38 protein-coding genes and 3 tRNA genes (2 of these 41 running past the window's edge) are annotated in these 57671 nt (G+C 68.2%); 22 read left to right on the top strand and 19 right to left on the bottom strand.

All coding sequences use genetic code 11. From position 1 onward, the window contains the following. The 3 genes in view from tssM to M1D55_RS16415 are tightly spaced (each overlapping or abutting the next) and all read left to right on the top strand, a layout consistent with a single transcriptional unit that may run on beyond the window. On the top strand, positions 1–3595 hold the 3' portion of the coding sequence (gene tssM, locus M1D55_RS16425) for a type VI secretion system membrane subunit TssM (RefSeq protein WP_456282619.1). 371 nt of this gene lie to the left of the window's left edge; 3595 of the gene's 3966 nt are visible here — the last part of the coding sequence; the start codon falls outside the window, past its left edge; the stop codon is at positions 3593–3595. Further along, positions 3592–4605: a type VI secretion system-associated protein TagF gene (gene tagF / locus M1D55_RS16420; protein WP_456282618.1), complete on the top strand. Its 1014-nt coding sequence runs from the start codon at positions 3592–3594 to the stop codon at positions 4603–4605. The genes tssM and tagF overlap by 4 nt, the downstream gene beginning before the upstream one ends. Then, positions 4602–5408 carry an OmpA family protein gene (locus M1D55_RS16415; protein ID WP_023264548.1) on the top strand — a complete coding sequence of 269 codons (807 nt, stop codon included), beginning with the start codon at positions 4602–4604 and terminating at the stop codon, positions 5406–5408. Before tagF ends, M1D55_RS16415 begins: the two co-directional genes overlap by 4 nt. A 137-nt stretch (positions 5409–5545) precedes the next feature. On the opposite strand, the gene tssA is transcribed toward M1D55_RS16415, so the two are convergent. After that, positions 5546–6643 carry a type VI secretion system protein TssA gene (gene tssA / locus M1D55_RS16410; protein WP_456282617.1) on the bottom strand — a complete coding sequence of 366 codons (1098 nt, stop codon included), beginning with the start codon at positions 6641–6643 and terminating at the stop codon, positions 5546–5548. Between the two features lie 147 nt (positions 6644–6790). Continuing rightward, positions 6791–10837, bottom strand: coding sequence for a phosphoribosylformylglycinamidine synthase (purL, locus tag M1D55_RS16405; protein WP_456282616.1), 4047 nt, complete (start codon positions 10835–10837; stop codon positions 6791–6793). Between the two features lie 341 nt (positions 10838–11178). Between purL and M1D55_RS16400 the strand changes: the two genes are divergently transcribed. After that, complete coding sequence (locus M1D55_RS16400) at positions 11179–13695, top strand: alkaline phosphatase D family protein (RefSeq protein WP_456282615.1); 2517 nt, start codon at positions 11179–11181, stop codon at positions 13693–13695. Between the two features lie 165 nt (positions 13696–13860). On the opposite strand, the gene M1D55_RS16395 is transcribed toward M1D55_RS16400, so the two are convergent. Then, positions 13861–17526: a hydantoinase B/oxoprolinase family protein gene (locus tag M1D55_RS16395; RefSeq protein ID WP_456282614.1), complete on the bottom strand. Its 3666-nt coding sequence runs from the start codon at positions 17524–17526 to the stop codon at positions 13861–13863. Between the two features lie 125 nt (positions 17527–17651). Continuing rightward, the gene (locus M1D55_RS16390) at positions 17652–18275 is read right to left on the bottom strand and encodes a winged helix DNA-binding protein (protein ID WP_456282613.1); all 624 of its coding nucleotides are present in this window, start codon (positions 18273–18275) and stop codon (positions 17652–17654) included. 326 nt (positions 18276–18601) lie between these two features. On the opposite strand from M1D55_RS16390, the gene M1D55_RS16385 reads away from it, so the two are divergent. From M1D55_RS16385 to pgi, 8 genes are all read left to right on the top strand, one after another. Beyond that, complete coding sequence (locus M1D55_RS16385; protein ID WP_456282612.1) at positions 18602–19972, top strand: amidase; 1371 nt, start codon at positions 18602–18604, stop codon at positions 19970–19972. Positions 19973–20137: 165 nt separating this feature from the next. Beyond that, positions 20138–21127: a TRAP transporter substrate-binding protein gene (locus M1D55_RS16380; RefSeq protein WP_043437308.1), complete on the top strand. Its 990-nt coding sequence runs from the start codon at positions 20138–20140 to the stop codon at positions 21125–21127. 181 nt (positions 21128–21308) lie between these two features. Then, entirely contained in the window at positions 21309–21821 is a 513-nt protein-coding gene (locus tag M1D55_RS16375) for a TRAP transporter small permease (protein WP_456282611.1), read from the top strand. A gap of 81 nt (positions 21822–21902) precedes the next feature. Further along, positions 21903–23201, top strand: coding sequence for a TRAP transporter large permease (locus M1D55_RS16370; RefSeq protein ID WP_456282610.1), 1299 nt, complete (start codon positions 21903–21905; stop codon positions 23199–23201). A 6-nt stretch (positions 23202–23207) separates the two neighbouring features. Further along, a complete protein-coding gene (locus M1D55_RS16365) occupies positions 23208–24482 on the top strand; it encodes a D-amino acid dehydrogenase (protein ID WP_456282609.1) in 1275 nt (424 codons plus the stop codon). Between the two features lie 33 nt (positions 24483–24515). Beyond that, on the top strand, positions 24516–26159 hold the full coding sequence (locus tag M1D55_RS16360) for an NAD(P)H-hydrate dehydratase (protein WP_456282608.1): 1644 nt from the start codon (positions 24516–24518) through the stop codon (positions 26157–26159). After that, positions 26156–27100: a DMT family transporter gene (locus M1D55_RS16355; protein ID WP_456282607.1), complete on the top strand. Its 945-nt coding sequence runs from the start codon at positions 26156–26158 to the stop codon at positions 27098–27100. Before M1D55_RS16360 ends, M1D55_RS16355 begins: the two co-directional genes overlap by 4 nt. Before the next feature lie 135 nt (positions 27101–27235). Further along, entirely contained in the window at positions 27236–28897 is a 1662-nt protein-coding gene (gene pgi / locus M1D55_RS16350) for a glucose-6-phosphate isomerase (RefSeq protein WP_456282606.1), read from the top strand. A gap of 30 nt (positions 28898–28927) precedes the next feature. Here the strand turns inward: pgi and M1D55_RS16345 are convergent, their stop codons facing one another. After that, positions 28928–29626: an ABC transporter ATP-binding protein gene (locus tag M1D55_RS16345; protein WP_023263540.1), complete on the bottom strand. Its 699-nt coding sequence runs from the start codon at positions 29624–29626 to the stop codon at positions 28928–28930. Between M1D55_RS16345 and M1D55_RS16340 the strand changes: the two genes are divergently transcribed. Further along, positions 29625–30332: an arylesterase gene (locus M1D55_RS16340; protein WP_023263541.1), complete on the top strand. Its 708-nt coding sequence runs from the start codon at positions 29625–29627 to the stop codon at positions 30330–30332. The genes M1D55_RS16345 and M1D55_RS16340 overlap by 2 nt on opposite strands. A 120-nt stretch (positions 30333–30452) precedes the next feature. Here M1D55_RS16340 and M1D55_RS16335 read toward each other — a convergent pair whose 3' ends face one another. The 8 genes from M1D55_RS16335 to mnmC all read right to left on the bottom strand — a co-directional run bounded on the left by M1D55_RS16335 (position 30453) and on the right by mnmC (position 41609). Then, complete coding sequence (locus M1D55_RS16335; RefSeq protein ID WP_232205727.1) at positions 30453–32387, bottom strand: SurA N-terminal domain-containing protein; 1935 nt, start codon at positions 32385–32387, stop codon at positions 30453–30455. Positions 32388–32571: 184 nt separating this feature from the next. After that, positions 32572–32648, bottom strand: a tRNA-Asp gene (locus M1D55_RS16330). 69 nt (positions 32649–32717) lie between these two features. Further along, a tRNA-Val gene (locus M1D55_RS16325) sits at positions 32718–32793 on the bottom strand. Positions 32794–33049: 256 nt separating this feature from the next. Continuing rightward, on the bottom strand, positions 33050–35464 hold the full coding sequence (lon, locus tag M1D55_RS16320; protein ID WP_023263542.1) for an endopeptidase La: 2415 nt from the start codon (positions 35462–35464) through the stop codon (positions 33050–33052). 241 nt (positions 35465–35705) lie between these two features. Continuing rightward, the gene (gene clpX, locus M1D55_RS16315; RefSeq protein WP_006575958.1) at positions 35706–36980 is read right to left on the bottom strand and encodes an ATP-dependent Clp protease ATP-binding subunit ClpX; all 1275 of its coding nucleotides are present in this window, start codon (positions 36978–36980) and stop codon (positions 35706–35708) included. 231 nt (positions 36981–37211) lie between these two features. Beyond that, the gene (gene clpP / locus M1D55_RS16310) at positions 37212–37862 is read right to left on the bottom strand and encodes an ATP-dependent Clp endopeptidase proteolytic subunit ClpP (protein ID WP_006575957.1); all 651 of its coding nucleotides are present in this window, start codon (positions 37860–37862) and stop codon (positions 37212–37214) included. Between the two features lie 94 nt (positions 37863–37956). Continuing rightward, positions 37957–39315: a trigger factor gene (gene tig / locus M1D55_RS16305; protein WP_023263543.1), complete on the bottom strand. Its 1359-nt coding sequence runs from the start codon at positions 39313–39315 to the stop codon at positions 37957–37959. Between the two features lie 230 nt (positions 39316–39545). Beyond that, the gene (mnmC, locus tag M1D55_RS16300; protein WP_456282605.1) at positions 39546–41609 is read right to left on the bottom strand and encodes a bifunctional tRNA (5-methylaminomethyl-2-thiouridine)(34)-methyltransferase MnmD/FAD-dependent 5-carboxymethylaminomethyl-2-thiouridine(34) oxidoreductase MnmC; all 2064 of its coding nucleotides are present in this window, start codon (positions 41607–41609) and stop codon (positions 39546–39548) included. Between the two features lie 95 nt (positions 41610–41704). Between mnmC and M1D55_RS16295 the strand changes: the two genes are divergently transcribed. Next, entirely contained in the window at positions 41705–42562 is an 858-nt protein-coding gene (locus M1D55_RS16295) for a 23S rRNA (adenine(2030)-N(6))-methyltransferase RlmJ (RefSeq protein ID WP_456282604.1), read from the top strand. 40 nt (positions 42563–42602) lie between these two features. Here M1D55_RS16295 and M1D55_RS16290 read toward each other — a convergent pair whose 3' ends face one another. From M1D55_RS16290 to M1D55_RS16270, 5 genes are all read right to left on the bottom strand, one after another. Beyond that, a complete protein-coding gene (locus tag M1D55_RS16290) occupies positions 42603–43076 on the bottom strand; it encodes an aminoacyl-tRNA deacylase (RefSeq protein WP_023263545.1) in 474 nt (157 codons plus the stop codon). Between the two features lie 184 nt (positions 43077–43260). Then, positions 43261–43581: a hypothetical protein gene (locus M1D55_RS16285; protein ID WP_456282603.1), complete on the bottom strand. Its 321-nt coding sequence runs from the start codon at positions 43579–43581 to the stop codon at positions 43261–43263. Between the two features lie 167 nt (positions 43582–43748). Continuing rightward, positions 43749–43835 (bottom strand) — tRNA-Leu (locus tag M1D55_RS16280). 219 nt (positions 43836–44054) lie between these two features. Next, entirely contained in the window at positions 44055–47162 is a 3108-nt protein-coding gene (locus M1D55_RS16275) for an efflux RND transporter permease subunit (protein WP_456282601.1), read from the bottom strand. Between the two features lie 10 nt (positions 47163–47172). Then, the gene (locus M1D55_RS16270) at positions 47173–48306 is read right to left on the bottom strand and encodes an efflux RND transporter periplasmic adaptor subunit (RefSeq protein ID WP_456282721.1); all 1134 of its coding nucleotides are present in this window, start codon (positions 48304–48306) and stop codon (positions 47173–47175) included. 469 nt (positions 48307–48775) lie between these two features. Here M1D55_RS16270 and hpnC point away from each other — a divergent pair, with 469 nt between their 5' ends. The 4 genes from hpnC (at position 48776) to M1D55_RS16250 (ending at position 53419) form a co-directional block, all read left to right on the top strand. After that, positions 48776–49663, top strand: coding sequence for a squalene synthase HpnC (hpnC, locus tag M1D55_RS16265; RefSeq protein WP_456282720.1), 888 nt, complete (start codon positions 48776–48778; stop codon positions 49661–49663). A 96-nt stretch (positions 49664–49759) separates the two neighbouring features. Further along, entirely contained in the window at positions 49760–50596 is an 837-nt protein-coding gene (gene hpnD, locus M1D55_RS16260; RefSeq protein WP_456282600.1) for a presqualene diphosphate synthase HpnD, read from the top strand. Beyond that, complete coding sequence (gene hpnE / locus M1D55_RS16255) at positions 50569–52107, top strand: hydroxysqualene dehydroxylase HpnE (RefSeq protein ID WP_456282599.1); 1539 nt, start codon at positions 50569–50571, stop codon at positions 52105–52107. The genes hpnD and hpnE overlap by 28 nt, the downstream gene beginning before the upstream one ends. Positions 52108–52156: 49 nt before the next feature. Next, positions 52157–53419, top strand: a complete 1263-nt coding sequence (locus M1D55_RS16250; RefSeq protein WP_456282719.1) for a Zn-dependent hydrolase — start codon at positions 52157–52159, stop codon at positions 53417–53419. Between the two features lie 247 nt (positions 53420–53666). Here the strand turns inward: M1D55_RS16250 and M1D55_RS16245 are convergent, their stop codons facing one another. Then, entirely contained in the window at positions 53667–54056 is a 390-nt protein-coding gene (locus tag M1D55_RS16245; RefSeq protein ID WP_456282598.1) for a hypothetical protein, read from the bottom strand. Between the two features lie 204 nt (positions 54057–54260). Between M1D55_RS16245 and ompR the strand changes: the two genes are divergently transcribed. From ompR to M1D55_RS16225, 4 genes are all read left to right on the top strand, one after another. Further along, complete coding sequence (ompR, locus tag M1D55_RS16240) at positions 54261–54983, top strand: osmolarity response regulator transcription factor OmpR (protein ID WP_006576352.1); 723 nt, start codon at positions 54261–54263, stop codon at positions 54981–54983. Positions 54984–54998: 15 nt separating this feature from the next. Further along, on the top strand, positions 54999–56348 hold the full coding sequence (locus tag M1D55_RS16235; protein ID WP_006576351.1) for an ATP-binding protein: 1350 nt from the start codon (positions 54999–55001) through the stop codon (positions 56346–56348). 320 nt (positions 56349–56668) lie between these two features. Further along, entirely contained in the window at positions 56669–57217 is a 549-nt protein-coding gene (locus M1D55_RS16230; protein ID WP_006576350.1) for a peroxiredoxin, read from the top strand. 110 nt (positions 57218–57327) lie between these two features. Next, positions 57328–57671, top strand: partial view of a carboxymuconolactone decarboxylase family protein gene (locus tag M1D55_RS16225; protein WP_006576349.1) — the 5' portion only. The gene runs 178 nt beyond the window's last position; the window shows 344 of its 522 coding nt (coding positions 1–344); the start codon lies at positions 57328–57330; the stop codon falls past the right edge of the window.

Here is a 57671-nt window from a genome sequence, read left to right as displayed (position 1 = left end):
GTGGTACATCGTGATCGGCAACCCCGCCGCGGGCAAGAGCACCGCGGTGCTGAACTCGGGCCTGCAGTTCCCGTTCGCCGACAAGAACAACGCGATCATCCACGGCATCGGCGGCACGCGTAATTGCGACTGGTTCTTCACCACCGAGGGCATCCTGCTCGATACCGCGGGCCGCTATTCGGTGCACGAGGAAGACCGCAAGGAATGGCTGGGCTTCCTGGACCTGCTCAAGCGCTACCGTCCGCGCGCGCCGATCAACGGCATCGTGGTCACCGTCAGCATTCCGGAGCTGACGCAGAACCGTCCCGAGTTCGCGATCCAGCTGGCCAAGAACCTGCGCCAGCGCGTGCAGGAACTGACCGAGCGGCTTGAAGTCTTCGCGCCGGTCTACGTGATGTTTACCAAGGCGGACCTGATCACCGGCTTCACCGAATTCTTCGGCGACAGCGACAAGCACGAGCGCGACCGCGTCTGGGGCGCTACCCTGCCCTTCGAGCCAGGCGAAAAGCGCGATGCCGCGGCGATGTTCGACGAGCGTTTCGACGAGCTGTACGACGGTCTGAAGGAAATCAGCGTGGCGCAGATCGCGCAGCACCGCAACGGCAAGCTGTCGCCGGGGCTGCTGAGCTTCCCGCTCGAGTTCGCCTCGATCAAGCCGGCGCTGCGCGCCTTCCTGGTGACGCTGTTCGACGAGAACCCGTTCCAGTACAAGCCGGTATTCCGCGGCTTCTATTTCACCAGCGCGGTGCAGGAGGCCAGCACCACCAGCGCCTCGGCCGAACGGATTGCCCGCCGCTTCGGCCTGAAGCTCGACAGCGCCGCCCATAGCCGCGAGGTGTTCTCCAAGAACGGCTTCTTCCTGCGCGACCTGTTCTCCAAGGTGGTGTTCGCTGACCGCAAGACCGTGCGGCAGTTCTCGAGCCCCGCCAAGACGCGGATGCGCTTCGCCACGTTCTTCGGGCTGGTGCTGGCGCTGGGCCTGCTGCTGGGCGGCTGGACCTGGTCGTTTATCGGCAACCGCCAGCTGACTGCCAATGTGCAGGCCGACCTCGACAAGATCGTCAAGCTGCAGCAGAACCGCATCGACCTGCAATCGCGGCTGGAGGCGCTCGATATCCTGCAGGACCGCATCGAGCAGCTGGAGCGCTTCCGCGCCGACCATCCGATCGCGCTGTCGCTGGGCCTCTATCAGGGCGATACGCTGCAGCACAAGCTGCTCGACGAGTATTACAACGGCCTGCGCCAGGTCATGCTGAAGCCGGTCGGCACGTCGATCGAGCGCTTCCTCGCCGAAGTGAATGCGCATCCGGACCAGCTTGCGCAGAACGTGCGGGCGCCGGTGGCCAATGGCGCCGTGGTGCCGGCCTCGGCGCAAGCCGGTGCGAGCGCGGCGGCCGCCGCCCTGGCCACGGCAGCCACTACGGCGCCCGCCGCCACGCCTTCCGCGGCCGACATGACGGCCGCGCTCAATACCGAATCGCCGAGCGCGAAGCGCTATGCCGACGCCTCGCCGACCAATGTCGAGGACGCCTACAACGCGCTGAAGACCTATCTGATGCTGGCGGACAAGCGCCATGTCGAGGTCGCGCATCTGACCGACCAGGTCACGCGCTTCTGGCGCGGCTGGCTCGAGGAGAACCGCGGCAACATGCCGCGCGAGCAGCTGATCCGCGCGGCCGAGCGCAACATCTCGTTCTACCTGGCCCGCGTCAACGACGACAACTGGCCGCTGCTCGAAAGCAATCTGTCGCTGATCGACCAGACCCGCGAGAACCTGCGCCGCGTGGTGCGCGGCATGCCGGCGCGCGAGCGTGCCTACGCCGAGATCAAGGCACGCGCGGCGACGCGCTTCGCGCCGATGACCGTGGCCCGCATCGTCGGCGACGCCGGCGCGACGGTGGTCACCGGCAGCTACGCGGTGCCCGGCACCTTCACGCGGGAAGCCTGGCTGCAATACGTGCAGCCGGCCATCCGCGAGGCGGCCAGCAAGGAGCTGCAAAGCAAGGACTGGGTGCTGAACGTCGCCGCCCGCGACGACCTGACGCTCGAGGGAAGCCCCGAGCAGATCCAGAAGACGCTGGTGTCGATGTACAAGAACGAATACGCGAAGGAGTGGCAACGCTTCATGCAGGGCGTCGCGGTACAGGAATTCAAGAGCTTCGATCAGGCCGTCACCGCGATGAACCTGCTCGGCGATCCGGTCAATTCGCCGATCCGCAAGCTGTTCGACGCCGCCTACGAGCAGACCTCGTGGGATAACCCGTCGATCGTCAACGCGGGCCTGAAGCAGGCCAAGACCGGCGTGATCGAATGGTTCAAGCGCTGGGTCTCGCGCGGCACGCCGTCGGGCGTCAGCGTCAATGTCGACAGCGCGAGCCTCGCCTCCTCGTCCGAAGCCGGCAATATCCCGATGGGGCCGGTCGGCAAGGAGTTCTCGGGCCTGGCCAAGATCGCCGTGATGCGCGACAACAATTCGCTGCTGCGCGGCTATATGGAGACGCTGTCGAAGGTCCGCACGCGCTTCAACACCATCAAGAACCAGGGCGATCCCGGCCCCGGCGCACGCCAGCTGATGCAGCAGACGCTGGACGGCAACGGCTCCGAGCTGGCCGATGCGCTCAAGTACGTCGACGAGCAGATGCTGACCGGCATGACCGACAGCCAGCGCCAGACGCTGCGTCCGCTGCTGGTGCGGCCGCTGCTGCAGTCGTATGCGGTGACGATCCGCCCTGCCAGCGTGGAAATCAACAAGGTGTGGAACGCGCAGGTCTACCAGCCGTTCATGCAGACGCTGGCGACCAAGTACCCGTTCGCGTCGGACGCCAAGATCGAGGCCAGCGCGGCCGAGATCGGCCAGGTGTTCGGTCCGGACGGCGCCATCGCCAAGTTCGCCGGCACCACCATCGGCCCGCTGTCGGTGCGCCGTGGCGACATGATCGCCGCGCGGACCTGGGGCGACCTGGGCGTGACCTTCGCGCCGGAGTTCACCACCAACTTCACACGCTGGATCGCGCCGCTGACCGGCGGCGCGGCGGCCGGGGCCGGCGGTGCCGCCGCTGCGGCGCCGCAGACGGTGTTCCAGATCCTGCCGTCGCCGGCGGCCGGCACTACCGAGTACACGATCGAGATCGATGGACAACAGCTGCGCTATCGCAATACGCCGCCGCAGTGGACCAACTTCGTCTGGCCCAATCCGCAGGGCACGCCGGGCGCGCGTATCACCGCGACGACCTTCGACGGCCGTACCGTCGAGGTGCTCAGCGAACCGGGCCGCTTCGGCCTGGAACGGCTGATCGCCACGGCCTCGCGCAAGCGTCGTCCGGATGGCGCCTTCGAGCTGTCGTGGACCCAGGGCGGCACTACCGTCGCGGTGGCGCTGCGCATCGTCAGCAGCCCGCAGACCACGACGGCCGCCGCGGACTCGCCGCAGGGACAAGGTCTGCGCGGCCTGAAGCTGCCGCCGGCGATTGCGGACGCCTCGGCGCCGGTCAGCACGACCGAGGCGGCACAGCCCGCCGCGTCGGCACCGGTTGCGCAATCCGGCGCGCCCGTCGCGCAATCCGGCGCCACCGTGCGTGCAGGAGGTGCGCAATGAGCCAGGCAGCGCAATTGCAGCTCGCGTACTTCGGCAAGCTTCCGTCGCGCGGGGATTTCGTCAAGAGCCCGAACCAGACCCAGCTGCTCGATACGCTCGATCGCTGGCTGTCGCAGGCGATGGAAATGCTGGCCGAGGATCCAGGCTGGAAGACCGTCTATGACGCGTGGCAGCCGGTCCAGTTCGCCTTCCTCGGTTCGCAGAGCCGGCTGGCGATCGCCGGCACGGTGATGGCCAGCAACGACCAGTCGTCGCGCCGCTTCCCCTTCCTCGCCGCCGCCGCGCTGGAGACCGACCAGCCGCTGCCGTTCATCGCGCGCAGCCCGCTGGCGCTGACGCGGCTGTGGACGCGCGCCAGCCATCAGATGCAGGAACTGGTTTCCGCCGCCGATCCGGCCGAAGGGCTGCGCAATCTGGCGCAGACCCAGTTCGCGGTCGAGATCGGCGCGGGCGCGCAGGCCTACGATGCCAGCTTCAAGGACTTCATCGAGTTCCAGACGGTAGCCGGCCTGGAGCAGATGCTGCGCGCCGATGGGCAAACGCTTTGCCTGCGCCGCACGCTGGTCGCGCTCGGCATCCTGCTCGAACCGGTGATGAGTGCCGGCACCTCGCGGCTGGACAAGGGCCTGACGCTGCCATTGCCCTCCGATCCGGTCTATCGCAGCCTGGTGGCCAGCTTCTGGCTCGACCTGGTGTCGGGCTTCCTGAAGCGCGGGGACTTCGAGCTGTCGCTGTTCCTCGGCCGCGTCGGCAATCCCGGTGCCGGACAAGCCGGCCGCAGCGAGCGGCTGGTGATCGGCTTCAACGGCGCCTCGTCGCGCACGTTGCACGGCATCATGTCGCCGCTGGCGTACGGCGAAGTCAATATCGACATCGACGACCCGCAGTGGGTGGACCAGCATGCCGGCTCGCGCTATGGCGTGGCCAAGCTGGCCAGCTATCTCGAGCAGCCGCAGCTGTCGCTGCGCGCGGCGCTCGACACCTTCCGCGAAGTCTTCATCGGAGAATGATCATGCGTTCGGTTTTCCCGGCCTGCCGCGCTGTTGCGCTGGCGACGGCCCTGACCTGGCTGCTGGCGGCGCCCGCCTCCGCCCAGACGCCTGCCGGCGCGGAGGCGGCGGCGGGCCGCGTGGTAGCCGGCGGCGCGGTGCCGGACGAGGCCACCAAGGCCGAGGTGCTCGCACGGCTGCGCGAGCTGTATGGCGCGGCCAATGTGGTCGACCAGATCGAGGTGGGCGGCGTGGTGTCGCCGCCGAACTGGACCGCCAATGTACAGAAGGTGCTGTCGCCGCAGATCAAGCAGGTCAAGCGGGGCCAGTTGAGCATCGACGGCACGCAGATCGCGCTGTATGGCGACGTCGCCGACGAGGGGCAACGCCAACAGCTTGCCACGATGATGTCCAGCGGACTGGGGCAGAACTACACGATCAAGAACGGTCTGCGCGTGCCGGCCTCGGGCCAGGATCTGCTGGACCGTACGCTGGCGAACCGGATCATCGAATTCGAGACCGGCAGCGCCACGCTGACGCCGAAGGGCCGCGTGATTCTCGACGAGATGGCGGCGGTGCTGCCAAAGCTGTCGGGACGCAAGATCGAGATCGTCGGCCACACCGACAATTCGGGCAGCCGCGCGCTCAATCTGGCGCTGTCGCAATCGCGCGCGGAGACGGTCAAGAGCTATCTGGCCGGCAAGGGCATCGAGCCGTCGGTGCTGTCCGCTGTGGGTGTCGGCCCGGATCAGCCGATCGCGCCGAACGACAAGGAAGAAAACCGGGCGCGCAATCGGCGCATCGAGTTCAGGGCGAGTCAGTAAGGCGTTGATCGACGATTTGCTTGTCGTCCCCGCGCATGCGGGGACCCAGTGGCTTGATCCATTGCTGGCAGCCGTGCAGGTCGCTGGGTCCCCGCCTGCGCGGGGACGACAGGTTGTTGGCTGCGCGGCGGGCTGACTCAGCTGCCCGAATCGCTCTCCGCGTCCGGCATCACGCCCAGCAACTCCTCGATCTGCGACAACGTCGCATCGTCCTTCACGACGGTGCGCAGCCACGCGTGCAGCGGCATCTCGCCCCACTTGGCGGCGCGCGCGGCGAGATAGGCGACCGGGCTGTGCGGCTCGGTACGGCGGAAGAAATCGGCGACTTCGCGCAGTTGCGCCAGGGCCTGCTGACGCGTGCGGATCGGGCCGCCGGCCGCGGCGGCGCCCTGCCCGCCCACTGCCGGCGCTTCGACACGGCCGACGGCCGTCGGCGCAGCTGCCTGCTGCGCGTCGCCGGCGACAGTGGCGGGTGCGGCGGGCTTGCCGACAAAGCGCTCGACCAGCGCCCGCACCGCTTCCAGCGCCTCGCGCGCCTGCCGGAAGCTCGGCGCATGCTCGCCGGCCTTGGCGTCCAACACATCGCTGAGCCTTGCCAGCGCCTGCTGGCACGACACGACGTCCTGCAGCAGCGCGACATGGAATTCGGCCGGCGTCGCCTTGCGCGCGGCCTCGAACGCTTCCTGCGTGACCTTGCCCTCGGACAGTTCGTCGGCGTGGTCCGGATCGCGGCGGATCGCCTCGGTCAGCGCGGTCGCGACCTCCCAATCGACATAGCCATAGCCGCCGGCGGCCTCTTCGACCAGCGCAATCTCGCGGATCAGCTGGCGCGAACGCGTGGCTAGCCACGCCACGCTGCCGGTGCGATATTCAAGGTCTTCCTCGTCGGCACGCGGATGCAGGCCGCTCCAGAATGACTCGCACAGCTGCGCGGTCACCGTATAACCGTCGCGCAAACCCGCAAACCCTCTTGTCTTGGCCAGCGCCTCGGTCAGCCACACCGCCAGCCGCAGATCCTTGGTCCGCTCGGACAGCAGCCGCGTCGACAGGTCGACCACCTGGCGCCAGTCCGCCTCCTTCAACTCGGTCACCCACTCGCCTTGATCCAGCGAAGGATCGTCGAAACGGCGCGCCTCCTGAATGCGGTCGAATTCGGCCGAGAACAACAGATCCTCGCCGCAAGGGTCGTCGCCCGAAACAGGTTGCAGCAAACGGTCGAAGGAAAGAGTCGCCATGTCAGCCCGCAGGAAATGGAATGGCGGGTAGTTTAGCGCCTGCCGCTTCGCCGGCCAAACATGGGGCCAGACAAAGCAAAAAAGGCCCGCATCGTGCGGGCCTTCTTGCTTCAAACCAACCTCAACCGAGATCGGTACCGGAGCGGCTTACCCCACCCACTTGCGCGCATTGCGGAACATGCGCATCCACGGGCTGGCGCCGTCGGGGATCTGCTTCCAGGCGTCCGGGGCCCAGCTCATCGTGGCGGCACGGAACACGCGCTCCGGATGGGGCATCAGCACGGTGAAGCGGCCGTCGACCGTGGTCACCGAGGTGATGCCGTCCGGCGAGCCGTTCGGGTTCAGCGGATAGGCCTGCGTCACCGCGCCGCGGTTGTCGACGAAGCGCAGCGATACGTCGACCTTGCTCTTGTCGCCCTGCTGGGAGAAGTCAGCATAGCCCTCGCCGTGCGCGACGACGATCGGGATGCGGCTGCCTTCCATGCCGGCGAAGAAGATCGACGGCGACTGCTGGACCTCGACCGTGACGAAGCGGGCTTCGTACTGCTCGCTCTGGTTGCGGGTGAACTTCGGCCACGCGCCGGCGCCCGGGATGATCGGCGCCAGATTGCTCATCATCTGGCAGCCGTTGCAGACGCCCAGCGCGAAGGTGTCGGTGCGGTTGAAGAAGGCCGCGAACTGCTCGGCCATCGCGCCGTTGAACAGGATGGTCTTGGCCCAGCCTTCGCCCGCGCCCAGCACGTCGCCGTAGCTGAAGCCACCGCAGGCGACGAAGCCGACGAAGTCGTCCAGCTTCGCGCGGCCCGCGATCAGGTCGCTCATATGGACGTCGTAGGTGTCGAAGCCTGCGCGGTCCATGCTGTAGGCCATCTCGATCTGCGAGTTGACGCCCTGCTCGCGCAGGATCGCGACACGCGGCCGGGCGCCGCTGGCGATGAACGGCGCGGCGATGTCTTCGGCCGGATCGAAGGTCAGGCTCGGCGTGATGCCGGGATCCGCGGCGTCGAGCAGCAGCTCGTATTCGCTGTCGGCGCAGGCGGGGTTGTCGCGCAGCCGGGCGATGCGCCAGCTGACCTCGCTCCAGACACGTTGCAGCTCGGCGCGCGGCGCGCCGAACACCTTCTTCGCGTCGCGGTAGATCTCGATCTGGTCGCTGCCATTGGGCTTGCCGACCACATGGCTGCAGGCCGACAGGCCGGCCTCGCGCAGCGCGGCGAACACGGCGTCGCGGTCTTCCAGCTTGACCTGGATCACCGCGCCCAGCTCTTCGGAGAACAGCGCGCGCAGCGTCTGGTCGTTGCGGCGCTCGGCGATCTGCTGGGCCCAGTTCTTGGCGTCGCCGTAGTCCTGTTCCTGCGTCGGATCGAGCGTCAGCATGTCGACGTTCAGCGACAGGCCGCAATGGCCGGCAAACGCCATCTCGGCCAGCGTCGCCATCAGCCCGCCGTCCGAACGGTCGTGATAGGCCAGCAGCTTGCCCTCGCGGTTCAGCCGCTGGATCGCATTGAAGAAGTTGCGCAGGTCGGCCGCGTCGTCGACATCGGGAACGCTGTCGCCGACCTGTTGCGTGACCTGCGCCAGGATGCTGCCGCCCAGGCGGTTCTTGCCGCGGCCCAGGTCGATCGCGATCAGCACGGAATCGCCCAGATCGGTGCGCAGCTGCGGCGTCAACGTGCGGTCGACGTCGTCGACGGCGGCGAACGCCGAGATGATCAGCGACACCGGCGCGACCACTTCCTTGGCCACGCCCGCATCGTCCCACTTGGTGCGCATCGACAGCGAATCCTTGCCGACCGGAATGCTGATGCCCAGCGCCGGGCACAGCTCCATGCCGACCGCACGCACCGTGTCATACAGCTTCGCATCCTCGCCCTCGACGCCGCAGGCGGCCATCCAGTTGGCCGACAGCTTGACCTTGCCGAGGTCCTTGACCGGCGCGGCGACCAGATTGGTCAGCGCCTCGCCGATCGCCATGCGGCCCGATGCGGGCGCGTCGATCACGGCCAGCGGCGTGCGCTCGCCCATCGTCATCGCCTCACCGGCCTTGCCCTGGTAGTCCAGCGTGGTGACCGCGACATCGGCCACCGGCACCTGCCACGGGCCGACCATCTGGTCGCGTGCGTTCATGCCGCCGACGCTGCGGTCGCCGATCGTGATCAGGAAGGACTTGCTGGCGACGGTCGGATGGCGCAGCACGTCGCGCACCGCCTGATCCAGCGCGATGCCGGTGACATCCACCGCCGGCAGCGATTGTTCGACCCGCTTGACGTCGCGATGCATGCGCGGCGGCTTGCCGAGCAGCACGTCCATCGGCATGTCGACGGCGTAGTGTTCCTTCAGCGCCTGGTCGACGCTGGCATCGACCAGCTGCAGCTGCTTTTCCTCGGTCGCCACGCCGACTACCGCGAACGGCGAGCGCTCGCGTTCGCACATCGCGGCAAAGCGCGGGAAGCTGTCCGGCGCGATCGCCAGCACATAGCGCTCCTGCGATTCGTTGCACCAGATCTCGGCCGGCGACAGGCCCGACTCTTCCAGATGGATCTGGCGCAGCTCGAAGCGCGCGCCGCGGCCGGCGCCATCGACCACTTCGGGGAAGGCATTGGACAGGCCGCCCGCACCGACGTCGTGAATCGACAGGATCGGGTTCTCGTCGCCAAGCTGCCAGCAGGCGTTGATCACTTCCTGCGCGCGCCGCTCCATTTCCGGGTTGCCGCGCTGCACCGAATCGAAATCGAGGTCGGCCGTATTGGCGCCGGTCGCCATCGAGCTGGCCGCGCCGCCGCCCATGCCGATGCGCATGCCCGGGCCGCCCAGCTGGATCAGCAGCGAACCGGCCGGCAGCGGCTCCTTGTGCGTATGCGAGGCGTCGATATTGCCGATGCCGCCGGCGATCATGATCGGCTTGTGATAGCCGCGCACGGTGCCGCCGACGTTCTGCTCGTAGACGCGGAAATAGCCGCCCAGGTTGGCGCGGCCGAATTCGTTGTTGAAGGCGGCGCCGCCGAGCGGACCTTCGATCATGATCTGCAGCGGCGAGGCGATGCGCTCCGGCTTGCCGGTCACCGCGGGACGCTCGTCGGGATTGCGGAAGGCCAGCGGCTGGGCGGCGTCGCGCGCGTTCTCCCACGGCTCGACCGCGTCGGGCAGCATCAGGTTGGACACCGTGAACCCGGTCAGGCCGGCCTTCGGCTTGGCGCCGCGGCCGGTCGCGCCCTCGTCGCGGATTTCGCCGCCGGCGCCGGTCGATGCCCCGGGGAACGGCGAGATCGCGGTCGGGTGGTTATGCGTCTCGACCTTCATCAGCGTATGGGTCAGCGCCTGATGGCGGCCATACTGATGCGCGTCGCCGCGCGGGAACCAGCGTTCGGCGACATCGCCCTCCATCACCGCCGAGTTGTCCGAATACGCGACGATCGAACCCTGCGGGTTCAGCTGGTGCGTATTGCGGATCATCGCGAACAGCGACTTGTCCTGTTGCTCGCCGTCGATCGTCCACGTGGCGTTGAAGATCTTGTGGCGGCAGTGCTCGCTGTTGGCCTGCGCGAACATCATCAGCTCGACGTCGGTCGGGTTGCGGCCCAGCTTCGCGTAGGCATCGACCAGATAGTCGATCTCGTCGTCGGACAGCGCCAGGCCCATCGCGACATTGGCCTCGGCCAGCGCGGCGCGGCCGCCCGCCAGGTCGATGAAGCGCAGCGGCTTGGCCGGCAGTTCCTCGAACAGCCCGGCCGCGGCGTCCCGCGTGGCGACCACGGTCTCGGTCATCCGGTCGAACAGCAGCGCGGCGACGGCATCGCGCGTCAGCGGATCCAGCGTCTTGCGCCCGCGCAGCAGGCCCTTCTTGCAGATCACCGTGAATTCGATGCCGCGCTCGATCCGGTGCACGTGCGACAGGCCGCAGTTGTGCGCGATATCGGTGGCCTTGCTGGCCCACGGCGAAATCGTGCCAAAACGCGGGATCACGACGAAGCGGTCGCCCTCGGCCTGCTCGGCGAACGGCGCGCCATAGGTCAGCAGCGCGCGGATACGGTCGGTATCGCCCTTGTCCAGCGGCTGGTCGGTGTCGACGAAGTGCAGGAACTGGCCGTGCACCGACTCGATGTCGGCGTCGATCTGTTGCAGGGCGGTGAGCAGGCGTTGCTGGCGGAAGGCCGACAGGGCCAATGCGCCGGGGAAGCACGAGAAATGCGCCATGATCTGAGCGGTCGGAGGGCGATGGAGGGTAAGACGGCGGCCGGGCCGCTGGCGCGGGGGTGGCGCCAGCCGGGGCAGTCCGGCGAAAACCGCTATTGTACCTTGCCGGGCGGTAATCCTTGCGGCGCAGCATCCGCCCGATTTCGGCCCCCGGCGGCCGCCGATCCAGCACCGACCAGCCACCGGGCCGCCCCCCGGGGTGCGCCCTGCGCATCACGCCGCTGTCACAACGCCCTGCTCCAATCCCCTTTTGACGGCCGCTGCGGCTCGTCCACGGCCGTTCACGGCTTTTTTCCCTTCGGGACGCGCTCCCGAGCCACTCCCAAAGAGAACGACAAGACATGGACAGAAGGCGATTTCTGAAGCTGGGCGGCTTCATCACGGTGTCGGTGGCCACGGCGGGCGGGCTGGCGGCATGCGGGGGCGACGACCACGCCGACGGCAACCCGGATGGCGGGACGCCGGCCGCGCCACCGGCCACCGGCACGAACTGGAAATTCCCGCAGAGCGTGGCGTCGGGCGATCCAAGGCCGGACGGCATCCTGCTGTGGACCCGCGTCGTGCCGGCGAACGTCGACGATGCCGCGGCGGCCAGCCTCGACGCCAGCTTTGCGATCCGGCTGCGCGTGACGGCCGCCGACAATGCCGGCGCGCTCGGCACTACCACGGCGCTGGCCGGCGCCGCGGTAGTCGATGCCGCGATCCCGGTGTCCGGCGCCTACGACTGCACGGTGCGCCACAAGATCACCGGCCTGGATGCCGGACGCACCTACTACTACCAGTTCACTGCCGGCGAGGTCCGCTCGCGCGTCGGACGCTTCCGCACCGCGCCTGCCGCCGATGCCGACGTATCGCAGCTGCGCCTCGGCTTCTTGAGCTGCCAGGACTGGAGCATCAACCACTGGGGCACGTTCGAGGCGCTGGCAGCCGAGGAGCTCGATTTCGTCGTCCATCTGGGGGACTACATCTACGAGACCGTCGGCGAGGACTTCCAGACCGGCGCGGTCGAAAGCCTGCACACCGCCCTCGTGCTGCCGGACGGCACCTTCAAGAACGGCAGCAGCGGCGCCAGGTACGCGACCACGCTGAACGACTACCGCTACCTGTACAAGCGCTACCGCAGCGACCCGCGCCTGCAGGCGGTGCACGAGCGCTTCGCCATGGTCGCCACCTGGGACGACCACGAGTTCAGCGACGACTGCTGGGGCGACGCCGAGACCTACAACGCGGCGGGCAACGGCGTCGAGCAGCACCAGCCCGCCCGCCGGCGCGCCGCGAGCCGCGCCTGGTTCGAATTCATGCCGGCCGACATCGTGTTCGACGAGACGCAGGACGGCATCCATGCGATCCGCATCTATCGCGAGCTGCGTTTCGGCAAGCTGGCCCATCTGGTGATGACGGACGAGCGGCTGTACCGCACCGACCACGTGCTGCCCGAGTCGGCGATCAACCCCGCGACCGGCGCGCCGCTGGGCAGCATCGGCGCCCGCCACATGGTGCCGGCGGGGGCGCTGGCCGCCGCCGAGGCGGCCAAGATGGCCGCCGCTGGATCCGCCGACCCGCTGGCGCTGACGTCGATCCTCGGCAATGAACAGCGCAACTGGTGGCGCGACACGATGGCACGCTCGCCGGCAATCTGGAAGCTGTGGGGCAACGAGGTCTCGCTGCTGCGCATGGGCATCGATGGCAGCAACGCCATTGCGACGCTGGTCGCGCTGCAGGCCGTCGGCACGCTGTCGGCCAGCATCCAGGGCGCGCTGGCCTCGACCGGCGGCAATGCGCCGGTCGCCGCGGCGGTGGTCGCCGCCGTCACGGCCGGCGCCTCTCAGGCCAGCGCAGCGACAGCAGCGCAGGCAATTGCGATGGCCGACGCCACCGCAGGCGACAAGACCTCGGCCGCCATCGGCGCCGGACTGACCGCAGCGCAGGCGGGCATCGCAGTGCTGGCCTTCGAGCAGGCCAAGGCCGCTGCCGCCAGCGGCGTGGCGGCGCAGATCGGCGCGGCCTCACAGGCGGTCGCGTTCGGCTACGTGAAGCCGGACGTGCTGGCCAATCGCGAAAAGTCGGCTTTTATCCCAGCGGCGCAGAAGACGGCGCTGGCGGCCTTCTTCCAGCGCTTCCTGCTGAACGCCGACCAGTGGGACGGCTTCAACGCCGAGCGCAAGGCCCTGATGCGGCATCTGGCGGACAACGGCATCCGCAATGTGGTGGCGCTGACCGGCGACATTCATGCGTTCTACGCTGGCACCGTGCACGACGATTACGATGCCGAGGGCGGCGGCACGCCGGTGATGGTCGACCTGGTCACGGCCGGCATCAGCTCGGACTCGTTCTTCTCGTATCTGAAGTCGGCGGTCGGCGCGCTGTCGGAGAGCCTGTCGACGCTGGTCTACCGCACGCTGTCGGTGCCCGTTCCCGCGCTGGGCAGCGAGCCGGTGTCGGTCGACGTCAACCTGCTGGACCATACGCTGGCGCCGTCGACGGTCACCGCCGCCACCGTTGCGGAATCGCTGCGGATCTCACTGCGCGGCGCGCTGGCCGCACGGGGCGTGGCCGAGGGACAGCTCGATGCGACCACCGATGCGGTGCTGTCCGCGCTGCAGGCCGATGCGGGCTTCGTGCAGCAGGTCGTGCCGCTTTGCCAGCAGCTGGCGGCGCTGCGCAGCAATCCGTGGCTGCAGTACGCCAATACCGACGCGCAGGGCTATGCGGTGGTGACCGTCACGCCGGCCGCGCTGACCTGCGAGTTCAGACAGGTCAACCGGCTGGTCGGCGGCAAGGCGCCGGCCGAGGTGGTGGCGCGGACGGTGAAGGTGACGGTGCCGCGGGATACGGCGGCGGTATCGATCGAGCGGTAGCGATACGCTGGCCGCTCTTGCCCTCTCCCCCGGCCCCTCTCCCGCTCGCGGGAGAGGGGAGAAGACCGGCGGACCGATAGACCTACGTCACAACGCACACGACGCTCCCCTCTCCCGCTTGCGGGAGAGGGGCTGGGGGAGAGGGCAATCGCCGGCCCTCCCCGCCTACACCGCCCCAAATCCCCCACCCCCGGGCGTCTCGATCACGAACACATCCCCGGCGCCCATCTCCGTCCGCGCCACATGCGGCAGCGTCTCCTCGCTGCCGTCGGCGCGGATCACGCGGTTGCGGCCCGTCGCGCCCGGCTCGCCGCCCACCATGGCGAACGGCGCATGCACGCGGTTGTTCGACAGGATCGACGCCGTCATCGGCTCGAGGAAACGCACCTTGCGCACGCCGCCATTACCGCCGTGCCAGCGCCCCGACCCGCCCGATCCATGCCGGATCTCGTAGCTGTCCAGCCGTACCGGGAAGCGCCATTCCAGCACCTCGGGATCGGTCAGGCGCGAGTTGGTCATATGCGTCTGCACCACATCGCAGCCGTCGAAGCCGTTGCCGGCGCCGCTGCCGCCCGAGATCGTCTCGTAATACTGGTAGCGCGCGTTGCCGAAGGTGAAATTGTTCATCGTGCCCTGGCTGGCCGCGACCACGCCCAGCGCGCCGTACAGCGCGTTGGTGATGCACGACGACGTCTCGACATTGCCTGACACCACCGAGGCCGGATAGCGCGGATTGAGCATCGAGCCCTCGGGGATCACCACATGCAGCGGCTTCAGGCAACCCGCGTTCAGCGGGATGTCCTGGTCGACCAGCGTGCGGAACACGTACAGCACCGCCGCCATGCAGACCGCGCGGGGCGCGTTGAAGTTGTTCGGCAGCTGGTCCGAGGTACCGGTGAAATCGACGGTCGCTTCCCTGCGCTCCCGATCGACGGTCACGCGCACGCGGATCTGCGCACCATTGTCGAGCGGATAGGTATAGCTGCCGTCCTTCAGCGCCGTGATCACGCGCCGCACCGCTTCCTCGGCGTTGTCCTGCACATGGCCCATATAGGCGCGCACCACCGGCAGGCCGAAGTGCGCGACCATCTTGCGCAGTTCCTCGACGCCCTTCGCGTTGGCGGCGACCTGCGCGCGCAGATCGGCCATGTTCTGGTCGACATTGCGGGCCGGATAGCGCGCGCCGGCCAGCAGCGCCCGCATGCCGGCGTCGTCCAGCACGCCGCCATCGACCAGCAGGAAGTTGTCGATCAGCACGCCCTCCTCCTCGACCACCGTCGAGTCCGGCGGCATCGAGCCCGGCGTGATGCCGCCGATATCGGCGTGGTGGCCGCGCGAGCCGACGTAGAACAGCACCTCGCGGCCGTCGGCATCGAACACCGGCGTGATCACCGTCACGTCCGGCAGGTGCGTGCCGCCGTTGTACGGGTCGTTCAGCACGTAGACATCGCCGTCCTTCATCCGCCCGGCATTGCGCGCGATCACGGTCTTGATGCTTTCGCCCATCGAACCCAGATGCACCGGCATATGCGGCGCGTTGGCGATCAGGTTGCCCTCGGCGTCGAAGATCGCGCAGGAGAAGTCCAGCCGTTCCTTGATGTTGACCGAGTAGGCGGTGTTCTGCAGCCGCAGTCCCATCTGCTCGGCGATCGACATGAACAGGTTGTTGAAGACCTCGAGCATCACCGGATCGGCCTCGGTGCCGATGGCGCGGCGCTGGGGCCGCGGCACCGCGCGCGTCAGCACCAGATGGTCCTGCCCCGTCAGCAGCGCCTGCCAACCGGGTTCGACCACGGTGGTGGCGTTCTGCTCCGCAATGATGGCCGGACCGGCGAGCCGGTCGCCGGGACGCAGCGTATCGCGCCGGTACAGGCCCGTGTCGTGCCAGGCGCCGCCGCTGAACATCCGTACCGTCTCCACCGGCCGCGGCGGGCCTTCGCGCGGCGCCAGTTCGGGCGGCCGCTCCTGCGGCGCCTGCGCGACGCCGACCGCCTCGACCGAGACCGCCTCGACGATCAGCCCCTTGTCCGGCATCAGGAAGGCATAGCGCTGCCGGTAGGCGGCCTCGAAGCCCGCCCGCATCGCGTCGGCGTCGCCGAACGGCACCACCAGCGCAGAATCGGTGCCCTCGTAGCGCAGATGGACGCGCCGCAGCACCTCGATGCGGCCGGCGTCCTCGCCCTGCTCCAGCAGCTCGTCGCGCGCCTGCTGCGCGAGCGCGTCGAGCCGCTGCGCCAGCATCGGCACCGCGGCCTCGTCCAGCTTGGCTTCGATCGACAGTTCGCGCATCGCCGTGCGGTCGGCCAGGCCCATGCCGTAGGCCGACAGCACACCGGCCAGCGGATGAACGAACACGGTCTGCATGCCGAGCGCATCGGCCACCAGGCAGGCATGCTGGCCGCCGGCACCGCCGAAGGTCGTCAGCGTGTAGCCGGTCACGTCGTGGCCGCGCTGCACCGAGATCTGCTTGATCGCGTTGGCCATGTTGCCGACCGCGATCTCGATGAAGCCCTCGGCGACCTGCTCGGGCGTGCGCCGGTCGCCGGTATGCTCGGCGATCTGCGCCGCCAGGTCCTCGAAGCGCGCGACCACGGCATCGCGATCGAGCGGCGCGTCGGCGCGGGGGCCGAACACCGCCGGGAAATGCGCCGGCTGGATCTTGCCCAGCATCACGTTGCAGTCGGTCACCGCCAGCGGGCCGCCGCGCCGATAGCTGGCCGGCCCCGGATTCGCGCCCGCCGAGTCCGGGCCGACACGATAGCGGCTGCCGTCGAAATGCAGCACGGAGCCGCCGCCCGCCGCCACCGTATGGATGCTCATCATCGGCGCGCGCATGCGCACGCCGGCCACGCTGGTCTCGAACACGCGCTCGAAGTCATTCGGGTGCTTGCCGCTGAAGTGCGACACGTCCGTGGAAGTGCCGCCCATGTCGAAGCCGATGATGCGACTGAAGCCGGCGCGCTGCGACGCGCGCACCATGCCGACGATGCCGCCAGCCGGTCCCGACAGGATCGCGTCCTTGCCCTGGAAGCGATGCGCGTCGGTCAGCCCCCCGCTGCTCTGCATAAACTGCAGGTTCACGCCGGGCATCTCGCGCTCGATCTGCTCGACATAGCGGCGCAGGATCGGCGACAGATAGGCATCGACCACCGTGGTGTCGCCGCGTGGCACCAGCTTCATCAGCGGCGATACCTCGTGCGACACCGATACCTGCGCGAAGCCCAGTTCGCGCGCGATCCGCGCCGCGCGCGCCTCGTGATCCGAATGGCGATAGCCGTGCATCAGCACGATCGCCACGGCGCGAATGCCGTCGGCCAGCACGCGGGTCATCTGTTCGCGCAGCGCGGTCTGGTCCAGCGGCTGCACCACGTCGCCATGCGCGCCGATCCGCTCGTCGACCTCCACCACCTCGCGGTACAGCAGCTCGGGCAACACGATATTCAGGTCGAACAGCCGCGGCCGGTTCTGGTAGGCGATCCGCAGCGCGTCGCGATAACCGCGCGTGATGAACAGCGCCGTCGGCTCGCCCTTGCGCTCGAGCAGCGCGTTGGTGGCCACCGTGGTGCCCATCTTCACCGCGGACACCAGGCGCGGCGTGATCGGCTCGCCGGCAGCCAGGCCAAGCAGATGGCGGATGCCGGCGACCGCCGCATCGGCGTATTGCTCGGGGTTCTCCGACAGCAGCTTGTGCGTGACCACGGTGCCGTCCGGACGCAGCCCGACGATATCGGTGAAGGTGCCGCCCCGATCGATCCAGAATTGCCAGCGCGGGCCGGTCGAAGGCGTTGGCGATGCGGCTTGCGATGCGGCTTGCGATGCGAAAGAAGACACGCTGAACTACCTCGCGATAGGGATGGTTGTCTGTCGTCCCCCGCGCAGGCGGGGACCCAGTGGCTCGCGTGCTCCTGCAAGACGCTGGGCCCCCGCTTTCGCGTAGGCGATGTGATGGGGGCGCGCTACAGCGACGTCGCCGAGCGCGCCGCCTGCTCGTACAGTCCGGTCAGCACGCGCAGCAGCCGTGCCAGTTCGCCGATCTCGGCGTTCTCGGCGCTGCCCGGGGTCATATTGCTGGTCAGGCATTGCTCGCGGATTTCGCGATAGCGCGCGCACGCCTCGGTGCCTGCCGCGGTGGTGCTGTAGGTCGCCTCCTTGCCCACGCGCACGCCGGCGACCAGGCTCATGCCCTGCAGCTTCTTCAGCGAGTAGGTCACCAGATGGGTGTCCTCGACGTTCAGCACGAAGCAGATGTCGGCGAGCCGCTTGGCGCGCCCACGGTGGTTGACGTGATGGAGCACCAGCACGTCGAGGAAGGTCAGGTCGCGCACGCCGGCCGCGCCCATGCAGCGCACGACCCAGCGGCTATAGGCGTTGTAGGCGGTGTTCAGGCCGAACTCGAATTCCGACAGTTCGGGACTGCGCGAGGACACCAGATGGGCGGACGACACGATGCCGGCGCTGCTCGGACGAACAATCGCTTCGGCAGCCGCGGCATCGGCCGATGCGGTATCGGCGGAAACCACGTCGGCAGCGGCAACATCGGGAGACGCAACCTCGTCGCGGCGGCTCGGCTTTCGGGCCATGGACAGCACTCCTGCAGAAGGACAGCGGAGAACGAACGATCAGGCACGCCGTGTAGGGATTTCCCGGGGGCCGCGGCAGTAATTTCAGCTTGACAGTTTATCGACAAATTATGAGCATGAGTACCCGGTAACGATGGGGATTGCGCGGCACTGAAACGACCGCCTCCGACTCGATTCGCGCACGAATTCTGGGCATCCGGCGGGCCGCGCACTGCTGCGGGGCAGGCGGCAACGAGTACGGGCCCCATCCTCCGTTCCTGGCTTCCACGACGCCCGAGCGCACTGCCCGGACACACCATCCGGACACACAACCCGAACCTGTACCGATGACGATCCCTGCCGCGCTGCTTCCCGATATCGACACGCTGAACCGCCTGGCCCGCGATGGCCGATTGTCGCGCGCGGCACTGTTGCAGCAGGCCGAGGCCCGGGCGAAGGAGCCGTCGGCGCACGCGGTATTCCTGCAGACCAGCTTCGATACCGCAGCCAGCGCGGCGCAGGCCGCCGATGCCGCGGCGCTGGCCGGCAAGCCGCTGCATCCGCTGGCGGGGCTGCCGGTATCGATCAAGGACCTGTTCGATATCGGCGGCGATGTCACGCGCGCCGCCTCGACGGTGCGCGCCGATGCCGCGCCGGCAACCGACGATGCGCCGGTCGTGGCGCGGCTGCGAGCGGTGGGCGCCGCGCTGGTCGGCCGCACCAACATGACCGAGTTCGCCTTCTCCGGCGTCGGCATCAACCCGCACTACGGCACGCCGGTCAATCCGCACGACAGCACGGTGGCGCGCATCTGCGGCGGCTCGTCGTCGGGCGCGGCGGCCTCGGTGGCGCTTGGTCTCGCGGTGGCGGCACTGGGCAGCGATACCGGCGGGTCGATCCGCATCCCGGCTGCGCTGTGCGGCTTGACCGGTTTCAAGCCGACCGCGCGGCGCGTGCCGCTGGCCGGTGCCTTTCCGCTGTCGTTCTCGCTCGATACCGCCTGCGCGATGGCGCGCACCGTGGCCGACTGCGTGCTGGTCGACGGCGTGATCGCCGATCAGGCGCTGGTGCCCGTGCGCAAGGCCGCCAGCGCGCTGCGGGTGGCCGTGCCGCGCCAGCTGCTGCTCGACGATCTCGACGAGACCGTGTCGCGCGCCTTCGATCGCACGTTGGGACGGCTGTCCGCCGCCGGCGTGCAGATCGAACACGTTGACCTGCCCGAGCTGCTGCAGCTTTCGGCGCTGAACGCGCAAGGCGGGCTGACCGCGGCCGAGGCCTATGCGATCCACCGCGGCACGCTGTCGTCGCGGCGCGCGCTGTACGACCCGCGCGTGGCGGCGCGCATCGACCGCGGTGCCGCGATCGGCGCGGCCGACTATGTCGATCTGGTGCGCGCCCGCGCCGCCTGGAGCGAGCGCGTGATGGCGCGGCTCGACGGCTTCGATGCGCTGGCCTGCCCCACCGTGCCGGTGGTGGCGCCACCGATCGCACCGCTGGTCGCCGACGATGCGCTGTTTACGCGCACCAATGCGCTGCTGCTGCGCAATCCTTCGACCATCAACTTCCTCGACGGCTGCGCGATCTCGCTGCCGTGCCACCAGCCCGACGAACTGCCGGTCGGGCTCATGCTGGCGCACGGCCCGATGCGCGACGCGCCGCTGCTGGGCACGGCGCTTGCATTGGAGGCCGTGCTCGCGCCCACGCTGCAGCAGGCCTGAGCCGGCGCGCGGGACGGGGCCAACGACGCGCGACAACCTAGTGGACGACCCAGTGGACGAGCCACCGCTGGCGGCGCAAGATCCACGGACGCGTGCGCACCAGGACGCGCCACCACGCGCGGTCACGCGCAACGACGCGGTACTGACACAACCAGGAGAGAAATGATGCAGCGCAAGGGATTGCTCAAGTCGATGTCTGCGTGCGGGCTGCTCGCCTGCGCCTTCGCGATGGCGCCGCTGGCGCAGGCCCAGGTCAAATGGGATCTGCCGACCGGCTATCCGGCCAACAACCCACACACGGTCAACCTCGACCAGTTCGCCAAGGAGGTCAGCGCGGCCACGCAGGGCAAGCTGGCCATCACGCTGCATCCGAACGGTTCGCTGTTCAAGGCCAACGAGATCAAGCGCGCGGTGCAGAGCAACCAGGCCCAGGCCGGCGAGGTGCTGATGTCGCTGCTGGAAAACGAGAATGCGCTGTTCGGCGTCGACGCCGTGCCCTTCCTCGCCACCGGCTTCGATGCATCGTACAAGCTGTGGCAGGCGCAGCGGCCCGTGATCGACCGCCTGCTGGACCGCCAGGGCATCAAGCTGCTGTACGCGGTCGCCTGGCCGCCGCAGGGCATCTACGCGAAGAAGGAAATCCGCTCGGGCGCCGACATGAAGGGCCTGAAGTGGCGCGCCTACAATCCGGCCACCACGCGCATCGCGCAGGCGGTCGGCGCGCAGCCGATGACGATCCAGGCCGCCGAGCTGTCGCAGGCGCTGGCCACCGGCGTGGTCGACAGCTTCATGTCGTCGGGCGCCACCGGCGTCGACAGCAAGGTCTGGGAAAGCCTGTCGCACTTCCATACGGTCGACGCCTGGCTGCCGAAGAACATGGTGATCGTCAACAAGCGCGAGTTCGACAAGCTCGACAAGCCGTCGCAGGAGGCGCTGATCAAGGCCGCGCAGGCCGCCGAGACGCGCGGCTGGCAGCGGATGCGCGAATACACGCAGCAATCGCTGGACACGCTGGCCAAGAACAAGATGACCATCGTCAAGCCCACGCCGCAACTGCAGGCCGACATGAAGAAGATCGGCGACGAACTGCTGGCCGAATGGGAAAAGAAGGCCGGGCCCGACGGCAAGGAAATCATCTCGGCGTATCGCAAGTAAGGCGAACGTTTCCGCGATGCCGGCCCCGGCTTGCTCCACCACTTCGTCGCCCCCGCGCAGGCGGGGGCCCAGTGTCTTGGTGCAAGCCGCTGGGTCCCCGCTTTCGCGGGGACGACGTGCTGCTGGAGTCCGACATCCGGCCGCGGCCTTCGCCTTCTCCTCCTAGCCTCCCGGACGCATCATGACTTCCCGCTTCCAGTGGTTCTACCAGGCGCTCGGCGCGCTGGCGGCCGTCTTCATCTGCCTGACGCTGCTGATCGAACTGGCCATCATTGTCGGGCGCTTCGCCCATTTCCAGATCGATGGCGGCGATGCCTACGCCGGCTATTTCATGGCGGCCGGGTCGTTCCTCGCGCTGGCCGCGACGCTGCGCCAGGGCGACCATATCCGCGTGACGCTGATCCTGCAGCGCCTGCACGGCAAACCGCGCGTCTGGGTGGAGATCTTCTGTCTGGCGGTGGCCACGCTGCTGACCGCGTACTTCACCTACTACGCCGGCAAGCTCGCGTACGACTCGTACATCTATCACGACATCTCGCAGAACACCGACGCCACGCCGCTGTGGATTCCGCAGCTGTCGATGGCGGTGGGCCTGTTCGGGCTGTTCGTCGCCTTCGCCGAGGAGTTCATCTACGTGCTGCGCACGCGGCGTCTGCCGCGCGAGGAAAGCGGCGAAATGGCGCGCACCGAATAACGCCGCGTACCGACACGTAGCCTCCGTATCGCACCACTCGGCCATCTCGACTGAACGGCATCCCCACAGGAACGCAACAACATGGATCTCTGGATCACCCTCTTCCTGATCGTCGCGATCTTCGCCGTGCTCGGCGCCGGCGTCTGGATCGGCATCGCCATTCTCGGCGTCGGATGGATAGCGATGGAGCTGTTCACCAACAAGGTCGGCGGCGAGTCGATGGCGCTGACCGTCTGGGGCTCGCTGTCGAGCTGGACGCTGACGGCGCTGCCGCTGTTCATCTGGATGGGCGAGATCCTGCTCAAGACCAAACTGTCCGAGGGCATGTTCCGGGGGCTGTCACCGTGGCTGCAGCGCCTGCCGGGCCGGCTGCTGCATGTCAACGTGATCGGCTGCACGATCTTCGCCGCGGTGTCGGGCTCGAGCGCCGCCACCTGCGCGACGATCGGCAAGATCTCGCTGCCCGAACTCGCCAAGCGTGGCTATCCCGATTCGATGGCGATCGGCTCGCTGGCCGGCGCCGGCACGCTGGGGCTGCTGATTCCGCCGTCGATCATCATGATCGTCTATGGCGTCACCGCCGACGTGTCGATCGGCAAGCTGTTCATCGGCGGGGTGCTGCCGGGGCTGATGCTGGCGCTGCTGTTCATGGGCTATGTCGCGGTCTGGGGCTGGCGCCATCGCGACGCGATCCCGGTGCCCGAGCATCGGCTGGACCTGCACGCCAAGCTGGCCGAGTCCCGCCATCTGATTCCGGTGGTGCTGCTGATCGGCGCGGTGCTGGGCTCGATCTACGCCGGCGTCGCCACCGCGACCGAGGCGGCGGCGCTGGGCGTCGTCGGTGCGCTGGTGCTCGCGCTGGCGCAGCGCACGCTGACCTGGCAGACCTTCCGCGATTCGCTGATGTCGGCCACGCGGCTGTACTGCATGATCGCGCTGATCCTGGCGGGCTCGTCGTTCCTGACGCTGGCGATGGGCTTCATCGGCCTGCCGCGCCACCTGGCCGAATGGATCGTCGGCCTGAACCTGACGCCGTTCCTGCTGATCGTCGCGCTGATGGTGTTCTTCATCATCCTGGGCTGCTTCCTCGACGGCATCTCGATGGTGGTGCTGACGATGTCGGTGCTGCTGCCGACGATCCAGGCGGTCGGCATCGACCTGCTGTGGTTCGGCATCTTTGTCGTGCTGGTGGTCGAGATGGCGCAGATCACGCCGCCGGTCGGCTTCAACCTGTTCGTGCTGCAGGGGATGACCCGGCGCAATATCAGTTATATCGCCTGGGCCGCCTTCCCCTTCTTCGTGCTGATGGTGGTGGCGGTGCTGCTGATCTGGGCCTTCCCCGGCCTGGTGACCTATCTGCCCGCGCAGATGAAGATGTAGATCCCCATGCGCGCCATCGTGATCGGGGCCGGCGTGATCGGCGTGTGCTCGGCCTGGTATCTGCGCGAGGCCGGATTCGAGGTCACCGTGCTGGACCGGCGCGCCTCTCCGGCCCAGGAGACCAGCTTCGGCAACGCCGGCGTCATCGCGCCCGGCTATGTGACACCGTGGGCCGCGCCGGGGATGCCGGCCAAGGTGCTGCGTACCCTGTTCGCCAGTACCTCGCCGGTGGTATTCCGGCCGAGCGCCGACCCCGCGATGTGGCGCTGGATCGCGCGCTGGCTCGGCGAATGCCGGCTCGAGCGCTACCGGGTCAACAAGCTGCGCATGCAGCGGCTGGCCTTCTACAGCCGCGCCTGCCTGCACCAGTTGCGCGACCAGCTGCAGATCGACTACGAGCAGTCGCAGGGCTATCTGCAGCTGTTCAGGACCGAGCGCGACCTTCAGATGGCCCAGCCCGCGCTGGCGCTGCTGCGCGAGAACGCCGTGCCCCATCGGCTGGTCGATGCGGCCGAATGCCGCCGGCTCGAGCCTGGGCTGGCTCCGGACACCGCGCTGGCCGGCGGGCTGCATCTGCCCGAGGACGAATCGGGCAATTGCCCGATGTTCACGCGCCGGCTGCGGCAGTTCGCTGAGGCCGCGGGCGTGCGGTTTCAGATGGACACCACCGTTCACGGCATCGCCGCGCCTGGCGACGGCGTGCTGTCGGTGTCCGTGCGGTGCCAGGGAGGGGACTCGATCCTGCGCGCGCAACATGTCGTGGTTGCCGCCGGCGTCGCCAGTGCCGCGCTGCTGCGCCCGCTCGGCCTGCGCGTGCCGCTCTATCCGGTCAAGGGCTATTCGGCCACGGTGCCGGTGCGCGATGCCCTGCAGGCGCCGCTGGCCGCGCTGATGGACGAGTCGTACAAGGTCGCGATCACCCGCATGGGCAATCGCATTCGGCTGGCCGGCACCGCCGAGCTCGGCTCGCGCAAGCTGGACCTGCGGCAGGCCGCGGTGCGCACCCTGCTGAAGGTCGGCCGCGACTGGTTCCCGGGCGCGGCGAACTACGCCGAAGCGTCGTTGTGGACCGGTGCCCGTCCGATGCTGCCGGACGGCCCGCCGCTGATCGGCGCCACCGCCGTGCCCGGGCTGTTCCTCAATCTCGGCCATGGGTCCACCGGCTGGGCGATGGCCTGCGGCTCCGGCAAGCTGCTTGCGGCCCAGGTGTCCGGCGCGCCGGCCGAGATCGACCTGGAAGGCCTGACGCCGGACCGCTACGGCCTGGGCCCGCGGCGATGAGCCGTTTGCCGGCGGCGCTGCGATAATGCGCCGATGACGCCCTTCTCCTCTCCCGCCGTTGCCGGGACGGCCGCCGAGGCCGCGGACTGGTTGCGGTTCGATCCGCTCAGCGCCACGTCCATTCCGCTGTTCGACAGCGCAGCGATCCGCCGGCTCGAACAGGCGGCCTACGCCACCCTGTCGCCGTTCACGCTGATGGCCCGTGCCGGGGCTGCCGCTGCCGCCTGGCTGAGCGCCCATGCACCGGCCGGACCGCTGTTGTTGCTGGCGGGTCCCGGCAATAACGGCGGCGACGCGCTGGTCGCGGCGACGCACCTGCATCAGGCCGGCCGCGAGGTGCAGGCATGGCTGCTGGCCGATCCCGCACGCCTGCCCGCCGACGCCGCACGCGCGTGGCGGGAGGCGAACGATGCCGGCGTGCCGCTGCAGGTGCTGGTGCCCGATGCCGCCTCGCCGCAAACCGCGCCGCCCTGGCCTGCGGCGGCGCCGCGTTTTGCCGCGGTGGTGGACGGCCTGCTCGGTATCGGCCTGAACCGTCCCGCCAGCGGTGCGCTCGCCGAATGGATCGCGCGGCTGTGCGCGCTGGCCGACGACGGGGTGCCGGTGTTCGCGCTCGACGTGCCGAGCGGCCTGTCGGCCGATACCGGCGCCGGTACGCCGGCGGTGCGCGCGACCCGGACCTTGACCTTCATCGCCGCGAAGCCGGGCCTGCTGACGCTGGACGGCCGCGACTGCGCCGGCGAACTGGATATAGCGCCGCTCGCGCTCGACTATCCGCCGCAGGATGCAGCGGTGGCCTGGGCCGCGTGGGCCAATACGCCTGCCCGGTTCGCCGCGGCGCTGCCCGGCCGGCGGCATGCCAGCCACAAGGGCAGCTTCGGCACGCTGGCGGTGATCGGCGGCAGCATCGGCATGGTCGGCGCGCCTCTGCTGGGTGCGCGGGCCGCGTTGCATCTGGGCGCCGGGCGCGTGCATATCGGCTTTCTGGCCGACCCCGCGCCGCCATTCGATCCGGTGCATCCCGAGCTGATGCTGCATCCGGTCGACCGGCTGCAGTTGCAACAGATGTCGGCGCTGGTGGCCGGCCCCGGCATGGGAACCGGCGAGGACGCGCGCCGATGGCTCGAGACGGCGCTGCGTTCGGCTACGCCGGCCGTGCTCGATGCCGATGCGCTGAACCTGCTGGCCGCAGACGCGGCGTTGGCCGCGCTGGCGAAGGCCGGCGCCGCACCGCGCGTGCTGACGCCGCATCCGCTCGAAGCGGCGCGGCTGATGGGCTGCACGGTGGCGGAGATCCAGCGCGATCGACTCGGCGCGGCGCGTGCGCTGGCTGCGCAGTGGCAGGCGGTGGTTGTGCTGAAGGGCTCGGGTACCGTGATCGCCCGGCGAGACGGGAACGCGGTCGCCATCAATCCCACTGGCAATGCGGGCCTGGCCACCGCCGGCACCGGCGACGTGCTGGCCGGCATGATCGGCGCGCTGCTGGCGCAGGGCATGGCGGCCGAGCCCGCGGCGCTGGCCGGGGTCTGGCTGCATGGCCGCGCCGCCGATCGCCTGGTGGCCGGCGGCGAAGGACCGGCCGGGCTGACGGCCGGCGAATTGCCCCGCGCCGCGCGGCACGAACTCAATGCGTTGAACGCGATGAAGGTGCCGAACATGCCGGGCCCGCGGCGATGAGCGGCGCGATCTCGGTACAGAGCGCAGCGCCGAGCCGCCGGCAGCTGTTGACCGGCATCGCGCTGCTGGTGCTGGGCCAATGGATCCTGACGCTGCTCGACGCGACCGGCAAGACGCTGACCCAGCAGGGCCTGCCGATCATGGCGGTGGCCTGGGTCCGTTACGTGGGCCATGTGGTCGCCATCTTTCTGCTGCTCGGTCCGGCGCGCTTCCGGGCCCAGGTCCGCACCGGCCAGCCAAGGCTGCAATGGATGCGCGGCGCCCTGATGCTGGCCTCGACGCTGGTGTTCTTTTCGGTGCTGAAGCTGATGCCGTTGGCGACCGCCACCGCGCTGAACTTCTGCGCGCCGCTGTTCGTGGTCGCGCTGTCGCCATGGCTGCTCGGCGAACGGCCGGGGCGCAACGCCCGCCTGATGCGCTGGAGCGGCGTGCTGATCGGCTTTGCCGGCATGCTGGTGGTGGTGCGCCCCGGCGGCGAGCTGACGCCGGGCGGCGTGGCGCTGGGTCTCACCTCGGCACTGCTGTTCGCGCTGCTGCAAATGCTGACGCGACGCATGGCGGCCCACGACGCGCCGATGACCACGCTGATCTGGAGCGGCATCACCGGCGCCGCGCTGACGACGCTGCTGGTGCCCTTCTTCTGGTTCACCGCGATGCCGACGCCGCTGCAATGCGCGCTGCTGCTGTCCGCCGGCATCACCGGGTCGCTCGGGCACTACTTCGTGATCCGCGCGTTCCAGTACGCCGACGCCTCGTTCCTCAGTCCCTTCCTCTATCTGCAGATCATCTCGGCGACCACGGTCGGCTTCCTCGCCTTCGGCCAGTTGCCGGACTGGACCACGGCGCTGGGGATTGCGGTGATCTGCGCCGGCGGCCTGTGGGTCGCGGGCGGCGAATCGGCATTGCGGCTGGTGGCCCGCAGCCTCGGCGGAACGCGCTGATTGCGGCGTTGTCTGACAGTTCTCGCCGAATGTGCGCGCTATACTCGGCACGTTCCGCGTCTTCTGCGCTCGTAGTATCCGGCCGAACTATCCGGTCGTACTATCCGCTCGACACTTTTCCGCCCGTATTTCGCAATGCCCACTGACCTTCCCGCCTGGCAACGTCTGCAGCAGCACTACCAAGCGATCCGCGACCAGCGGATGCGCGACTGGTTTGCCGCGCCCGACGCCGGCGAGCGGGTCGACCGGTTCTCGCTGGAAGCGGCCGGCCTGTTCCTGGACTATTCGAAAAACCGCATCGTGCCGGAGACGATGGACCTGCTGGTCCAGCTCGCCGAAGAGGCCAAGGTACCCGCGCGGCGCGATGCCATGTTCGCTGGCACACATATCAATGCGACCGAGGACCGCGCCGCGCTGCATATGGCGCTGCGTGCCGCACCGGACGCGCCGTTCCAGGTCGACGGCAAGCCAGTGATGCCGGCAGTGCACGATGTGCTCTCGCGCATGCGGGACTTCTCGCAGCGCGTGCGCAGCGGCGAATGGAAGGGCCATGGCGGCAAGACCATCACCGACGTGGTCAACCTTGGCATCGGCGGCTCGGACCTCGGGCCGCGCATGGTGTGCCGGGCGCTGGCGCACCTTGCGGGCGATGGCCGTGGTGACAGCAGCGGTAGCGCGGCTTCTGGCCCGCGCGTGCATTTCGTGTCCAACGTCGACGGCACCGAACTGGCCGAGACGCTGGCGCGGCTCGATCCCGAACGCACGCTGGTGATCGTCTGCTCGAAGACCTTCACCACGCTGGAGACGATGGCGAACGCCAACAGCACGCGCCAATGGTTTATCGCGCGCGGCGTGCCGGAGAGCGGACTGGCGCGCCATTTCGTCGCGGTGTCGACCAACCCGGAAGCGGTGCGCGCCTTCGGCATCGATCCGGCCAATATGTTCGAGTTCTGGGACTGGATCGGCGGACGCTTCTCGCTGTGGTCCTCGGTCGGGCTGTCGATCACGCTGGCGCTCGGCTTCGAAGCCTTCGCGGAACTGCTGGCCGGCGGCCGCGAGATGGACGAGCACTTCCGCAGCGCACCGCTCGCGCGCAACATGCCGGTGATCCTGGGCCTGCTGGGGGTCTGGTACCGCAATGTGTTCGGCCTGCCGACCAGCTGCATGGCACCCTACTCGACCTCGCTGGAACTGTTTCCCGCCTTCCTGCAGCAGCTGGAAATGGAGAGCAACGGCAAGTCGGTGCAGCGCGATGGCCAGCCGGTGCGCGTGGACACCTCGCCGGTGGTCTGGGGAACGGCCGGCACCAACGGCCAGCACGCGTATTTCCAGCTGATCCACCAGGGCTCGCAGATCGTGCCGGTCGATTTCGTTGCACCGCTGTCCGCGCCGCGCACGCTGCCGGGCCATCATGCCAAGCTGCTGGCCAACTGCTTCGCGCAGGCCGAGGCGCTGATGCGCGGGCGGACCGAGGAAGAACTGCGCGCGGCCGGCATCGTCGAGCCCGAGCGCATCGCGCATATGCGCTTCGAGGGCAATCGGCCCAGCAATATGCTGCTGATCGACGGCATCACGCCGCGCGCGCTGGGCGCGCTGATCGCGCTGTACGAGCACCGCACCTTCGTGATGGGCGCGATCTGGAATATCAATTCGTTCGACCAGTGGGGTGTCGAACTGGGCAAGCTGCTGGCGCGGCCGATCGAGGCCGAGCTGAACGGACGCGCCGAGGGTCCGCACGATCCATCCACCAGCGCGCTGATCGCGCGCGCGCGAGGCGCGCTGGCCCGGGGAGGCTGAGGGCCTGCCCTTGCCCTCGATTTCGCGTTCTCAGACTTCCGCGCCCATCCACTCGTCGCTGGCGACCTTGCCTGCCTCGATCGTCAGGATGCGACCGCAGCGGGCCGCCACCGAGCGATCGTGCGTGACCAGCACCAGCGTCGAGCCGGCGTCGCGATTCAGTTCGAACATCAGCGCGATCACCGCTTCGCCGGTCGCGGTGTCGAGGCTGCCGGTCGGCTCGTCGGCGAACAGGATGTCGGGCCGCGTGACAAAGGCACGGGCCAGCGCGACGCGCTGCTGCTCGCCGCCCGACAGCGTGCGCGGATAGTGCGACAGCCGCGCGCCCAGGCCGACCCGCTCCAGCATCGCCTTGGCGCGCTCTCGCACGCCGTCGGCCTCGCCGCGCAGCTCCAGTGGCAGCATCACATTCTCCAGCGCGGTCAGATGGCCGACCAGCTGGAACGACTGGAACACGAAGCCGACATGCCGCCCCCGCAGCGCGGCGCGCTGGTCCTCGTCGAGCGCGAACAGGTCGTGACCGTGCAGCGACACGGTGCCGCGGCTGGGCAGGTCGAGCCCGGCCATCAGCCCGAGCAGCGTCGACTTGCCCGACCCCGAGGCGCCGACGATGGCCAGCGTTTCGCCGGGCGTGACGGAAAAGGACACGTCGTGCAGAATCGTCAGCGAACCGGTCGCGTCCGTCACGGTCTTTCCCAAGGATTCGACAGCAAGAATGGATGAGGACATGAGCAAGGGTTTCCGGAACGGTTTCTGGCGGGACATCGGGGGACGCTGGCGCGCCCTGGTGCTGGGCGGGCTGCTGGCGCTGGCAGCGATGCCCGCGCTGGCGCAACGCGCGCCCACGATCCTGGTGCTTGGCGACAGCCTGTCGGCGGAATACGGCATCGCGCGCGGCGCAGGATGGGTCAAGTTATTGGAAGACCGCCTGCGCGCGGAGAGGTTCGATTATAGCGTCGTCAATGCGAGCATCAGCGGCGAGACCACGGTAGGCGGCAAGACGCGTCTGCCCGATCTGCTGTCCCGGCACCGGCCCGCCGTGGTGGTCGTCGAACTCGGCGCCAACGACGCGCTGCGCGGCCTGCCGCTGCAGAGCACCGAGGCCAACCTGCGCCAGATCGTCACCAGCGCCAAAGCCGCGAAGGCCAATGTGCTGCTGATCGGCATGCGGATCCCGCCCAACTACGGGCCCGACTACACCGAGCGCTTCTTCGCGCTGTATCCGAAGCTGGCCAAGGAATACCAGCTGCCGCTGGTGCCCTTCCTGCTGGACAAGGTGGTGACGCGGCCGGACTGGTTCCAGGACGATCGCATCCATCCGACCGCGCAGGCCCAGCCGGCGCTGCTCGACACCGTGTGGCCGCAGCTGGAGCCGCTGCTCAAGCGCCAGCGGCGCAGCGCGGAGGAAGGCAAGGCACAGCAACGGCGCGGATGAACGGCGGGCCGGCGGCGTCGGCCGCCGGTGCATGACATCGGCGCATGACAAAGGGGCCCCGCGGGGCCCCTTCTTCATCGCTGCAGGACCGACCTGTGCGGCCGGCCACGTCAATCGTCGTCAGCCTGCCGGCTGCGATTCCGCCGGCGCCGCGGGCTTGAGCACCTCGACGTCCGAACGGGCCTTCAGGCTCTCGAAGAACGCTTCCAGTTCGCTCTGGCCGGCCAGTTGCGACAGCTGCTGCGCGTCGGCCTGGCGTTGCGCCGGATTGGCCTGCGCCGGCTGCGAAACCTTGGCGATGCGATAGATCGCATAGCCCTGCGCGCCCAGATCGACGCCGACCATCGCCGGCAGCTTCGATGCATCGGCGCGCATCACGGCCTCGACCGCCTTCGGCGCGAGACCGGCCGGTTGCTGCCGCGACACTGTGACGGCGCCGCCAAAGCCATCGGCCGACCCGCTCTGCTTCAGTTTGGCCAGCTGCGCTTCGCCGTCCTTGCGCGCCAGTTCGGCGGCCTGCTCGGCCACGTACTGCGCGCGGACCTGATCGCGCACCGCGTCGAACGGACGTACTGACGCCGGGCGATACTCGACCACGCGGCCGGCGACCAGCGTTTCCGGACCGACCTGGATCGCTTCGGTATTGCGCTTGTTCTTGATCGCGTCGTCGCTGAACAGCGCGGTCAGCACCTTCTCGTTGTTCAGCGGATTGTTCGCGCCCAGCGCGGGGTTCGGCGCGCGGGTCACGTTGTCGGCGGTCTGGATCGTCAGCTTGAACTTGTCGGCGGCCGGCTTCAGGCTGTCAGACTGCTCGTAGACGGTATTGCCGAAGGCATCGGCCTGCTCGGTGAACTGCTTGGCCGCGAGCTGCTTGCGCAGTTCGGCCTCGAGTTCGGCCTTGACCGACTCGAGCGGACGCGTCTGCGACGGCTTGACCTCGGTCACCTTGATGATGTGATAGCCGTAGTCGGTCTCGACCACATCGCTGAGCTGGTTCGGCTGCAGCGCGTACATCGCGTCCTCGAACGGCTTGACCAGCGCGCCGCGGCCCATGAAACCGAGGTCACCGCCCTTCTCCGCCGAGCCCGGATCCTGCGACTGCTTGCGCGCGACATCGGCGAAGGTGTCCGGCTGCTTGCGCAGTTCTTCCAGCAGCCTGGTGGCCTTGTCCTTGGCGGCCTGACGCTCCGCGGCGGGCGCATCCTTCGGCGCCGCGATCAGGATATGGCTGGCGCGGCGCTGCTCGTCGGTACGGAAGCGCGCGATATTGCTGTCGTAGTAGGACTTCAGCTGCTCGGGCGTGATGCTGATGCCCGCGGCCAGCGCATCGGCCGACAGCACCAGGTATTCGACCTTGGCCTGCTCGGGCACGCTGAAGGCCTGGCGATGCTTGTCGTAGTACGCCTTCAGCGCGGCGTCGTCGGCCGACACCTTGGCGGCGTAGTCGCTGGCCTTCAGCAGCAGCGGCTGGACCTCGCGCTGCTGGTCGCGCGCGGCGATCAGGCGGTCCAGCAACGACTTCGGCATGAAGGCGGTCGCGCCGATCGACTGGCCGAGCTGCTGCGTCGCCAGGTCGAAGCGCATGCGCGCGTCGAACTGTTCGGGGGTCATGCCCTGCGAGGCCAGCAGTTCGAGATAGGCCTTGTCCTCGACCCGCCCGTCCGCCTTCTTCGGCAGCTGCGCGATCGCAGGAATATTGACGATCGCCTCGTACAGGCGCTCGTTCGACACGGTCAGATGCTCGCGATTGACCTCGTTGGCGACCACGCGCTGCAGGATCAGCTGGTCCAGCACGGCCTTGCGCGCTTCCGGACCTTCGAACTGGCGCGGATCGTAGGCGGCGCCCAGCACCTGACGCATCCGCTCGGACTGCTCGCGCAGCACGTTGTCGACTTCCTGTTGGGTGATGGCACGGCCATCGACCTTGGCGGCGTCGTGCGAACTGTCCATGAAGCGCGAATAGCTTTCCACGCCGAAGAACACGAACGACGGAAACACCAGCACCAGCAGCAGCAAAAGCATCAGGCGCCGGTTGTTGCGAACGAAATCAAGCATGCTGACTCGGGATCAAGTTGGGACGGAGGTCAAACTCCGCGATTCTAGCAGGCTGCGCGGGGCCGCCCGGTGGATGTGGCGTCGGCGGCCGCTAAGGGTGGGCTACAGACCGGGTCTGCAAATGAAAACAGCCGCATGGAGGCGGCTGATTCGGCCGGCCACCTGGCGGTGCCCGGATGCAATGTGGCGGAGTGGACGGGACTCGAACCCGCGACCCCCGGCGTGACAGGCCGGTATTCTAACCGACTGAACTACCACTCCGATGTCGGTCTCGCTGCCCGGCGACACGGCCCGATCAGTTGAGGCATGACGATCGGGCCATCGAGAGAGTGGTGGGTGCTGAGGGGATCGAACCCCCGACCTACGCCTTGTAAGGGCGCCGCTCTACCAGCTGAGCTAAGCACCCGCTCGATGTTGCCGCGATGTTGCCACCCGATGTTTCCACCATGTGGCCGCAATGCTGCCAATCCGGCTGTATCGCCGCGCACGTATCAGCCGTCGACTGCCGTTTGCGCTGCGAGGCCGCAAGTGTAATACAGCGTGTTTGGCTTTGCCAAGCCGAACACCGCGCGGCGCGCAAAAAAAAAAAACCGCAGGGCGAACCCTGCGGTCTTTGCGGTGCCGGCCGGTGGAATCGCCCGGCCGGCGCACGCTCGGCACGATCAGTGGTGAATCATCTCGTGCGTGGCGGCCGCGCCCTTGTCCTTGACTTCGGCAGGGCTGGCGACTTCCTCCGGCAGCGGCTCGGGTACGCGCTCGAGCGCCATTTCCAACACCTTGTCGATCCAGCGCACCGGAACGATCTCGATGTTGTTCTTGACGTTGTCCGGAATCTCGGCGAGGTCCTTGACGTTCTCCTCCGGAATCAGCGCCAGCTTGATGCCACCGCGGTGGGCGGCCAGCAGCTTCTCCTTCAGACCGCCGATCGGCAGCACTTCGCCGCGCAGCGTGATCTCGCCGGTCATCGCCACATCGGCGCGCACCGGAATACCGCTGAGCACCGACACCAGCGCCGTCGTCATCGCGATACCGGCGGACGGACCGTCCTTCGGCGTCGCGCCCTCGGGCACGTGGATGTGGATGTCCCGCTTCTCGAACATCTCGTCGGTGATGCCGAGCCGGCGGGCGCGCGAACGCACCACCGAACGCGCGGCCTCGACCGATTCCTTCATCACGTCGCCCAGCGAGCCGGTGCGCGTGATATTGCCCTTGCCCGGCATCAGCGCCGCCTCGATCGTCAGCAGATCGCCGCCGACCTCGGTCCACGCCAGACCGGTGACCTGGCCCACCTGGTTTTCCTTGCCGGCCAGGCCGAAGTCGTACTTGCGCACGCCGAGGAATTTGTCGAGGTTCTCCGAGTCGACCTTGACCGTGCCGCTCTCCTTCTTCAGCAGCAGCATCTTGACGACCTTGCGGGCGATCTTCGACACCTCGCGTTCCAGCGAGCGCACGCCGGCTTCGCGGGTGTAGTAGCGGATGATGTCGCGGATCGCCGCTTCGCTGACCTCGATCTCACCCGGCTTCAGACCGTTGTTGCGGATCTGCTTCGGCAGCAGATAGCGCTGGGTGATATTGACCTTCTCTTCCTCCGTGTAGCCGGACAGCCGGATCACTTCCATCCGGTCGAGCAGCGGCGGCGGAATGTTCAGCGAGTTCGACGTGGCCACGAACATCACGTCCGACAGGTCGAAGTCCACCTCGATGTAGTGGTCCTGGAACGTGTGGTTCTGTTCCGGGTCCAGCACCTCGAGCAGCGCCGACGACGGGTCGCCGCGGAAGTCCATGCCCATCTTGTCGATCTCATCGAGCAGGAAGAGCGGATTGCGCACGCCGACCTTGGTCAGGCTCTGCAGGATCTTGCCGGGCATCGAACCGATATAGGTACGGCGGTGTCCGCGGATCTCGGCTTCGTCGCGCACGCCGCCCAGCGCCATGCGGACGAACTTGCGGTTCGTCGCACGCGCCACCGACTGGCCCAGCGAGGTCTTGCCGACCCCGGGCGGCCCGACCAGGCACAGGATCGGCGCCTTGACCTTGTCGACGCGCTGCTGCACGGCGAGGTATTCCAGGATCCGTTCCTTGACCTTCTCGAGACCGTAGTGGTCTTCGTCCAGCACGCGCTCGGCGTTGGCCAGGTCGTTATTGACCTTGCTCTTCTTGCGCCACGGCAGGTTGACCAGCGTGTCGATGTAGTTGCGCACGACGGTCGCCTCGGCGGACATCGGCGACATCAGCTTGAGCTTCTTGAACTCGGCCTCGGCCTTCTTCTTGGCCTCCTTCGGCATGCGGGCGGCCTTGATGCGCTTGTCGAGCTCCTCGAGATCCGCGCCCTCTTCGCCTTCGCCCAGTTCCTTCTGGATGGCCTTGACCTGCTCGTTCAGGTAGTACTCGCGCTGGCTCTTCTCCATCTGGCGCTTGACGCGGCCACGGATGCGCTTCTCGACCTGCAGGATGTCGATCTCGCCCTCGAGCTGCGACAGCAGGCTCTCCAGGCGCTCGGTCACGTTGACCATCTCCAGGATCTTCTGCTTCTGCTCGAGCTTGATCGGCAGATGCGCGGCGATGGTATCGGCCAGGCGGCCCGGCTCGTCGATGCCCGACAGCGAGGTCAGGATCTCCGGCGGGATCTTCTTGTTCAGCTTCACGTACTGGTCGAACTGCGACACGATCGCGCGGCGCAGGGCCTCGGTCTCGGCGCTCTCGCCCGGGCCCAGGGGCACCGGCACGGCCTCGCACATGAAGTGCGAGTCGTCCTCGCTCACTTCGCGGATATTCGCGCGCTGCGTGCCTTCGACCAGCACCTTCACGGTGCCGTCCGGCAGCTTCAGCATCTGCAGGATATTGGCGATGCAGCCGACCTCGTACAGGTCTTCGGCGGTGGGCTCATCCTTCGCCGCCGTTTTCTGGGCCACGAGCATGATGCTCTTGCCCGACTCCATCGCAGTTTCCAGCGCCTTGATGGACTTCGGGCGACCCACGAACAGCGGGATCACCATGTGCGGAAACACCACCACGTCGCGCAGCGGCAACAGTGGGAGGCGAATCGGCTCAGCCGGGAGGAGTTGTGTTCCAGACATCAGTTTCCCCAGTCAGTCATTTAAGGCGTAAATTGGGTCGCACGAACCGATTACAAGACAGCAATCACCGGTTCGCAGCATCAGTCAAATGACGGCCCCGACACTTGCGAATCCCGCGCAAACAGCATACCCGCGTTTCCTCCCGTTCGTTTGGCGAAATGAAGAAAAAAAGCCGCTCGCTTCTCGCGAACGGCCTGTCGGTTGGCTGCCGGCGGGATACGCCCTTGCGCCGGCGTTCGCGTCAGTTGGAGCCAGCCACCTTGGGCTGCTCCTCGTACATCAGCAAGGGAGGCGCGTCGCCGGTGATCGTGCTTTCGTCGATCACGACTTTTTGCACGCCCTTGTAATTCGGCAGGTCGTACATGACATCCATCAGCGATTGTTCGAGGATCGAACGCAGGCCGCGCGCACCCGTCTTGCGCTTGATGGCCTTGCGGGCAATCGCGGACAGCGCCGCCGGCCGGATCTCCAGTTCGACGCCTTCCATCGCCAGCAGTTTCTGATATTGCTTGACCAGCGCGTTCTTCGGCTCGATCAGGATCTGCACCAGTGCGGCCTCGTCCAGCTTGGACAGCGTCGCGACCACCGGCAGGCGGCCGATCAGTTCGGGAATCAGGCCGAACTTGATCAGATCCTCGGGTTCGGTCTGCGGCAGCACCTCGCTGACATCGCGCTCTTCCTTGCTCTGGACCTGGGCGCCGAAGCCGATGCCGGTCTTGTCCGAGCGCTGCATGATGACCTTTTCCAGTCCATCGAAGGCACCGCCGCAGATGAACAGGATGTTGGTGGTATCGACCTGCAGGAAGTCCTGGTTTGGATGCTTGCGCCCGCCTTGCGGCGGCACCGAGGCCATGGTGCCCTCGATCAGCTTCAGCAGCGCCTGCTGCACGCCCTCGCCCGACACGTCGCGCGTGATGGACGGGTTGTCCGACTTGCGCGAGATCTTGTCGATCTCGTCGATGTAGACGATGCCGCGCTGGGCCTTCTCGACCTCGTAATTGCAGTTCTGCAGCAGCTTCTGGATGATGTTCTCGACGTCCTCGCCGACATAGCCGGCTTCGGTCAGCGTGGTCGCGTCGGCGATCACGAAGGGAACGTTGAGCAGGCGTGCCAGCGTCTGGGCGAGCAGCGTCTTGCCCGAACCGGTCGGGCCGATCAGCAGGATATTGCTCTTGGAGAGCTCGACATCGTCCTTCTTGCCGAGATGCTTGAGCCGCTTGTAGTGGTTGTAGACGGCCACGGCCAGAATCTTCTTGGCCTGCTCCTGGCCAATCACATACTGGTCCAGGCTTTCGCGGATCTCGTGCGGCGTCGGCAGATCCGACTTGGCCGCGGCCGGGGCGTCCTTGTCGGCGCCGGCGGCTTCATCGCGAATGATCTCGTTGCACAGGTCGATGCATTCGTCGCAGATGAACACCGACGGGCCGGCGATCAGCTTCTTGACCTCGTGCTGGCTTTTGCCGCAGAAGGAGCAATACAGAAGCTTCTCGCTGGATGAACCTTTTTTGTCCGCCATAGGAATCGTCACATTAGCAGGGGCGCGCCAGGGCGCAGAAAGGACCTTGGCGATACGCGTCAAACGCATCATACGCCAAAACCTTTAGGGCAGCGGGCGGAACCCCCAAGGTGTGGGGGCAAACACCACAAACGAGGCGCGGGGCCTCGTTTTGTGGTGTAGGCTTGGCCGTTTGAGGCCGGGCCGGGACTCGAAAGCCGGCGGGCTCGGAAACCGGGCCGCCGCGTCGGCTTAACCGCGGCGGGCGATCACCTTGTCGATCAGGCCGTAATCGACTGCCTGGTCGCCGCTCATGAAATTGTCCCGGTCGGTATCGCGGGCAATCTTCTCGACCGGCTGACCGGTCACCTCGGCCAGGATCGAATTCAGGCGTTCACGCAGATAGAGGATCTCGCGCGCCTGGATCTCGATGTCCGATGCCTGGCCGCGCGCGCCGCCCAGCGGCTGATGGATCATGATCCGCGAGTTGGGCAGCGCCAGGCGCTTGCCCTTGGCGCCGGCGGCCAGCAGGAACGCGCCCATGCTGGCGGCCATGCCCATGCACAGCGTCGACACGTCCGGCTTGATGAACTGCATCGTGTCGTACACCGCCAGACCGGCCGAGACCGAACCGCCCGGCGAGTTGATGTAGAGGAAGACATCCTTGTCGGGATTCTCGCTCTCCAGAAACAGCAGCTGCGCGATCACCAGATTGGCGGTCTGGTCGTTGACTTCGCCCACCATGAACACCAGGCGCTCCTTCAGCAGGCGCGAGTAGATGTCATAGGCGCGCTCGCCCCGACCGGACTGCTCGACCACCATCGGCACCAGCCCGAGGCCCATGGTCTCCAGCGCCGAGGCTTGCGTGGTGGCGAGACGATCGAGCAAATCATTGCGGGTCATGCAGAGTTCTCCAGGAATTCGGTGGCAGGCCAGTGGCCTCGGCAAAAGGCAAACAAGCCGCCCGAAGGCGGCTTTGCCCTGAGGCGGCTGTCGATCAGGCTTGCTGGCCGCCGTTGCCTTCGGCCGTCAGCTCCTCGAAGGACACCGACTTGTCGGTAACCTTGGCCTTCTCGCACACGAAATTTACCACGTTGTTTTCGAGCACGTAGGCTTCCATCTCGGCCAGGCGCTGCTGGTCGCCGTAGTACCAGCGCATGACTTCCTTCGGATCCTCGTAGCTCTTGGCGAACTCCTCGATCTCGGCCTTGATCTGGTCGGCCTTCGCTTCGAGGCCGTTGGCCTTGACGATCTCGGCCAGGATCAGGCCCAGCTTGACGCGGCGCTCGGCCTGCTGCGCGAACATCTCCGGCGGAATCGGCATGTCCTTGGCGTTCGGCATGCCACGCTGCTCCAGATCGCGGCGGGCCATCTGCACCAGGCGCTCCTGGTCCTGTTCGATCAGGGCCTTGGGCACGTCCAGCTCGCTGGCCTTCAGCAGCGCTTCCATGACCTGGTCCTTCAGCATCGCGTGCGTGCGGCGCTTGACCTCGCGCTCCAGGTTCTCGCGGATGTCGGCGCGCATCTTCTCGACGCTGCCGTCGGCGATGCCCAGCGACTTGGCGAAGTTGTCGTCGACCTCGGGCAGGTGCGCCCACTCGACCTGCTTCATCGTGATGGTGAATTCGGCGGTCTTGCCGGCGACTTCCTTGCCGTGATAGTCCTCGGGGAAGGCCAGCGGGAAGGTCTTGCTCTCGCCGACCTTCAGGCCCAGCGCGGCCTGCTCGAACTCGGGCAGCATGCGGCCTTCGCCCAGCACGAAGACGAAGTCCTCGGCCTTGCCGCCGGCGAACTCGACGCCGTCGATCTTGCCGACGAAGTCGACCGTCACGCGGTCGCCATTCTTGGCTGCGACTTCGCCGCCGCCATCGCCATGCTCGCCGGCTTCGCCGCGGGCGTGGTAGTGGACGCGCTGCTTGCGCAGGATGTCGATGGTCTTGTCGATCTCGGCGTCGGTGATCTCGGTCTTCGTGCGGGTCACCTCGGCGGCCGACAGGTCACCGATCTTGACTTCCGGGTAGACCTCGAAGGTGGCGTCGAATGCCACTTCGTCGTCCGCCACGCCTTCGGTCTTGATCTCGAACTTGGGCTGGCCAGCGACCTTGACGTCCTGCTGCTGCGTGATGTCGAAGAACTTGCGGGCGGCCTTGTCGAAGCGCACTTCGAACTCGACCTGCTGGCCGTACTGCTTCTCGACCATCTTCATCGGCACCTTGCCCGGGCGGAAGCCGGCCATCTTGACCGTCTTCGACAGGCGAACCAGGCGTTCCTGCTTCTCCTTCTCGACCTCGGCCTTCGGGATGGCCAGGGTCACCTTGCGGTCGAGTTTGCCGAGGTTTTCAATCACATTCGACATGGTCGTCAATCCAATCCAGAAATGTTGTTGTGTTCGTCAGCGCGTTCCGCTTGCGTGCCTGCGTGCAGGGGTTTTCTCCCTCAGGCCGTCGAACGGTTCGCACGCACCAGCCACGCATGAGGCACGCGGGCAAGCCGCCTGAGCCCCGATCGCGAACTCGCGCAAACAAACACACCGCGCAAACGGAAAACGCGGATTATCGCACGGTTTCGAATCGGTTCCGGCAGTTTTTACCCTGACAAGGCTTGACCGGGGCTCGGACCGAGGCCCTCATCGCCCTGCCCGGCCTCGTGCCCGGCCTCGTGCCCGGCATCCTGGTCGGCGCCACCGTGCTGCCCATGCCGCAGCGCCCGCAGCAGCAGCCGCGCCGGATCAAGCGCGTCGGCCAGGTCGCTTTCCAGCGGCAGCGGCTCGCCTTCGATCCGGCTGGCCAGCAGTTCCCCGGCCAGCGCCGCCCAAGTCAACCCGCGCGAGGCAAAGGCCAGCGCCACATACAGGCCCGGCAGCCGCCGCAGATCCCGCAGATGCGCGCCGCGCAGCGAGGCCGCCCGGCGCTCGCACTCGGCCTCATCGGCGACCTGGCCGACCCACGGCAGGCGATTGTGCGAGACGCTGCGCACGCCGACATAGCCGTGCAGCGCGGCGGGGTCCAGTCCCTCCAGCGCCGCACCGCGGTCCGGCAACAGCGTCGATAGCCGGCGCAGATTGTCGGCATGGGTCTCGACCCGTTCGACCAGCGGCCCTTCGTCGGGCTCGTAGCTGGAACCGATCCTGGCGCTGCCGTCCCCGTCGCTCGGCAGCAGGTAGCCGCTACCCGTCACCACGCAGTCGGGCCAGCGGCCCAGTCGGGCCACATCACCGGGCTCCAGCGTCGTCAACTGCCCTCGTACGCGGCGGATCGGCAGATGGCGCAGCCGCAACAGCTTGCTCGCGTGGTGCGCGTTGGCCAGCACCAGCACCGGCGCTTCGGCCACCCGCTCTCCGGCCTCGTCGAACACCTGCCAGCCGTCATCGGCGTGGCGCAGCGAGGCGATGCGGGAGCCGAACCGTGTCTCCACGGCCGCGCCGGCCATCGCCAGCTGCGCGCGGCAGACGTCGGGGGGCGCGACCCATCCGCCTTGCGGGAACCACAGGCCGCCGCGCGCCACCGTCGCGCCATGCTCGGCGGCCGCCTGCGGCGCGCTCATCCATTGCACGTACTCCGGCGGCAAGCCGAGGTCGGCCAACGCGCGCTGCTGGAGCGCCGAGTCATCGTCGTCCTGGCCGACCTGCAGCACGCCGCACCCCTTCCAGCCGACCGGATGCCCCGCTTCGGCCAGCGCCCGCCAGGCGCGCAAGGCGTACTGATTGCCGGCGCGCGACAGCCGCGACAGCACGCTGTCGTCCGGCGAAAGATGCGGATGCATGGCCGCGGCGCGATGCGACGAGGTCTCGCGCGCCGGACCGTCGTGCGCATCGATCAGCGTCACGCGCCAGCCACGCGCGGCCAGCCGCTCGGTCACCGCGCAACCAGCCAGGCCCGCGCCGATCACGATCGCGTGGCGCCGCGTCCAGGCACCGGGCATCGGCGGGGCATGGCGACGGCGGCGTTCGGCGGGCATGTGCGCGACCGTCATGTCGCGCTTGCTGCCGAAGCCGGGCACCTTGCTGACTGCGAAGCCCGCCGCCTGCAGCCCGCGCCTGACGAAGCCGGCGGCCGTATAGGTCGCCAGCGTGGCGCCGGGACGGGCCAGCCTGGCCAGCCCCTTCATCACCGTCGGGTCCCACATGTCGGCATTGCGCGCCGGGGCGAAGCCATCCAGATAGAAGGCGTCGGCGCCGACGGCCAGCCGCGGCAGCAGCGCCTGCACGTCGCCCAGCGCCAGCGTCAGCACCACCGCGCCGCCGTCGAAGGCGAGCCGATGCAGCCCGGGCAACGCCAACGGCCACGCGGCCTGCAACTGCCGCGCCAATGGAGCGAGCTCGTCGAGGCCGGCGTGCAGCTCGGCCAGCCCCTCGCGCGTGAACGGATGCTTCTCGATCGAGACGAAATGCAGGCGCGCGCAGCGGCGCGGATCGTCGCGCCAGGCCTGCCACGTCGCGAGGAAATTAAGGCCTTGGCCGAAGCCCGTCTCGACGATGACGAACTGCTCGCGGCCCTGCCAGGCCTGCGGCAGCCCGTTGCCGCCGAGAAAGACATGGCGCGCCTGCGCCAGCCCGCCCTCGACGCTGTGATAGACGTCGTCATAGCGGGGCGAGTACGGCGTCCCCTGGTCGGACAGGATCGGCTCGGCGGGATCGAGGGCGCGGGGCATGGAGCGAACGGAAAACAGGGTGGCGAACGGCAGAAGGACGCCGCCGCAAAGCCGGCCGGATGGTAGCATGGCGCCCTGCTCCGCCCGCCCCTGCCATGCTCAGCTATCGCCACGCCTTCCATGCCGGCAATCACGCCGACGTTCTCAAGCACGCCATCGTCACCCACCTGCTCGATTACCTGACGCAGAAGGACAAGCCGTTCTGGTATATCGACACGCACGCCGGCGCCGGCCTCTACGCGCTGGACGAGGGCTACGCGACGAAGAAGGCGGAGTTCGAAACCGGCATCGGGCCGCTGTGGCGCGCCGCCGCGGACGGCCGCGCGCTGCCGCCGCTGCTGCAGGAATATCTGGACCAGGTACGCACGCTGAACCCCGACGGCCGCCTGCGGCACTATCCCGGCTCGCCGTGGCTGGCCTGGCAGATGCTGCGCGAAGCGGACCGGCTGCGGCTGTTCGAGTTGCACAGCACCGAAATCCAGGTGCTGCGCGACAACTTCCGCGGCGCGGGCCGCCGCGTGATGCTCTATGACGGCGACGGCTTCGGCGGCATCAAGGCCATCCTTCCCCCGCCACCGCGCCGCGCGCTGGTGCTGATCGATCCGTCGTACGAGGACAAGCAGGACTACGCCCGCACCGTGCAATGCCTGCGCGACGGGCTGCAGCGCTTTGCCACCGGCACCTATGCGGTCTGGTATCCGCAGGTGCAGCGGCGCGAGTCCGTGCAATTGCCGGTCCAGATGAAGGCGCTGCCGTTCAAGAGCTGGCTGCACGCGACGTTGACCGTCAAGCATCCGGTGCCCGGCGGGCTCGGCCTGCACGGCAGCGGCATGTTCGTCGCCAATCCGCCGTGGACCCTGCGCGCGGCGCTGGAGGCGGCGCTGCCGGCGCTGGCCGAACTGCTCGGCCAGGACGCCGGCGCCACCTTCACGCTGGAAGGCGAACAGCCTTGAGCGCAGGACGGCGCTGCCTGCCGGCGCTGCGCCCTCCCCGCTACATCATGCGACGGGTGAACTGCCCTCGCTCGGCGCCGGACATCAGCTCGAGGAAGGCCTCCGTCGTCATATGGATCAGTTCCTCGTGGTCGCCCGCCTCGAAATAGACCTCGGGCTGGCCGAGCAGGCTGTCGTCGATATAGGTGCGCATGCCATAGGCCATGCCGACCGGCGGGATCGCGCCGAGCACGCAGTCCTTGAACACTTCGCGCACCTCGTCCTCGCTGGCCATCGTCAGCCGGCGGCCGGTGCGCTCGCATAGTTCCGCCAGGTCGAGCAGGCGAGTCGACGGCATCACCGCGACCACGTAGCCCGCCTCGTCCTCGAGCAGTACAGTCTTGACCAGGCGATCGCCCGGCACATGGGCGGCCTGCGCGGTGGCCATGCTGCCCAGCGCATAGGGGTGGCGGATGATATCGAAATGGCTGTTCTTGCTGCTCAGGCAAGTCGCCAGGGTGGTTGCCAGTGCCATGATGGGTCCCCTCATCGAGATACAGGGATGGCGCGCACTGGCGTGAGGCGCGTGGCGCGCCGTCCATCAGCCATCACTGGGGGGCGCCGGTGCAACGCTGGCCTGCGGGTATCTACTATAGGACGCGGGGGACGTGGCGCGGGAACGGGACGGCGGCGATCGCGCCGCCCGATGCGGAGGGAAATCAGCGGGGAAAGGTCACGGTACCGTGCACGGTGACGCCCGGCGGCACATAGACCGGGGCCGGCTCGACATAGGCCGGCGCCGGACCGTAGTAGCCATAGCGCGGTCCCTTGCACTTGCGCTCTTCCTTGTAGTCGCCGTTGCCCTTGAACTTGCGTTCGACCTTGCAGTTACCGTCCCAGTACTCTTCCTTGTAGTCGCCGCCATGGTGATGGCCGCGCCATTTGCCATGGCCGCTTTCGTCCTTCCAGGGGTCGGCCTGGGCGGCCAGCGGCAGGGCGAGCAAGGCGGCGAGACAGAGGGACTTTGCGGTAGGGGTCATGATCGTGTCCCGCCTCGACGCGGGCGTGATGCGCAGTTCTTCTTGTCTGGGAGATTAGCGCCGGCACCGGTCCGCGGCGAGGCAGAAGGTGAAACGACCGTAAGCAAATGTTTCGCCGATCAGAACGGCCGGGGCATGCCGGTTCCGATCGAAGCGATGAAGCGGTGTGGTGCGAGGGAGGGGACTCGAACCCCTACACCATTGCTGGCGTCAGGACCTAAACCTGGTGCGTCTACCAATTTCGCCACCCTCGCGGTCCAGGCGGTGCCGTCCTGAAGGGAGGCGCCGCGTGTCTGCCGAACATCGGGCCGAAAAAACAAAAGAGGCGACCGGAACCGCTTGCCGCCCCCTGCTTCTCCGACCGGCCTGCGGCGTTGCACCGCTGCCCGGCAAAGACCGCGGATTGTAGCGCATGGTTTCGCGCGAATCCAGTCCCCCGGGCAGCGGGCGGGCATCCGGCGGTCAACGCGCCATCAGGCCATCACGCCACTGCCCTGCTCCGGCCGCCGCACGCGGAACCAGGCGGCGTACAGCGCCGGCAGGAACAGCAGGGTCAGCACCGTGGCGACGATCAGCCCGCCCATGATCGCGACCGCCATCGGCCCCCAGAACACCGAGCGTGACAGCGGGATCATCGCCAGCACGGCGGCCGCCGCGGTCAGCATGATCGGCCGGAAGCGGCGTACCGCGGCCTCGACGATCGCGGTCCAGGCTGGCACGCCGGCGCGGATGTCCTGCTCGATCTGGTCGACCAGGATCACCGAGTTGCGGATGATCATGCCGACCAGCGCCGTGATGCCGAGCTGCGCGACAAAGCCCATCGGCGAGCGCAGCAGCAACAGCGTCGCGGCGGCGCCGATCAGCCCGAGCGGGCCAGTCAGGAACACCATCACGGCGCGCGAGAAGCTATGCAGCTGCAGCATCAGCAGCGTGAAGATCAGGAACACGCACAGCGGCAGTTGCGCGGCAATCGACGCGCCGGCCTTGCCGCTCTCCTCCTCCGCCCCTGCCACCGTGATCAGGTAGCCGGCCGGCAGCTCGGCGCGCAGCTTGTCGAGCTGCGGATCGATCTGCGCCGTCACGGTCGGCCCCTGGATACCGTCGACCACGTCGGCCTGCACGGTCACGCCGAAATCGCGATTCTCGCGCCAGACGATGCCCGGCTCGGAGCGGATGCCGATGCGAGCCACCTGCGTCAGCGGCACCGCGCGGCCGCTGCTCGTCGGCACCTGCACGTTGTGCAGATCGGCCAGTGCCTCGCGTTCGTCCTTGGCCGAGCGCATCACGATGTCGATCAGCTTGTCGCCGTCGCGATACTGCCCGACCGGCGCGCCGGTCAGCACGGTCTGGGTGACGCGGGCGATCGCATTGGTGGTCACGCCGAGCGCGCGGGCCTTTTCCTGGTCGATGTCGAGGCGCAGCACCTTGACGTTCTCGTTCCAGTTATCGTTGACGCCGACGGTGTTCGGGTTCGCGCTCATGATCGCCTTGACCTGGTCGGCGATCCGGCGCACCGCCGCCGCTTCGGGCCCGATCACGCGGAACTGCACCGGATAGGCCACCGGCGGCCCGTTCGGCAACAGCTTCACGCGGCCGCGCAGCTGCGGGAAGTCGCTCGCCAGCAGCGCGATGATGCGCTGGCGCAGCCGCTCGCGCACCTCGACGTCGACCGGCAGCACGATCAGCTGCACCACATTGCTCTGCGGGAAGATCTGATCCAGCGGCAGGTAGAAGCGCGGCGCGCCGGTGCCGACGAACGTCGTGATGCTGCCGACATCGGCATCGCCGCGCAGCGCCGCCTCGAAGCGCCTGGCCTCGGCCTCGCTCTGCGCGAAGCTGGCGCCTTCGGGCAGCCACATCTCGACCATCAGCTCGGGCCGGCTGGAATCGGGGAAGAACTGCTTCTCGACGAACTGGAAGGCAAAGATGCCAAGCGCGAAGGTTCCCAGCGTGATCGCGATCACGGTCTTGCGCCAGTCCACGCACCAGTCCACCGCGCGCCGGAAGCGCGCATAGAACGGCGTGTCGAACACCTCGTGATGGCCGCCCTCGCTCGGCTTGACCTTCAGCAGCAGGTAGCCGAGGTACGGCGTGAAATAGACCGCCGCCAGCCACGACAGCACCAGCGCGAGCGCCGTCACCGCGAAGATCGCGAACGTGTATTCGCCGACCGTCGAACGCGCCAGCCCCACCGGCAGAAAACCGGCGGCGGTGATCAAGGTGCCGGTCAGCATCGGCATCGCGGTCGAGGTATAGGCGAAGGTCGCGGCCTCCATCTTGGAGAAGCCTTCCTCGAGCTTGCGCACCATCATCTCGACCGCGATGATCGCGTCGTCGACCAGCAGGCCCAGCGCGATGATCAACGCGCCCAGCGATACCTTGTGCAGGCCGATGTCGAACACGTTCATGAACAGGAAGGTGACCGCCAGCACCAGCGGGATCGTCAGCGCCACCACCAGGCCGGGACGCGCATCGAGCCGCAGCGGCTTCGTGTGCAGGCCCAGCGAGATGAAGCTGACCGCCAGCACGATCACCACGGCCTCGATCAGCACGCGCACGAACTCGCCCACCGAACGCTTGACCGCCTCGGGCTGGTCCTGCACCTGCTCCATCTCGATGCCGACGGGCAGCTGCTTGCGCAGCGCGTCGGCCTCGGCGCGCAGCGCCTCGCCCAGCGCGATGATGTCGCCGCCCTTCTCCATCGAGATGCCCAGGCCGATCACGTCCTTGCCGTTGAAGCGCATGCGTGGGGCGGGCGGATCGACATAGCCGCGATAGACCCGCGCGATATCGCCGAGCCGGATGTTGGCCGCGCCATTGGGGCCGCGCAGCACCATGTTGCGCAGGTCGGCGACATCGGCGAACTGGCCCGACACGCGTACCTGCACGTTGTCGCTGGGCGTCACCAGCACGCCGCTGGCGGTCAGGTTGTTCTGCTCGGCGATCTGGTCAGCGATCGCGTTCAGGTCCAGGCCGAGCTGCGCGAAGCGGGTCTGATTGAATTCGATATAGATCTTCTCGTCCTGCAGCCCGATCAGCGACACCTTGGCCACCGACGGCACGCGCAGCAACTGCTGCCGCACCAGGTCGGCGTACTCGCGCAGCTCCTTGTAGGTGAAGCCGTCGGCCGACAGCGCATAGATGGTGCCGTAGACATCGCCGAACTCGTCGTTGAAGAACGGCCCGCGCACGCCGGCGGGCAGCGTGCCGGCGATATCGCCGATCTTCTTGCGCACCGTGTACCAGATCTGCGCGGTCTCCTTGGCCGGCGCATCGTCGCGCAGCTGGAAGATCACCGTGGTCTCGCCCGGTTTGGAGAAGCTGCGGATCTTGTCCGCGTACGGCACCTCCTGCAGCTGGCGTTCGAGCTTGTCGGTGACCTGCACCGCGATCTGCTCGGCGGTGGCACCGGGCCAGAAGGCCTGCACCACCATCACGCGGAAGGTGAACGGCGGGTCCTCGTCCTGGCCCAGCTGGAAGTACGACATCAGCCCGGCCAGCAGCAATACCACCAGCAGATAGCGGGTCAGCGCCTGGTGCTCGAGCGCCCAGCGCGACAGGTTGAATCGGGAATGCTCCATCGCGGCGCCCTTAGCTGCGCGCGGCCGGGGCGCTGGCCGGAGGGGTTGCAGGGGCGGCAGTCGGAACCGGTGCCGACGCTGGCGCTATGGTCTGCAGCGGCCGCACCTTCTGGCCCGGCTTGAGCAAATGTACGCCCGCGGTGACGATGGTCTGGCCGGGACGCAGCCCGCTGCTGACTTCGATCTCGTTGCCGATCGGCTGGCCCAGCGTGACGGCGACCGGCTGTACCGTGCCGGCCGCGCCGTCGTAGACCCAGACCTGGTTGGTGCCCTGCTGCTGCAACAGCGCGGTCAGCGGCACGCGCACCGCGGGCGATGCGCCGGTCCGCACGAAGGTGACCATCGCGGTCATGCCGAACTTCAGGTCGGCGGGCGGATTGGGCACCGTGATGCGTGCCGCGTAGGTACGCGTGACCGGATCCGCGGCCGCCGCGATCTCGCGCACGCGGCCCGGCAGCCTGCGCTCCGGCTCGGCCCAGGTCCGCACGCTGACGTCGCGGATGTCGCGCAGCCAGTCGACCTGATCCTCGGGCAACCCGATCGCGACCTCCTTCTCGGCGGTCTGCGCGACCCGCACCACCGACTGTCCGGCGCTGACCACCTGCCCCACTTCCGCGTCGATTGCGGTAACCACGCCGTCGGCATCGGCAGCGAGCACCGTATAGCCGGTCTGGTTGCTCTGCTCGCGCAGCGCGGCCTCGGCCTGGCGCAGCCGCGCGGCGGCGGCCTCGTAGCTGGCCTGCCGACGGTTCTGCTCGGCCGCGCTGATAAAGCCCTTGGCGAACAGATCGTTGTAGCGCTTCAGGTCGGCCGCCGCCAGGTCGCGATCGGTTCGCGCCGCCTCGTACTGCGCGCGGGAGCCCTGCTCGGCCAGGTTCAGGTCGGTCGGATCGAGCCGGGCCAGCGGCTGCCCGCGCCGCACCGTCGCGCCCACGTCGACCAGCCGCGCGGCGATCTTGCCGCCGACGCGGAAGCCGAGCCGGGACTCGATGCGCGGCCGCACGTCGCCGGAAAACTCATACGCGGACTGGCCGGTGGCCGACTGCAGCTGCAGCAGGCGCACCGGCCGGACGTCGGGCGCCCGCTCGGCCTCGCGCGAGCAGCCGCCGAGCACCAGCAGGGCAAGCAACAACGGCAACACCATGCCGACGGTCGACGGCAGGGGCTTCAAAGCGTTGACGGCCGCGACTTCCGGCCCGGGACAAGGCACTGGCATGGATGGCGATAAGACGGGTGCAACGGCATGACGAGGGGCGACGCGCGCCGGCACGGCCGGACTGGCGGCGAGCTGCAACGCTGCCGCGCGACACGACAATGGCGCCGCCCGAGGGACGGCGGGTCCGGCAGTAAATAACCGGCCGGTCAGCAATATATCGACCCCTTCGGGGTGCGTCAAACGCGACGCGACGAACCACCCCATTTGGGGGGTGAAACGATCGATTTAGGCCCCAATTGGCGCGTGTTGCGTGTCGAGACGCCCCCACTCGGTAGGGTGCAGGGCGCCCCCGGATGCCCTCTCAAGCAGGCCGCGTGGTTACAATGCTGCCGCCATGTCCAAGCCCGACGCGCCTTCCGCCGATACCCCGCAAACGCCGTCCCCGATGCCGGCGTCAATGCCGGACGCCCCCGCGGCCGCGGAAGGCTATGCCGTCGACCACTACGAGAACTTTCCGGTGGCCAGCGTGCTGCTGCCCCGGCCGCTGCGCCGGCCAGTGGCGGTGATCTACCGCTTCGCCCGCACCGCCGACGATCTGGCCGACGAGGGCGATGCGGCGCCCGCCGAGCGGCTGGCCGCGCTCGGCGCCCTGTCCGATGCGCTCGAACGCATCGCCGCCGGCACCGATCCCGGTACGCCGATGATGCGCGCGCTGGCCGAGGTCATCGCCGAATACCGGCTGCCGCTGCCGCTGTTCCACGATCTGCTCGACGCGTTCCGGCAGGACGTGACCGTGCACCGCCATGCCGACTGGGACAGCCTGCTCGACTATTCGCGCCGCTCCGCCAATCCGGTGGGCCGGCTGATGCTGCATCTGTACGGCGCGGCCACGCCGGACCGCTTCGCGCGTGCCGATGCGATCTGCACCGGCCTGCAGCTGGTCAACTTCTGGCAGGACGTCGCGATCGACTTCGCGCGCGGCCGCATCTACCTGCCCGCCGACGCGATGGCGCGCCACGGCGTCGACGAAAACGCGCTGGCCGAGGGCCGCTGCGATGTGCGCTGGCTAGCGCTGATGGAGGAGCTGAAGGTCCGCACGGAGGCGATGCTACAATCCGGCGCTTCGCTCGCGCTGGACCTGCCTCGCACGGTGGACTGGCGTATCGGCTGGGAGCTGCGGCTGGTGGTGCAAGGCGGCCTGCGCGTGCTGGAACGCATCGAGGCCGTCGGCTACGATGTCTTCCGGCGCCGTCCGACGCTCGGGCCCGCCGACTGGCTGCTGCTGGCATGGCGGGCGGCAGCGCGCTACCGGAGTGGCACCGCGCCGAGCAAGCCCGTTCATTGAACTCGGGATCGAGCCCGGATGGATTCCGGGATCGCCCCCGGACCGAGCCGCCGATCGACTCCACCGAGTGTGTCCCCTAGCGAGCGCGAGACCGCTTTGACGCCCGACCAGTACTGTCAAGACAAGGCCGCCCAGAGCGGCTCCAGCTTCTACTACAGCTTCCTGTTCCTGCCGCCGGAACGGCGGCGCGCCATTACCGCGCTCTATGCCTGGTGCCGCGAGGTCGACGACGTCGTCGACGAGACCCAGGACCTGACCGTCGCCCAACAGCAGCTGGCCTGGTGGCACGGCGAGCTCAAGCGCCTGTTCGCCGGCGAACCGACCCATCCGACCACGCTCGCGCTGCAGCCGCATCTGGCCTCCTGCGGCCTGACGCAGCCGATGCTCGCCGAGGTGCTGGAGGGCATGGAGATGGACCTGATGCAGACGCGCTATCTGGACGAGGCGGGCCTGGACCGCTATTGCCATTGCGTGGCCGGCGTGGTCGGCACGATGAGCGCGCGCATCTTCGGCTACCGCGATCCGCGCACGCTCGAATTCGCCGAGAAACTGGGGCGCTCGCTGCAGCTGGTCAACATCATCCGCGACGTCGGCGAGGACGCGCGGCGCGGCCGGCTCTATCTGCCGGTCAATGTGCTGCAGCGCTTCGAAGTGCCGGCCGCCGACATCATGCAGGGCCGCCATTCGCCGCGCTTCGTCGCGCTGATGGAGTATCACGCCGAACGCGCGCGCACCTTCTACCGCGAGGCGCTGGCGCTGCTGCCCGAGACGGACCGCCGCGCCCAGCGCGCGGGCCTGCTGATGGGCGCGATCTACCACGCCCTGCTCGACGAGATCGAGGCCAGCGGCTTCCAGGTATTGAACCAGCGCATTTCGCTGACACCCATGCGCAAGCTGTGGATCGCATGGAAGACGTGGATACGCAACCGCTGAACCTCGCGATGGCGGAACGCACCGCCACGCCCGACGCAACGTCGCCGCGGACCGGCGGCGCGGCCGGCGCGGCCGGCGCGGTCGGCGTCATTGGCGGCGGCTGGGCCGGCATGGCGGCCGCGCTGGAACTGGCGCAGGCCGGCCGCGTGGTCCACGTGTTCGAGGCCGCGCCGGTGCTCGGCGGCCGCGCGCGCCGCGTCGCCCGGCGTCATCCGCAGGTGGCAGGCGAACTCGACAACGGCCAGCATCTTCTGCTCGGCGCCTATCGCCATACCCTCGCGCTGATGCGCCGCGCCGGCGTCGATCCCGATGCCGCGCTGCTGCGGCTGCCGCTGCAGATGGCCTATGCCGATGGCTGGCAGCTGCAGGCGCCGCGCCTGCCGGCGCCCTGGCATCTGCTCGGCATGGGCCTGACCGCCCGTGGACTGGGCTGGCGCGAGCGCGCGGCATTGGCGCGGGCGCTGTCGCGGCTGCGCGCCACCGGCGATGACGACGATGCTGCTGATACCGATGGCGCGGGTGCCAACACCACCGGCGAGACCGTCGCCGCGTGGCTGGCGCAGGCACCGTCGTCGCTGCGGGAACGCCTGTGGTTCCCGCTGTGCGTGGCCGCGCTGAACACGCCGGCCGAACAGGCCGATGCCCGCGTATTCCGCCGCGTGCTGCGCGACAGCCTGCTGGCGGCGCGCGGCGACAGCGACATGCTGGTTCCGCGCCGGGACCTGAGCCGGCTGTTTCCCGAGGCCGCCGCGCAGGCAATCGTTGCCGCGGGCGGCACGGTACGGACCGGCGCCGCGGTACAGCAGATCTCGCAAGCCCAGCACGGCTGGCTGCTGCAGACCGGTGCCGGCCAGCAGGAAGTCGCGCAGTTGGTCATCGCCACCGCGCCGCGGCAGGCGGCGCGGCTGCTGGCGCAGATCACGAATCGCTCGCACCAGCCCGCGCTGCAGGCGGCCGCGGCGAAGCTGCAGGCGTTCGACCATGTGCCGATCGTCACGCTGTATCTGAACGTCGGCGCGCTGCGCCTGCCGCGTCCGTTTCTTGCGCTCGACGCCAGCGCCGCCGCGCCGGGTCAGTTCGTCTTCGATCGCGCCGCGCTGTCGACCGAACCCCACGCATCGGCCGCGCCGGACCGCGACAACGTCTGGTCGGTCGTGATCAGCGCGGCCGACGATGCCGCAGCGATGCCGCAGGCGGAACTGGCGCGGCGCGTGCGCGCGCAGCTTGCCGCGCAACTGGCGCCCTGCATCGGCGATGCCGCGCGCCTTGCCGATGCGCGCGGCGAATTCGTGATCGCCGAACGCCTGGCCACGTTCCGCTGCGTGCCGGGCCTGGCGCGTCCCGGCAACGATATCGGCGTGCCGCGCCTGGCGCTGGCCGGCGACTATACCGACGGGCGCGACGGCGCCTATGGGCCCTACCCAGCCACCATCGAAGCGGCGACGCGCAGCGGCTCGGCGGCCGCGGCGCTGCTGCAGCGCGAGCGCGTGCCGTCCGCCGAGACGGCATGACGTTCGCCGCATGACCCTCCTTCCCATCGACGTACCGAAGAGCCAGCACATGCATTCCCCCTCTCCTTCCCTTGGCCAGTCCATTCTCGATGCCGCCGATGCGCTCGCGCGCTTCTCCGATATGGAGGGCGGCCTCACGTGCGCCTATCTGACGCCGGCCCATCGCGCCGCCGCTGCGATGCTGGCCGAGCGCATGCGCGCGGCAGGCATGCAGGTGCGCGTCGATGCGATCGGCAACGTGATCGGCCGCTACGAGGCCGATCCGTCCGCCGGCCCGGATGCAAAGGTACTGATGACCGGTTCGCACTTCGACACGGTGCGCAACGGCGGGCGCTATGACGGCCGGCTCGGCATCCTGCTGCCGATCGCGGTGGTCGGCGCGCTGAACGAGGCCGGCATCCGGCTGCCCTACCATTTCGAGGTGGTCGGCTTCGCCGAGGAGGAGGGGCTGCGCTTCAAGACCAGCTTCCTGGCCAGCAGCGTGCTGGCCGGCCGCTTCGACCCGGCGCTGCTGGCGCGCGCCGACGCCGACGGCATCACGCTGGCGCAGGTGCTGGCGCAATCCGGTCTGCCGGGCGGCGGCGATCCCGAGGCGCTGCGCGCGGCCGCGGTCGACCCGGCGACGCTGCTCGCCTTCGTCGAGGTCCATATCGAACAGGGACCGGTGCTGCTGCACCATGACCTGCCGCTGGGCATCGTCACGCAGATCGCCGGCAGCAGCCGCTTTCAGGTGCGGGTCGAGGGCCTGGCCAGCCATGCCGGCACCACGCCGATGACGATGCGCAAGGATGCGGCCGCCGCGGCCGCCGAGATGGTGCTGCTGGTCGAGTCGCGCTGCGCGCAGGCGCCGACGCTGGTCGGCACGGTCGGCCAGCTGCAGGTGCCGAACGGCTCGAGCAACGTGATTCCCGCCGCGTGTCACTTCTCGATGGATATCCGCGCCGGCGAGGACGCCGTGCGCGAGGCCGCGATCGCCGATATCGTCGCCGGCATCGAGGCGATCGCCGCGCGCCGCGGCGTGCGTGCCGAGGTGGAACGGGTGCCGCCGGTCAACAACGCGCCGTGCGCGCCGTGGCTGCGCGAGCAATTCGCGGCGGTGCTGAACAAGCGCGGCCTGCAGGGCTTCGAGCTGCCGTCCGGTGCCGGGCACGACGCGATGATGATGCAGCGGATCACCGACGTGGCGATGCTGTTCGTCCGCTGCGGCAACGGCGGCATCAGCCACAACCCGCTGGAGACCATTACCGCGGAGGACGCGCAGCTGGCGGCGGAGGTGTTCGTCGATTTCCTGCGGCATTTCAAGGGGCGGTGAGCGCAGACGCGGAGAGCGGGCCGTCGCTGCGCTCTACCTCTTGCAGGAAGCCGCGGAGAAAGAGCTGTCGCTCCCCTCTCCCGCGAGCGGGAGAGGGGTTGGGGGAGAGGGCAAGGGCGTACGTCCTGGCTGACGACGTACGCTTTGGAACGGCTGCTCCCTTTCCCCCGCCCCTCTCCCGCAAGCGGGAGAGGGGAGAAAAACATCGGGCACTGCTGCAACCGCTAGCTTTCCTTTGCCTTGCCGCTCAATTGCCGTGGTACATCTCCCTGCCGATGTCGTACAGGCTCTGCCGCAGCTTGCGCCGCTCGTCGGCGGACAGCTTGCCGCCCCGCCCCTGCCGCTCGGCGGCGTCGCGCTCGGCGCGCTGGCGGTTGGTGCGGCCCCGGCTTTCGCGCGGCGACGGGCGCTCGCGCTCGTGGCGCGCATGACCCGGAGTGCCCGCATAGCCCTCCCCGCCCCGGCCCGGATGGCGCCCGTGTCCCTGCAGCAGCGCGCCGAGTCCCGGCGACTGCGCGGACGCGCTCGCGGCATGCAGCAGCATCGACGGCAGCAGCAGCGCAAGCAGGGCTCCGGCGACACGGCGTCGGGCGCCGGAGGCGCGGCGCGGTTCGGACCGGGTGGATTTCGCTTTCATTGATAATGGCGGTCTGGGGCTTGGCCGCTCGGGCTACCGCTGGACGACGCCAAGGCTCCCGGATCGAGGCTGACCGATTTGCCCTTTGCGGGCAGCGCGCAGTGTAAACGCTGCCCGCTGTGCACTTGGCGAGCCGCAAGGTAAAGTATGTAACCTTTTGTTAAGCCATTTTGACCCCTAGCGAGACTCGCTAAGATTAGCGCCATGGAAAATACCAGCCACAAGATTCTCGTCGTGGACGACGACCCCCGTCTCCGCGATCTGCTGCGCCGCTATCTCGGCGAGCAAGGCTTTACCGTGCTGGTCGCGGAAAACGCCACCGCCATGAACAAGCTCTGGCTGCGCGAGCGTTTCGACCTGCTCGTGCTCGATCTGATGATGCCGGGCGAAGACGGCCTGTCGATCTGCCGCCGTCTGCGCGGCGCCAACGACCAGACGCCGATCATCATGCTGACGGCCAAGGGCGAGGACGTGGACCGCATCGTCGGCCTGGAAATGGGCGCCGACGACTATCTGCCCAAGCCGTTCAATCCGCGCGAACTGATCGCGCGCATCCACGCGGTGCTGCGCCGCAAGGGCCCGGCCGAAGTGCCCGGCGCCCCGTCGGAAACGCCGGAGACCTTCGCCTTCGGCGACTTCGTGCTGAACCTGGCCACCCGCACGCTGACCAAGAACGACGAGGAAATCACGCTGACCACCGGCGAGTTCTCGGTGCTCAAGGTGTTCGCCCGCCATCCGCGCCAGCCGCTGTCGCGCGAGAAGCTGATGGAAATGGCGCGCGGCCGCGAATACGAAGTGTTCGACCGCAGCCTTGACGTGCAGATCTCGCGCCTGCGCAAGCTGATCGAACCCGATCCCGGCAATCCGCGTTTCATCCAGACCGTCTGGGGGCTGGGCTACGTCTTCATTCCCGATGGCGTGAAATAAGTCCCGGCCGTTATCGTGGCGACTGTGATCCGCCGCACGGCCACGCGTTTCTTCGGTTCGCTGTTCTGGCGGACCTTCATGCTGATCGCGCTGTTGCTGGCCATTTCGCTGGGCATCTGGTTCCAGAGCTACCGGCTGTTCGAACGCGCCCCGCGCGCGCAGCAGATCGCGATGCAGGTGGTCAGCGTGGTCAAGCTGACGCGCGCGGCCCTGCTCTATTCCGACCCCGCGCGGCGCCGCTTCCTGCTGCTGGACCTGGTGCAGAACGAAGGCATCAAGGTCTATCCGCGCGAGCGCGACGACGACTTCACCACGCCCACCGCGAATCCCTTCCTGACCCAGCTGGTGCAGCAGGAAATCCGCGGCCGGCTCGGCGGCGATACCGTGATCGCGACCACGGTCAACGACATTCCCGGCGTCTGGGTCAGCTTCGAGATCGAGGGCGACGACTACTGGGTCGCCATCAGCCCGGAGCGCTTCGAGCGCGTGCCGGGGCTGCAATGGCTGTGGTGGACCGTGGCCGCCCTGCTGCTGTCGATCTTCGGCGCGGCCTTCATCACCGCGCGGGTCAACCGGCCGCTCAAGCGGCTGGCCGATGCCGCGCGTGCGATCGGTTCGGGCGGCGATCCGCCGCCGCTGCCCGAGCGCGGCGCCAGCGAGGTCGCCCAGGCCAACCACAGCTTCAACCAGATGGTGCGCGACCTGCGCCAGCTGGACGATGATCGCGTGGTAATGCTGGCCGGCATCTCGCACGACCTGCGTACGCCGCTGACGCGGCTGCGGCTCGAGACCGAGATGTCCCCGGTCGACGACAGCACGCGCGAGGCGATGATCGCCGACATCGAGCAGATGGACGCGATCATCGGCCAGTTCCTGAACTATGCGCGGCCCGCGCAGGAGAGCAGCGAGCCGGTCGACCTGTCGTCGCTGGTGCGCGATGCGGTCAACGTCTATGCCGCGCACGATGACATCCGCATCCGCGTGCATGCGCCCGAGCCGGTGATGGCGATGGCTAACCGGATGGAGGTGCAGCGCATCCTCGACAACCTGGTCGAGAACGCGCGCCGCTATGCCAAGGATCCGGACAGCGGCATCGCCGAGGTCGACATCACCACGCGCAATCACGACAAGGAGGCGATGCTGGTGGTGGCCGATTGCGGCGACGGCGTGCCCGACGCCCAGCTGCCGCTGCTGACGCGGCCGTTCTACCGGCTCGACGCGGCGCGCAGCGAGGCCAAGGGCGCCGGGCTCGGCATGTCGATCGTCAACCGCATCATGCAGCGCAATGGCGGCCGCCTGGTGCTGACCAATCGTCCGGCGCCGGACAGCGGGCTGGTCGTCAGCGCGTGTTTCCGTCGCGCGTGAGGCGGGTCCGGAAGGCGCCCGAAACGCGCGGGAAGCGCACCTGAAACGCACCCGAAGTGCCCCGCGTCGCCGTTCCGTCTTCGCAATCGTGTATCGTTGCCGGATGGCCGCGAGCCGGCGCACCGCGCCGCTTCGCGCCGTCCCTTGCGGGTCCCTCGCCTATCGGGCTCTTTGAGATTTTCAATTAGCCGTGCCGAGCAGGATGCTGCATACTTCCCATTCGTTGCGCGGCATGCGCAAGGACCCGAGGAAGTCGTCTTCGACGATGGTCGTTTGTCATGCCGCGCTGGCGTCTGTTCAACCGTATCCAGGAGAAGTCCATGAAGACCGTTGGTGACAAGCTCGAACCGTTCCACGTCGTCGGTGTCAAGCCGGGTTTCAACGCCCACGAAGAAAACGGCCAGTCGGCCTTTGAAGACATCACCGAGAAGTCGTTCGAAGGCAAGTGGAAAATCATCTACTTCTACCCGAAGGACTTCACCTTCGTGTGCCCGACCGAGATCGTGGCCTTCGCCAAGCTGAACCAGGACTTCGCCGATCGCGACGCTGTCGTGCTGGGCGGCTCGACCGACAACGAGTTCGTCAAGCTGGCATGGCGCCGTGAACACAAGGACCTGAACAAGCTGAACTCGTGGCAGTTCGCCGATACCACCGGCTCGCTGGTCGACCAGCTGGGCGTGCGCGAGAAGGAAGCCGGCGTTGCGCTGCGCGCCACCTTCATCGTCGACCCGGACAACACGATCCAGCACGTGTCGGTCAACAACCTGAACGTCGGCCGTAACCCGGAAGAAGTGCTGCGCATTCTGGACGGCCTGCAGACCGACGAGCTGTGCCCGTGCAACCGCGCGGTCGGCGGCGCGACGCTGTAATTCGCGCGACGTCGATGTTGCCGGCGGCCCCGCCGCCGGCAACCGCGCCCCAGTGCGCACCGAAACCCGCTGACGCGGGTTTTTTCCGCCCAAAGCGATAGGAGAATTTGATGGAATTCCTTAATACGATCAAGAATCTCATTCCCGACTATGCGAAGGACATTCGCCTGAACCTGGACGGCACCATCGCACGCTCCTCGCTGGAGGGCAACGATGCCGTGGGCGTGGCGCTGGCCGCCGCCTTCGCCGCCAAGAGCAAGATCATCGTCGACGCGATCCGCAACGCCGGCGTGCTGTCGCCCGAAGAGCTGAACGGCGCGCTGACCGCGGCCGCGCTGATGGGCATGAACAATGTCTGGTATCCGTATGTCGAGATGGCGGCCGATCCCGATCTGGCCAGCCAGCCCGCGGGCCTGCGCATGAACGCGTATGCGACCCACGGCGGCGTCGACAA

The organism is Cupriavidus sp. JZ107 (assembly GCF_053903255.1).
The sequence above is the reverse complement of the archived record's forward strand: the minus strand, read 5'-3'. Positions and strand labels throughout refer to the sequence as shown.

Bases quoted from the DNA above. Each gene is read 5' to 3' on its own strand.
- tig (WP_023263543.1), bottom strand. From the start codon at position 39,315: ATGTCGAATGTGATTGAAAACCTCGGCAAACTCGACCGCAAGGTGACC.
- M1D55_RS16290 (WP_023263545.1), bottom strand. From the start codon at position 43,076: ATGGCACTGGCAACCACCCTGGCGACTTGCCTGAGCAGCAAGAACAGC.
- M1D55_RS16375 (WP_456282611.1), top strand. From the start codon at position 21,309: ATGACTTCCCGCTTCCAGTGGTTCTACCAGGCGCTCGGCGCGCTGGCG.
- M1D55_RS16250 (WP_456282719.1), top strand. From the start codon at position 52,157: ATGCATTCCCCCTCTCCTTCCCTTGGCCAGTCCATTCTCGATGCCGCC.
- lon (WP_023263542.1), bottom strand. From the start codon at position 35,464: ATGTCTGGAACACAACTCCTCCCGGCTGAGCCGATTCGCCTCCCACTG.
- M1D55_RS16365 (WP_456282609.1), top strand. From the start codon at position 23,208: ATGCGCGCCATCGTGATCGGGGCCGGCGTGATCGGCGTGTGCTCGGCC.
- M1D55_RS16355 (WP_456282607.1), top strand. From the start codon at position 26,156: ATGAGCGGCGCGATCTCGGTACAGAGCGCAGCGCCGAGCCGCCGGCAG.
- M1D55_RS16230 (WP_006576350.1), top strand. From the start codon at position 56,669: ATGAAGACCGTTGGTGACAAGCTCGAACCGTTCCACGTCGTCGGTGTC.
- pgi (WP_456282606.1), top strand. From the start codon at position 27,236: ATGCCCACTGACCTTCCCGCCTGGCAACGTCTGCAGCAGCACTACCAA.
- clpX (WP_006575958.1), bottom strand. From the start codon at position 36,980: ATGGCGGACAAAAAAGGTTCATCCAGCGAGAAGCTTCTGTATTGCTCC.
- M1D55_RS16370 (WP_456282610.1), top strand. From the start codon at position 21,903: ATGGATCTCTGGATCACCCTCTTCCTGATCGTCGCGATCTTCGCCGTG.
- M1D55_RS16400 (WP_456282615.1), top strand. From the start codon at position 11,179: ATGGACAGAAGGCGATTTCTGAAGCTGGGCGGCTTCATCACGGTGTCG.
- M1D55_RS16385 (WP_456282612.1), top strand. From the start codon at position 18,602: ATGACGATCCCTGCCGCGCTGCTTCCCGATATCGACACGCTGAACCGC.
- M1D55_RS16270 (WP_456282721.1), bottom strand. From the start codon at position 48,306: ATGGTGTTGCCGTTGTTGCTTGCCCTGCTGGTGCTCGGCGGCTGCTCG.
- hpnC (WP_456282720.1), top strand. From the start codon at position 48,776: ATGCCGGACGCCCCCGCGGCCGCGGAAGGCTATGCCGTCGACCACTAC.
- clpP (WP_006575957.1), bottom strand. From the start codon at position 37,862: ATGACCCGCAATGATTTGCTCGATCGTCTCGCCACCACGCAAGCCTCG.
- mnmC (WP_456282605.1), bottom strand. From the start codon at position 41,609: ATGCCCCGCGCCCTCGATCCCGCCGAGCCGATCCTGTCCGACCAGGGG.
- M1D55_RS16275 (WP_456282601.1), bottom strand. From the start codon at position 47,162: ATGGAGCATTCCCGATTCAACCTGTCGCGCTGGGCGCTCGAGCACCAG.
- M1D55_RS16285 (WP_456282603.1), bottom strand. From the start codon at position 43,581: ATGACCCCTACCGCAAAGTCCCTCTGTCTCGCCGCCTTGCTCGCCCTG.
- tssA (WP_456282617.1), bottom strand. From the start codon at position 6,643: ATGGCGACTCTTTCCTTCGACCGTTTGCTGCAACCTGTTTCGGGCGAC.
- M1D55_RS16295 (WP_456282604.1), top strand. From the start codon at position 41,705: ATGCTCAGCTATCGCCACGCCTTCCATGCCGGCAATCACGCCGACGTT.
- purL (WP_456282616.1), bottom strand. From the start codon at position 10,837: ATGGCGCATTTCTCGTGCTTCCCCGGCGCATTGGCCCTGTCGGCCTTC.
- M1D55_RS16360 (WP_456282608.1), top strand. From the start codon at position 24,516: ATGACGCCCTTCTCCTCTCCCGCCGTTGCCGGGACGGCCGCCGAGGCC.
- M1D55_RS16345 (WP_023263540.1), bottom strand. From the start codon at position 29,626: ATGTCCTCATCCATTCTTGCTGTCGAATCCTTGGGAAAGACCGTGACG.
- M1D55_RS16340 (WP_023263541.1), top strand. From the start codon at position 29,625: ATGAGCAAGGGTTTCCGGAACGGTTTCTGGCGGGACATCGGGGGACGC.
- M1D55_RS16335 (WP_232205727.1), bottom strand. From the start codon at position 32,387: ATGCTTGATTTCGTTCGCAACAACCGGCGCCTGATGCTTTTGCTGCTG.
- ompR (WP_006576352.1), top strand. From the start codon at position 54,261: ATGGAAAATACCAGCCACAAGATTCTCGTCGTGGACGACGACCCCCGT.
- M1D55_RS16245 (WP_456282598.1), bottom strand. From the start codon at position 54,056: ATGAAAGCGAAATCCACCCGGTCCGAACCGCGCCGCGCCTCCGGCGCC.
- hpnE (WP_456282599.1), top strand. From the start codon at position 50,569: ATGGAAGACGTGGATACGCAACCGCTGAACCTCGCGATGGCGGAACGC.
- M1D55_RS16380 (WP_043437308.1), top strand. From the start codon at position 20,138: ATGCAGCGCAAGGGATTGCTCAAGTCGATGTCTGCGTGCGGGCTGCTC.
- M1D55_RS16390 (WP_456282613.1), bottom strand. From the start codon at position 18,275: ATGGCCCGAAAGCCGAGCCGCCGCGACGAGGTTGCGTCTCCCGATGTT.
- M1D55_RS16415 (WP_023264548.1), top strand. From the start codon at position 4,602: ATGATCATGCGTTCGGTTTTCCCGGCCTGCCGCGCTGTTGCGCTGGCG.
- tagF (WP_456282618.1), top strand. From the start codon at position 3,592: ATGAGCCAGGCAGCGCAATTGCAGCTCGCGTACTTCGGCAAGCTTCCG.